General features: G+C 69.0%; 51 protein-coding genes, 2 tRNA genes and 2 pseudogenes (1 of these 55 running past the window's edge). 22 read left to right on the forward strand and 33 right to left on the reverse strand.

All coding sequences use genetic code 11. The features are described 5' to 3' along the window. The first annotated feature begins 138 nt into the window (after positions 1–138). The 5 genes from hisC (at position 139) to AB0N06_RS03610 (ending at position 9,607) form a co-directional block, all read left to right on the forward strand. Positions 139–1,218, forward strand: coding sequence for a histidinol-phosphate transaminase (hisC, locus tag AB0N06_RS03590; protein WP_366133111.1), 1,080 nt, complete (start codon positions 139–141; stop codon positions 1,216–1,218). Positions 1,219–1,453: 235 nt separating this feature from the next. Continuing rightward, positions 1,454–2,962 carry a cytochrome ubiquinol oxidase subunit I gene (locus tag AB0N06_RS03595; protein ID WP_366133112.1) on the forward strand — a complete coding sequence of 503 codons (1,509 nt, stop codon included), beginning with the start codon at positions 1,454–1,456 and terminating at the stop codon, positions 2,960–2,962. A gap of 18 nt (positions 2,963–2,980) precedes the next feature. Next, a complete protein-coding gene (gene cydB, locus AB0N06_RS03600; protein ID WP_366133113.1) occupies positions 2,981–3,982 on the forward strand; it encodes a cytochrome d ubiquinol oxidase subunit II in 1,002 nt (333 codons plus the stop codon). Between the two features lie 116 nt (positions 3,983–4,098). Continuing rightward, the gene (gene cydD / locus AB0N06_RS03605; protein WP_366133114.1) at positions 4,099–7,611 is read left to right on the forward strand and encodes a thiol reductant ABC exporter subunit CydD; all 3,513 of its coding nucleotides are present in this window, start codon (positions 4,099–4,101) and stop codon (positions 7,609–7,611) included. 289 nt (positions 7,612–7,900) lie between these two features. After that, complete coding sequence (locus AB0N06_RS03610; protein WP_366133115.1) at positions 7,901–9,607, forward strand: GAF domain-containing protein; 1,707 nt, start codon at positions 7,901–7,903, stop codon at positions 9,605–9,607. A 31-nt stretch (positions 9,608–9,638) separates the two neighbouring features. Here the strand turns inward: AB0N06_RS03610 and AB0N06_RS03615 are convergent, their stop codons facing one another. Beyond that, the gene (locus tag AB0N06_RS03615) at positions 9,639–10,505 is read right to left on the reverse strand and encodes a Cof-type HAD-IIB family hydrolase (protein ID WP_366133116.1); all 867 of its coding nucleotides are present in this window, start codon (positions 10,503–10,505) and stop codon (positions 9,639–9,641) included. A gap of 260 nt (positions 10,506–10,765) precedes the next feature. On the opposite strand from AB0N06_RS03615, the gene AB0N06_RS03620 reads away from it, so the two are divergent. Then, positions 10,766–11,668, forward strand: coding sequence for an LLM class flavin-dependent oxidoreductase (locus AB0N06_RS03620; RefSeq protein ID WP_366133117.1), 903 nt, complete (start codon positions 10,766–10,768; stop codon positions 11,666–11,668). A gap of 327 nt (positions 11,669–11,995) precedes the next feature. On the opposite strand, the pseudogene AB0N06_RS03625 reads toward AB0N06_RS03620, so the two are convergent. The 5 genes and pseudogenes from AB0N06_RS03625 to AB0N06_RS03645 form a co-directional block, all read right to left on the reverse strand. Next, positions 11,996–12,103, reverse strand: a pseudogene (locus AB0N06_RS03625) (LLM class flavin-dependent oxidoreductase); the annotation flags it as partial. Positions 12,104–12,353: 250 nt separating this feature from the next. Further along, on the reverse strand, positions 12,354–12,896 hold the full coding sequence (locus AB0N06_RS03630) for an RNA 2'-phosphotransferase (protein WP_366133118.1): 543 nt from the start codon (positions 12,894–12,896) through the stop codon (positions 12,354–12,356). Between the two features lie 147 nt (positions 12,897–13,043). After that, positions 13,044–14,018 (reverse strand): MerR family transcriptional regulator, encoded by a 975-nt coding sequence (locus AB0N06_RS03635; protein ID WP_366133119.1) that lies wholly within the window; start codon positions 14,016–14,018, stop codon positions 13,044–13,046. Then, positions 14,015–15,796 (reverse strand): SDR family oxidoreductase, encoded by a 1,782-nt coding sequence (locus tag AB0N06_RS03640; RefSeq protein ID WP_366133120.1) that lies wholly within the window; start codon positions 15,794–15,796, stop codon positions 14,015–14,017. Before AB0N06_RS03640 ends, AB0N06_RS03635 begins: the two co-directional genes overlap by 4 nt. Next, a complete protein-coding gene (locus AB0N06_RS03645) occupies positions 15,793–16,644 on the reverse strand; it encodes a M24 family metallopeptidase (protein WP_366133121.1) in 852 nt (283 codons plus the stop codon). The genes AB0N06_RS03640 and AB0N06_RS03645 overlap by 4 nt, the downstream gene beginning before the upstream one ends. Positions 16,645–16,919: 275 nt before the next feature. Here AB0N06_RS03645 and AB0N06_RS03650 point away from each other — a divergent pair, with 275 nt between their 5' ends. From AB0N06_RS03650 to AB0N06_RS03675, 6 genes are all read left to right on the forward strand, one after another. Then, positions 16,920–17,933 carry an ABC transporter ATP-binding protein gene (locus AB0N06_RS03650; RefSeq protein WP_366133208.1) on the forward strand — a complete coding sequence of 338 codons (1,014 nt, stop codon included), beginning with the start codon at positions 16,920–16,922 and terminating at the stop codon, positions 17,931–17,933. Then, complete coding sequence (locus tag AB0N06_RS03655; RefSeq protein ID WP_366133122.1) at positions 17,923–18,831, forward strand: ABC transporter permease; 909 nt, start codon at positions 17,923–17,925, stop codon at positions 18,829–18,831. Before AB0N06_RS03650 ends, AB0N06_RS03655 begins: the two co-directional genes overlap by 11 nt. Further along, positions 18,828–19,739, forward strand: coding sequence for an ABC transporter ATP-binding protein (locus AB0N06_RS03660; RefSeq protein WP_327245346.1), 912 nt, complete (start codon positions 18,828–18,830; stop codon positions 19,737–19,739). The genes AB0N06_RS03655 and AB0N06_RS03660 overlap by 4 nt, the downstream gene beginning before the upstream one ends. A gap of 30 nt (positions 19,740–19,769) precedes the next feature. Beyond that, the gene (locus tag AB0N06_RS03665; protein WP_366133123.1) at positions 19,770–20,489 is read left to right on the forward strand and encodes an ABC transporter permease subunit; all 720 of its coding nucleotides are present in this window, start codon (positions 19,770–19,772) and stop codon (positions 20,487–20,489) included. Between the two features lie 302 nt (positions 20,490–20,791). Then, positions 20,792–21,487, forward strand: coding sequence for a hypothetical protein (locus tag AB0N06_RS03670; RefSeq protein ID WP_366133124.1), 696 nt, complete (start codon positions 20,792–20,794; stop codon positions 21,485–21,487). A gap of 321 nt (positions 21,488–21,808) precedes the next feature. Continuing rightward, positions 21,809–21,896: transfer RNA gene (locus AB0N06_RS03675), tRNA-Ser, on the forward strand. Between the two features lie 112 nt (positions 21,897–22,008). Here AB0N06_RS03675 and AB0N06_RS03680 read toward each other — a convergent pair. The 9 genes from AB0N06_RS03680 to AB0N06_RS03720 form a co-directional block, all read right to left on the reverse strand. Next, on the reverse strand, positions 22,009–22,806 hold the full coding sequence (locus tag AB0N06_RS03680; RefSeq protein WP_366133125.1) for an HAD family hydrolase: 798 nt from the start codon (positions 22,804–22,806) through the stop codon (positions 22,009–22,011). After that, positions 22,803–24,092 (reverse strand): serine--tRNA ligase, encoded by a 1,290-nt coding sequence (gene serS, locus AB0N06_RS03685; protein WP_366133126.1) that lies wholly within the window; start codon positions 24,090–24,092, stop codon positions 22,803–22,805. The genes AB0N06_RS03680 and serS overlap by 4 nt, the downstream gene beginning before the upstream one ends. Positions 24,093–24,758: 666 nt before the next feature. Beyond that, entirely contained in the window at positions 24,759–25,694 is a 936-nt protein-coding gene (gene pheA / locus AB0N06_RS03690) for a prephenate dehydratase (RefSeq protein WP_366133127.1), read from the reverse strand. A 27-nt stretch (positions 25,695–25,721) separates the two neighbouring features. After that, on the reverse strand, positions 25,722–27,032 hold the full coding sequence (gene efeB, locus AB0N06_RS03695; RefSeq protein ID WP_366133128.1) for an iron uptake transporter deferrochelatase/peroxidase subunit: 1,311 nt from the start codon (positions 27,030–27,032) through the stop codon (positions 25,722–25,724). An 8-nt stretch (positions 27,033–27,040) separates the two neighbouring features. Beyond that, complete coding sequence (locus AB0N06_RS03700; RefSeq protein ID WP_366133129.1) at positions 27,041–28,987, reverse strand: copper resistance protein CopC; 1,947 nt, start codon at positions 28,985–28,987, stop codon at positions 27,041–27,043. Positions 28,988–29,001: 14 nt separating this feature from the next. Then, a complete protein-coding gene (locus tag AB0N06_RS03705) occupies positions 29,002–29,451 on the reverse strand; it encodes a copper chaperone PCu(A)C (protein ID WP_366133130.1) in 450 nt (149 codons plus the stop codon). Beyond that, on the reverse strand, positions 29,448–30,101 hold the full coding sequence (locus AB0N06_RS03710) for an SCO family protein (RefSeq protein WP_366133131.1): 654 nt from the start codon (positions 30,099–30,101) through the stop codon (positions 29,448–29,450). The genes AB0N06_RS03705 and AB0N06_RS03710 overlap by 4 nt, the downstream gene beginning before the upstream one ends. A gap of 109 nt (positions 30,102–30,210) precedes the next feature. Continuing rightward, on the reverse strand, positions 30,211–30,951 hold the full coding sequence (locus AB0N06_RS03715) for a YcnI family protein (RefSeq protein ID WP_366133132.1): 741 nt from the start codon (positions 30,949–30,951) through the stop codon (positions 30,211–30,213). 170 nt (positions 30,952–31,121) lie between these two features. Then, positions 31,122–31,928, reverse strand: coding sequence for a hypothetical protein (locus AB0N06_RS03720; protein ID WP_366133133.1), 807 nt, complete (start codon positions 31,926–31,928; stop codon positions 31,122–31,124). A 227-nt stretch (positions 31,929–32,155) separates the two neighbouring features. On the opposite strand from AB0N06_RS03720, the gene AB0N06_RS03725 reads away from it, so the two are divergent. Then, positions 32,156–32,695, forward strand: coding sequence for an ATP-binding protein (locus AB0N06_RS03725; RefSeq protein WP_366133209.1), 540 nt, complete (start codon positions 32,156–32,158; stop codon positions 32,693–32,695). A gap of 40 nt (positions 32,696–32,735) precedes the next feature. Here AB0N06_RS03725 and AB0N06_RS03730 read toward each other — a convergent pair whose 3' ends face one another. Continuing rightward, entirely contained in the window at positions 32,736–34,199 is a 1,464-nt protein-coding gene (locus AB0N06_RS03730; protein WP_366133134.1) for an aminopeptidase P family protein, read from the reverse strand. 125 nt (positions 34,200–34,324) lie between these two features. Beyond that, positions 34,325–35,812 (reverse strand): PP2C family protein-serine/threonine phosphatase, encoded by a 1,488-nt coding sequence (locus AB0N06_RS03735; protein WP_366133135.1) that lies wholly within the window; start codon positions 35,810–35,812, stop codon positions 34,325–34,327. 474 nt (positions 35,813–36,286) lie between these two features. Between AB0N06_RS03735 and AB0N06_RS03740 the strand changes: the two genes are divergently transcribed. After that, positions 36,287–36,970, forward strand: a complete 684-nt coding sequence (locus AB0N06_RS03740; protein WP_366133136.1) for a bifunctional DNA primase/polymerase — start codon at positions 36,287–36,289, stop codon at positions 36,968–36,970. 1,103 nt (positions 36,971–38,073) lie between these two features. On the opposite strand, the gene AB0N06_RS03745 is transcribed toward AB0N06_RS03740, so the two are convergent. From AB0N06_RS03745 to AB0N06_RS03755, 3 genes are all read right to left on the reverse strand, one after another. Next, positions 38,074–39,039 (reverse strand): DUF5926 family protein, encoded by a 966-nt coding sequence (locus AB0N06_RS03745; RefSeq protein ID WP_366133137.1) that lies wholly within the window; start codon positions 39,037–39,039, stop codon positions 38,074–38,076. Between the two features lie 235 nt (positions 39,040–39,274). Continuing rightward, positions 39,275–39,874, reverse strand: coding sequence for an ATP-binding protein (locus AB0N06_RS03750; RefSeq protein ID WP_366133138.1), 600 nt, complete (start codon positions 39,872–39,874; stop codon positions 39,275–39,277). A gap of 53 nt (positions 39,875–39,927) precedes the next feature. Then, a complete protein-coding gene (locus tag AB0N06_RS03755; RefSeq protein WP_366133139.1) occupies positions 39,928–40,755 on the reverse strand; it encodes a glycerophosphodiester phosphodiesterase in 828 nt (275 codons plus the stop codon). 197 nt (positions 40,756–40,952) lie between these two features. On the opposite strand from AB0N06_RS03755, the gene AB0N06_RS03760 reads away from it, so the two are divergent. Continuing rightward, positions 40,953–42,422 carry a trypsin-like peptidase domain-containing protein gene (locus AB0N06_RS03760; protein WP_366133140.1) on the forward strand — a complete coding sequence of 490 codons (1,470 nt, stop codon included), beginning with the start codon at positions 40,953–40,955 and terminating at the stop codon, positions 42,420–42,422. Between the two features lie 628 nt (positions 42,423–43,050). Further along, positions 43,051–43,135: transfer RNA gene (locus AB0N06_RS03765), tRNA-Ser, on the forward strand. A 144-nt stretch (positions 43,136–43,279) separates the two neighbouring features. Here the strand turns inward: AB0N06_RS03765 and AB0N06_RS03770 are convergent. From AB0N06_RS03770 to AB0N06_RS03785, 4 genes are read right to left on the reverse strand one after another with little or no spacing between them, the layout of a single operon-like run. Continuing rightward, on the reverse strand, positions 43,280–43,828 hold the full coding sequence (locus tag AB0N06_RS03770) for a hypothetical protein (RefSeq protein ID WP_366133141.1): 549 nt from the start codon (positions 43,826–43,828) through the stop codon (positions 43,280–43,282). Between the two features lie 9 nt (positions 43,829–43,837). Further along, positions 43,838–44,665, reverse strand: coding sequence for a hypothetical protein (locus AB0N06_RS03775; RefSeq protein ID WP_366133142.1), 828 nt, complete (start codon positions 44,663–44,665; stop codon positions 43,838–43,840). Positions 44,666–44,725: 60 nt separating this feature from the next. Further along, on the reverse strand, positions 44,726–44,911 hold the full coding sequence (locus AB0N06_RS03780) for a helix-turn-helix domain-containing protein (protein ID WP_366133143.1): 186 nt from the start codon (positions 44,909–44,911) through the stop codon (positions 44,726–44,728). A 31-nt stretch (positions 44,912–44,942) separates the two neighbouring features. Next, positions 44,943–46,040, reverse strand: coding sequence for a hypothetical protein (locus AB0N06_RS03785; RefSeq protein ID WP_366133144.1), 1,098 nt, complete (start codon positions 46,038–46,040; stop codon positions 44,943–44,945). Here AB0N06_RS03785 and AB0N06_RS03790 point away from each other — a divergent pair. Further along, positions 46,030–46,676, forward strand: a pseudogene (locus tag AB0N06_RS03790) (hypothetical protein); the annotation flags it as partial. The gene AB0N06_RS03785 and the pseudogene AB0N06_RS03790 sit on opposite strands and share 11 nt — an antisense overlap. Positions 46,677–46,866: 190 nt before the next feature. Here AB0N06_RS03790 and AB0N06_RS03795 read toward each other — a convergent pair. From AB0N06_RS03795 to AB0N06_RS03820, 6 genes are all read right to left on the reverse strand, one after another. After that, positions 46,867–47,247 (reverse strand): hypothetical protein, encoded by a 381-nt coding sequence (locus AB0N06_RS03795; protein ID WP_366133145.1) that lies wholly within the window; start codon positions 47,245–47,247, stop codon positions 46,867–46,869. A 164-nt stretch (positions 47,248–47,411) separates the two neighbouring features. Next, positions 47,412–48,005 (reverse strand): ALF repeat-containing protein, encoded by a 594-nt coding sequence (locus AB0N06_RS03800; RefSeq protein WP_366133146.1) that lies wholly within the window; start codon positions 48,003–48,005, stop codon positions 47,412–47,414. After that, positions 48,002–48,934: a radical SAM protein gene (locus AB0N06_RS03805; protein ID WP_366133147.1), complete on the reverse strand. Its 933-nt coding sequence runs from the start codon at positions 48,932–48,934 to the stop codon at positions 48,002–48,004. Before AB0N06_RS03805 ends, AB0N06_RS03800 begins: the two co-directional genes overlap by 4 nt. After that, positions 48,934–49,140: a hypothetical protein gene (locus AB0N06_RS03810; RefSeq protein WP_366133148.1), complete on the reverse strand. Its 207-nt coding sequence runs from the start codon at positions 49,138–49,140 to the stop codon at positions 48,934–48,936. The genes AB0N06_RS03805 and AB0N06_RS03810 overlap by 1 nt, the downstream gene beginning before the upstream one ends. Further along, positions 49,128–49,457, reverse strand: coding sequence for a hypothetical protein (locus tag AB0N06_RS03815; RefSeq protein ID WP_366133149.1), 330 nt, complete (start codon positions 49,455–49,457; stop codon positions 49,128–49,130). Before AB0N06_RS03815 ends, AB0N06_RS03810 begins: the two co-directional genes overlap by 13 nt. Continuing rightward, the gene (locus AB0N06_RS03820; protein ID WP_366133150.1) at positions 49,457–49,657 is read right to left on the reverse strand and encodes a hypothetical protein; all 201 of its coding nucleotides are present in this window, start codon (positions 49,655–49,657) and stop codon (positions 49,457–49,459) included. The genes AB0N06_RS03815 and AB0N06_RS03820 overlap by 1 nt, the downstream gene beginning before the upstream one ends. A gap of 123 nt (positions 49,658–49,780) precedes the next feature. On the opposite strand from AB0N06_RS03820, the gene AB0N06_RS03825 reads away from it, so the two are divergent. Then, entirely contained in the window at positions 49,781–51,127 is a 1,347-nt protein-coding gene (locus tag AB0N06_RS03825; protein WP_366133151.1) for a hypothetical protein, read from the forward strand. Here the strand turns inward: AB0N06_RS03825 and AB0N06_RS03830 are convergent. Together AB0N06_RS03830 and AB0N06_RS03835 are read right to left on the reverse strand one after the other, a co-directional pair. Next, positions 51,105–51,638, reverse strand: coding sequence for an NUDIX hydrolase (locus AB0N06_RS03830; protein WP_366133152.1), 534 nt, complete (start codon positions 51,636–51,638; stop codon positions 51,105–51,107). The genes AB0N06_RS03825 and AB0N06_RS03830 overlap by 23 nt on opposite strands. Positions 51,639–51,755: 117 nt before the next feature. Next, entirely contained in the window at positions 51,756–52,262 is a 507-nt protein-coding gene (locus AB0N06_RS03835; protein WP_366133153.1) for a hypothetical protein, read from the reverse strand. A 235-nt stretch (positions 52,263–52,497) separates the two neighbouring features. Here AB0N06_RS03835 and AB0N06_RS03840 point away from each other — a divergent pair, with 235 nt between their 5' ends. Beyond that, positions 52,498–52,941, forward strand: a complete 444-nt coding sequence (locus AB0N06_RS03840) for a hypothetical protein (RefSeq protein WP_366133154.1) — start codon at positions 52,498–52,500, stop codon at positions 52,939–52,941. A gap of 218 nt (positions 52,942–53,159) precedes the next feature. On the opposite strand, the gene AB0N06_RS03845 is transcribed toward AB0N06_RS03840, so the two are convergent. Further along, a complete protein-coding gene (locus tag AB0N06_RS03845) occupies positions 53,160–54,059 on the reverse strand; it encodes a bifunctional DNA primase/polymerase (RefSeq protein ID WP_366133155.1) in 900 nt (299 codons plus the stop codon). 369 nt (positions 54,060–54,428) lie between these two features. Between AB0N06_RS03845 and AB0N06_RS03850 the strand changes: the two genes are divergently transcribed. The 3 genes from AB0N06_RS03850 to AB0N06_RS03860 all read left to right on the forward strand — a co-directional run. Then, the gene (locus AB0N06_RS03850) at positions 54,429–54,740 is read left to right on the forward strand and encodes a hypothetical protein (protein WP_366133156.1); all 312 of its coding nucleotides are present in this window, start codon (positions 54,429–54,431) and stop codon (positions 54,738–54,740) included. A 213-nt stretch (positions 54,741–54,953) separates the two neighbouring features. Beyond that, entirely contained in the window at positions 54,954–56,225 is a 1,272-nt protein-coding gene (locus tag AB0N06_RS03855) for an acyl-CoA dehydrogenase family protein (RefSeq protein WP_366133157.1), read from the forward strand. Continuing rightward, a protein-coding gene (locus AB0N06_RS03860; protein WP_366133158.1) for an OB-fold domain-containing protein crosses the window boundary here: on the forward strand, positions 56,222–56,588 show its beginning. Its footprint extends 587 nt past the window's final position; 367 of the gene's 954 nt are visible here — the first part of the coding sequence; its start codon is at positions 56,222–56,224; its stop codon lies off the right edge, out of view. Before AB0N06_RS03855 ends, AB0N06_RS03860 begins: the two co-directional genes overlap by 4 nt.

Genomic DNA, 56,588 nt, shown 5'->3' on the forward strand with positions numbered 1-56,588 from the left:
GGCGCGCGCCGGTACGAGGAACGCCCCCCCGCATTCCTGGGCCCACCGGACGATTCCTCAGCTCAGCCATTCGCAGCGGCGCGCAATCCTCATAAGGTGAGCAGTATTGATGTGTGCGACGGTCGAGGAGGACCTGCGGTGAGCGAGACGAGCCCCAAGCTGCGCGCCGAGCTGGACGGCGTCCCTGCCTATGTGCCGGGCAGGCCGGCGGCGGCCGGCGGACCGGTCGCGTTCAAGTTGTCCTCCAACGAGAACCCGTATCCGCCGCTGCCCGGGGTGATGGAATCCGCCCTGGCCGCGGCCGCGAACTTCAACCGCTATCCGGACATGGCGTGCACCGGTCTGATGAACGAGCTGGCCGACCGGTTCGGTGTGCCCGTCTCGCATCTCGCCACCGGCACCGGTTCCGTCGGGGTGGCGCAGCAGCTGCTCCAGGCCACTTCGGGTCCGGGCGACGAGGTCATCTACGCCTGGCGCTCCTTCGAGGCGTACCCGATCATCACCCAGGTCAGCGGAGCGACCTCGGTGAAGGTTCCGCTCACCGACGGCGAGGTGCACGACCTCGACGCGATGGCGGACGCGATCACGGACCGCACGCGGATGATCTTCGTCTGCAACCCGAACAACCCGACCGGGACGGTGGTGCGCAGGGCTGAGTTGGAGCGGTTCCTGGACCGCGTGCCGGGCGATGTGCTTGTAGTGCTGGACGAGGCGTACAAGGAGTTCATCCGCGACGTCGACGTGCCGGACGGCATCGAGGTCTACCGGGACCGGCCCAATGTGGCGGTATTGCGGACGTTCTCCAAGGCCTACGGTCTGGCCGGCCTGCGGGTCGGGTTCGCGGTGGCCCACGAGCCGGTGGCGGCGGCGCTGCGCAAGACGGCGGTGCCGTTCGGGGTCAGCCAGCTGGCGCAGGATGCGGCGGTCGCCTCGCTGCGCGCCGAGGACGAACTTCTCGGCCGGGTCGGCTCCCTGGTCTGTGAGCGCGTCCGGGTGCACAAGGCTCTCGTGGACCAGGGCTGGGCCGTTCCGGAGTCCCAGGCCAATTTCGTCTGGCTGCGGCTGGGCGACCGTGCGGTCGACTTCGCCGGGTTCTGCGAGCGGGCCGGCGTGGTGGTCAGGCCGTTCGCGGGCGAGGGTGTGCGGGTCTCGATCGGTGAGGACGAGGCGAACGACGTGTTCCTGAGGGTGGCGGAGGCGTACCGCAAGGAGCTGTAGCGGCGCGTCCGGCCCGGGTGTACCGGAAGGCCCCGTACCTCTCGTTTCTCGGGGGTGCGGGGCCTTCGCGTGGAGCGTCCCGATAGGGGACCCCCCCTCGAACATCCCGAAAGCGTATGCGTCATAATGCTTGTGAATGTGAACGCGTTCACAAGCGTGCCCTGTTCCTCCAATGATCAGTCGGATTAACAGGGCAAACTGCCGCCGCGGTTACGGCGATGTAAGGAGAGACGACGTGGAGCTGGCTCTGGCGCCCGAGACCCTCGCGCGATGGCAATTCGGTATCACCACCGTCTACCACTTCCTTTTCGTTCCTCTGACGATCTCGCTCGCCGCGCTCACCGCCGGCCTGCAGACCGCCTGGGTGCGGACTGAAAAGGAGAAGTACCTCAAGGCCACCAAGTTCTGGGGCAAGCTCTTCCTGATCAACATCGCCATGGGCGTCGTCACCGGCATCGTCCAGGAGTTCCAGTTCGGCATGAACTGGTCCGACTACTCACGGTTCGTGGGCGACATCTTCGGCGCTCCGCTCGCCTTCGAGGCTCTGATCGCCTTCTTCTTCGAATCCACCTTCATCGGGCTGTGGATCTTCGGCTGGGACAAGCTGCCGAAGAAGATCCACCTCGCTTGCATCTGGATGGTCTCGATCGGAACCATCCTCTCCGCGTACTTCATCCTCGCGGCCAACTCCTGGATGCAGCACCCGGTCGGCTACCGGATCAACAAGGAACGCGGCCGGGCCGAGCTCACCGACTTCTGGCATGTGCTCACCCAGAACACCGCTCTCGCCCAGTTCTTCCACACCATCACGGCGGCCTTCCTGGTCGGCGGCGCGTTCATGGTCGGCATCGCCGCCTTCCATCTGGCGCGCAAGAAGCACATCCCGGTGATGCGCACCTCGCTCCGGCTCGGACTGGTCACCGTCGTGATCGCCGGTCTGCTCACCGCTGTCAGCGGTGACCTGCTCGGCAAGGTCATGTTCAAGCAGCAGCCGATGAAGATGGCCGCGGCCGAGGCGCTGTGGGAGGGACAGCACTCGGCACCCTTCTCGATCTTCGCGGTCGGAGACGTGGCCAAGGGCCACAACACCGTGGAGATCTCGATCCCGGGGCTGCTGTCCTTCCTCGCGGACGACAACTTCACTTCGTACGTCCCCGGCATCAACGACATCAACAAGGCCGAGCAGGAACAGTTCGGCCCCGGCGACTACCGGCCCAACATCCCGGTGGCCTTCTGGGGCTTCCGCTGGATGATCGGCTTCGGCATGGCGTCCTTCGGCCTCGGTCTGCTCGGACTGTGGCTGACGCGGAAGAGGTTCATGCTGCCACCGGGGCTGCGGACCGGTGAGGACGAAGTGCCGCACCTGGTCCTCTTCAAGAACAAGGCGCTGAGCCCAAAGCTCACCAGGCTCTACTGGATCGTCGCCCTGTGGACGCTCCTCTTCCCGCTGATCGCCAACTCCTGGGGCTGGATCTTCACGGAGACGGGCCGCCAGCCCTGGGCCGTCTACGGGGTGCTGCAGACGCGCGACGCGGTCTCCCCCGGCGTTTCGCAGGGTGAGGTACTCACCTCGATGATCCTCTTCACCCTTCTCTACGCGGTGCTCGCCGTGATCGAGGTCAAGCTGCTCGTGAAGTACATCAAGGCCGGACCGCCGGAACTCACCGAGTCCGACCTCAACCCGCCCACCAAGATCGGCGGCGACGACCACGACGCCGACCGGCCGATGGCCTTCTCCTACTGAGAGCAGAGGAGCTGAGAGATGGAACTCCACGACGTCTGGTTCGTACTCATCGCCGTCCTCTGGATCGGCTACTTCTTCCTGGAGGGATTCGACTTCGGGATCGGTGTCCTCACCAAGCTGCTGGCTCGTGACCGCAAGGAACGGCGGGTCCTCATCAACACGATCGGGCCCGTCTGGGACGGCAACGAGGTGTGGCTGCTCACCGCGGGCGGCGCGACGTTCGCCGCCTTCCCCGAGTGGTACGCGACGCTGTTCTCCGGGTTCTACCTGCCGTTGCTGATCATCCTGCTCTGCCTGATCGTGCGCGGTGTCGCCTTCGAGTACCGGGCGAAGCGGCCCGAGGAGCGGTGGCAGACCAACTGGGAAAACGCGATCTTCTGGACCTCGCTGATCCCCGCCCTGCTCTGGGGTGTGGCCTTCGGAAACATTGTCCACGGCGTGAAGATCAACGCCGACATGGAGTACGTGGGCAACTTCTGGGACCTGCTCAACCCGTACGCGATCCTCGGCGGGCTGGTCACGCTCTTCCTCTTCACCTTCCACGGCGCGGTGTTCGCGGGGCTCAAGACTGTTGGGGACATCAGGGAGCGGGCGCGGAGGCTGGCATTCAAGCTAGGGCTGGTCACCGCGGTGCTCGCCCTCGGCTTCCTGATCTGGACCCAGGCCGACCACGGCGACAGCTGGAGCCTGCTCGCGTTGATCATCGCCGTGCTGGCGCTGGTCGGAGCGATCGGTGCCGTCGCGGCGGGGCGCGAGGGCTGGTCGTTCGCGCTCTCGGGGCTGACCATCACGGCCGCGGTCGCGATGCTCTTCCTGGCGCTCTTCCCGAACGTCATGCCGTCCTCGCTGAACGACACCTGGAGCCTCACGGTCACCAACGCCTCGTCCACCCCGTACACCCTGAAGATCATGACCTGGTGCGCAGGGATCGCTACTCCCGTGGTGCTGATCTACCAGGGCTGGACGTACTGGGTGTTCCGCAAGCGGATCGGTACGCAGCACATCGCCGAAGCGCACTGACGCGCCGAGGACGCGCCCGGCGGATCGCGGCCGAGCCCGATCCGCCGGGCGCGTCCTGGGGACGGTCCGACACGTCCCGCCTGGTCCACCGCCCGAGCTCATTGGGGATGTTTCACGTGAAACCGATCGACCCGCGCCTCCTCCACTACGCCCGTGCCACCCGCCTCTTCCTGGCGGCCGTGGTAGCACTCGGAGTGGCCGGGGCGGCGCTGGTCATCGCCCAGGCCATGCTCATCGCCGAAGTCGTGGTGGGTGGGTTCGAGGACGGGCTGACCGTTACCGAGCTGCGGACCCCGCTGATGCTGCTGGCGGTGGTCGCGCTCGGCAGGGGGCTGGTCTCCTGGCTGACCGAGCTCGCTGCGTACCGGGCCAGTGCGGCGGTCAAGTCCGAGCTCCGCGGCCGGCTGCTCGACCGCGCCGCGGCGCTCGGACCGGACTGGCTGAGCGGGCAGCGCACCGGCTCTCTGGTGGCGCTCGCCACCCGCGGTGTCGACGCGCTGGACGACTACTTCGCGCGCTACCTGCCGCAGCTCGGGCTCGCGGTCGTCGTGCCCGTGGCGGTCCTCGCCAGGATCGTTACCGAGGACTGGGTCTCGGCCGCGATCATCGTCGTCACGCTGCCGCTCATCCCGCTCTTCATGATCCTGATCGGCTGGGCCACCCAGTCCCGGATGGACCGCCAGTGGCGGCTGCTCTCCCGGCTCTCCGGACACTTCCTCGACGTGGTCGCCGGACTGCCGACACTGAAGGTCTTCGGCCGGGCCAAGGCCCAGGCCGAGTCCATCCGCACCATCACATCGCAGTACCGCCGGGCCACTCTGCGGACTCTGCGGATCGCGTTCCTGTCCTCCTTCGCCCTGGAACTTCTCGCCACCCTGTCGGTGGCGCTGGTCGCCGTCACCATCGGGATGCGGCTCGTGCACGGCGAACTGGACCTCTACACCGGCCTGGTGGTGCTGATCCTCGCGCCCGAGGCATACCTGCCGATCCGGCAGGTCGGGGCGCAGTACCACGCCGCTGCCGAGGGGCTCTCGGCCGCGGAGGAGATCTTTGCGGTCCTGGAGACCGAGGTGCGGGCGGGCGGTACGGCGGACGTCCCGCAGTCGCTGAGGCTGGATCTGGAGGGGGTGACGGTACGGCACGAGGGCCGTACCGCTCCGTCACTGGACGGGGCCTCGCTGGTGGTCGAGGAGGGCGAGACCGTCGCCCTGGTCGGCCCGAGCGGTGCCGGGAAGTCCACACTGCTCCACGTGGTCCTGGGGTTCGCGGAGCCCGACGAAGGGCGGGTGCGGGTCGGTGGCGTGGATCTGGCGGCACTTGCGCCCGAGCGCTGGCGGGAGCGGATCGCCTGGGTTCCGCAGCGCCCGCATCTCTTCGCGGGCACGGTCGCGGAGAACGTACGGCTCGCCCGACCGGACGCGGACGACAGCGCGGTCACGGCGGCACTGCGGGACGCGGGGGCGTACGACTTCGTGGCGGACCTTCCCGACGGTGCGCAGACACTGCTCGGCGAGGACGGCGCGGGACTCTCCGCCGGCCAGCGGCAACGGCTCGCGCTTGCGCGGGCGTTCCTCGCCGACCGGCCGCTGCTGCTGCTCGACGAGCCGACCGCGAGCCTGGACGGCGAGACGGAGGCCGGGATCGTCGACGCGGTACGGAGGCTGGCAGCGGGGCGGACCGTGCTGCTCGTCGTGCACCGGCCGGCGCTGCTCGCGGTCGCCGACCGGGTGGTGGCACTGGAACCGGGCGTGGCACCGGAACACGCGGCAGCAGCGGAGCCGGTCGGGGTGGACGGACCGGCTCGCGCCTCCGATGACGTACCCAAAGGCACGGGGGAACCCGAGACGCTGCGGGAGACCGCGGCACGGTCCGGCCAGGTGCTCGCCCGGGTCCGGGAGGCCGCAGGGGCACACCGCGGACAGCTGGCGCTTGCGCTCCTGCTGGGCAGCCTCGCCCTGGGCTCGGCCGTCGGGCTCATGGCCGTCTCCGGCTGGCTGATCTCCCGCGCCTCCGAACAGCCCCCGGTGCTCTATCTGATGGTCGCCGTGACCGCGACCCGTGCTTTCGGGCTCGGCCGCGCCGTCTTCCGCTACGCCGAGCGTCTCGTCTCGCACGACGCGGTGCTCAAGATGCTCGCCGAGCTGCGCGTCGCCGTGTACCGCGGGCTGGAACGCGTCGCGCCGGCCGGGCTGGCCCGGACCCGGCGCGGAGACCTGCTGTCCCGGCTCGTCGCCGATGTGGACGCGCTGCAGGACTACTGGCTGCGGTGGCTGCTGCCCGCCGGGACCGCGGCGGTCGTGGGGGTGGCGGCCGCCGGGTTCACCGGCTGGATGCTGCCCCAGGCGGGCGTCGTGCTCGCTGTCGGGCTGCTGCTGGCCGGGGTCGGGGTGCCGCTGGTGACCGGCGCCTGCGCCCGCCGCGCGGAACGTCAACTGGCACCCGCGCGAGCCGATCTGGCCACCCGGATCACCGATCTGCTCGGCGGGACCGCCGAACTGACCGTCGCGGGCGCCCTGCCCGCGCGTTCGGCGCGGACCCGCGAGGCCGACGGCGTCCTGACCCGGATCGCGGCCCGGGCGGCAACGGCCACCGCGCTCGGGGGCGGGCTCTCCGCCGCGATCTGCGGTCTGACGGTTGTCGCTGTCGCGCTCGTCTCCGTGCCGGCGGTTCTCGACGGGCGGCTGGCGGGAGTGGAGCTCGCGGTGGTGGTGCTCACCCCGCTCGCCGCGTTCGAGGCCGTGACCGGCCTGCCGCTCGCCGTGCAGTACCGGCAGCGGGTCAAGCGGAGTGCGGAGCGGGTGTACGAGGTGCTGGACGCCCCGGTGCCGGTACTCGAACCCGCCGCCCCGGCCGATCCACCCGCCTCTCCCTTCCCGCTGGAGGTACGCGGGCTGGCGGCCCGGTACGCAGGAGCGTCGCGGGACGCCCTGGACTCCGTCGACCTGACGCTGACCGCCGGGCGGCGCATCGCCGTCGTCGGCCCTTCGGGCTCGGGGAAGACCACCCTCGCGCAGGTCCTGCTCCGCTTCCTGGACGCGCGGTCGGGGACGTACCGGATCGGTGGTGTGGAAGCCTCCGCACTGGACGGCGACACGGTCCGGCGGTTCGTCGGGCTGTGCGCCCAAGACGCCCATGTCTTCGACAGTTCCATCCGGGAGAACCTGCGGCTGGCCCGCACCGGCGCGACGGACGACGAACTGCGGGGCGCCCTCGCACAGGCACGGCTGCTCGACTGGGTGCAGGCGCTGCCCGACGGGCTCGACACGCTCGTCGGCGAGCATGGCGCCCGCCTCTCCGGCGGCCAGCGGCAACGGCTCGCGCTGGCCCGCGCGCTCCTCGCCGACTTCCCCGTACTCGTCCTGGACGAGCCCGCCGAACATCTCGACCTGGCGACGGCAGACGCCCTGACGGCAGATCTGCTCGCCGCCACCCGGGGCCGCACAACGATTCTGATCACCCATCGGCTGGCGGGGCTCGAAGCGGTCGACGAGGTGGTCGTGATGGACGCGGGCAGGATCGTGCAGCGCGGTCCGTACGCCGACCTCGAGACGGTGGAGGGGCCGTTGAGCCGGATGCTGGAGCGCGAACAGGAGACCGTACGGATCCCGGCTCCCGCAGGACGGGTGTAGAAGCACCCGGGCAGGCCCGCCGGGCAGGGGCCGGAGCGGTGTGCCGGACCACCGGCCGACTTTCCTCCCCAAAAGGGGCTAAGACTGACCGGCACATGGGGGGCGGCGTCGCGGGGCTGGGTGCGCACATCTGCGGCGTTGTCGTCAGTCAGCAACTCCCCCATGGCCCGAAAGGCAGGGGAGGGGCCCCCTTCGCGTTGCCTCCCTCCTCCGTCTTGCAGTCGCACGCACCCAGCCCCGCTCCTTCTCCCACCCCCCATGTGCCGGTCGGTCTCACTAGGCTCTGGGTATGCCAGAGCCGGACCCGAAGGACTCACTCGAAGCCGCGACGCAGGCGACCCGCAGCCTGCAGGGTCTGTCCACCGAGCTCACCGCCCGCGTCCCGCAGCTGCTGGAAGCCATGCGCTCCGTCGGCACCGGTCTCGAACTGCATTCCACCCTCGACCGGATCTGCGAGACCGCTGCCGAACTCGCCCACGCCCGCTACGCCGCCATCGGCGTCGTCGACACCAACGGCAAGGGACTCTCCGGCTTCCTCACGTACGGGGTGTCGGAGGCGGTGGAAGCCGAGATCGGACACCGGCCCGGCGGTCAGAGGGGATTGCTCGGCGCACTCATTCACGACCCGGCACCGGTGCGGCTCGCAGATCTGACAGCCGATCCGAGGTTCGTCGGATTCCCCGCCGGCCATCCACCGATGCGGACTTTTCTCGGGGTCCCCATCCGCGTACAGGGAGAAATCTTCGGCAACCTCTATCTGGCCGAGAAGGAGGGCGGGGGCGAGTTCAACGACTACGACCTGCACATGGTGCGGGTGCTCGCCACGGAGGCAGGGATCGCCATCGGCAACGCCCGGCTCTACGAGGCGGCGCGCCAGCGCGAGCGGTGGATCGACGGATCGGTGGCCGTGACCACTGCGCTGCTCTCCGGCGGGGACGCGGACGACGCGCTTGCCGTCGTCGCCGAACAGGCCCGCAATCTCGCCGCCTCCGCTGCCGGGATCGTGCTTCTGCCGGCTGAGGAGGGCGGTCTGGAGATCGTCGCCGTCTCCGCCGACAGCCCGTCCGCCTCGCTCGGGATGATCATCGGTCCGGAGAACCCGGTGGCAGCGAAGCTGCTGGCCGGTGAGGCGGTCTTCATGGACGACTCGGCCACCGACTCCCGCATGATCACCAGGCTCGCCCACCAGTTCGGCCCGAGCATGCTGCTGCCGCTGCACAGCGGTGGGCGGGTGCTCGGCGCGCTCGCCACCCCGCGCGCCCGGGGCGACCGGCCGTTCACCGCGACCGAGCGGACGCTGGCCACACAGTTCGCCTCGCAGGCCGCACTCGCGCTGATCATGGCCGAGGCGCAGCGGGACCGGGAGCGGCTCGCGGTCTACGAGGACCGCGACCGAATCGCCCGCGATCTGCACGACCTGGTCGTCCAGCGGCTGTTCGCCACCGGGATGATGCTGGAGAGCGCCCAGCGCGGGTCGGTCGTACCCGAGGTGCAGACCGGAGTGGGGCGGGCCGTGGACGAACTGGACGTGACGATCCAGGAGATCCGCACCGCGATCTTCGCGTTGCAGCAGGAACCGGCCGAGGCGCCGTCCGGGCTGCGGGCCCGCGTCCTGCGCGAGATCAACATGGCGGCCGTCCCGCTGGGCTTCAAGCCCTCGCACCGCTTCCTCGGCCCGGTCGACTCGCTGGTCGGCGAGCTGACCGGCAAGAACCTGATCGCGGCGCTGCGGGAGGCGCTCTCCAACGCCTTCCGGCATGCCGAGGCGTCCTTGATCGACGTGGTCGTCGACGCGACCGTCACGCTGCCCGACGGACGCGACGCGGTGCGGCTGTCGGTCGCCGACGACGGCGTGGGTATTCCGGAGGGCGGGCGGCGCAGCGGGCTGCGGAACCTGGCGCGCCGGGCGGAGTCGCTGGGCGGGTCGAGCTGGTTCGGGCCGGGCCTCGGCGAGGACGGGGGCGGTACGACCGTGGTGTGGGAGGTGCCGCTCTGAGGGCCTCGTCGGAGTTCGGGCCGGGGATCCTTCAGCTCTGGCTGAGGTACTTCCGGCGCTCGGCCACGAGCCGCTCGATGACGATCGCTACGCCGTCCTCCTCGTTGGTGACGGTCCGCCCGGAGGCGGCGGCCACCGCGGCCGGGTGGGCGTTGCCCATCGCGTACGAGGTGCCCGCCCAGCTCAGCATCTCCACGTCGTTCGGCATGTCCCCGAAGGCGACGACCTCGGCGGGCGAGATGCCGCGCTCGGCGCAGCACAGCGCGAGGGTGCTGGCCTTGGAGACGCCGAGTCCGCTGATCTCCAGCAGGGCTGTCGGGCTGGACCGGGTGAGGGACGCCCGGTCACCGGCTGCCGTGTGTGCGACGGCGAGGAAGTCGTCCGGGGCCAGTTCGGCGTGGTGTGCGAGGAGCTTCAGTACAGGGGCTCCGGCGCCCGGCGTCTCTTCGTGGAGGAGCTTCTCGGCAGTGGCGACGGTGGCGCCCGGGTCGAGATGGAACGGCGGGTAGGCCGGTTCGTAGTGGATGCCGGTCGCCAGCTCGACAGCGAACGAGGTGCCCGGAGCGGCCGCGCGCAGGGCGTGGACGACATCGAGGGCGGCGGCGCGTTCCAGCGGGCGGACCTTGATCAGCCTGCCGCCCGCATGCAGGTCGGCGATCGCGGCGCCGTTCGCACAGATCGCCAGGCCGTGGCCGTGGACATGGTCGCTGACGACGTCCATCCAGCGGGCCGGGCGGCCGGTGACGAAGAAGACCTCGATCCCGGCCTCCTCGGCCGCGGCCAGCGCCGCGACCGTGCGGTCCGAGACGGTTTTGTCGTCGCGCAGCAGAGTGCCGTCCAGGTCGGTGGCGATCAGCCGGGGAGCGGCAGGCAGAGGCGAGTCGGTAGCTGAGGTCACCCGGCCATTCTCCCGTACAAGGGAGCGCGGGTGTGCGGAGGGGCGCGCATGTGAGGATGCGCGCCCCTGGCCAGGAGAACACGCCTGACGCATGTCAGGGGCAATGAGAAGGGCAGCCGGTGGTAGACAGGCCGGGGAGGAGCCGCTCACCTTGTCCCAGACAGGATCGCTGCTGCCTGGGAAGCCCTGATCGAAGCATGAGGCTGTGACGCTCCGGAGTTACGGGGAGACACGTCTGAGTCCGACGTAGGCTCGGTGGCATGAGCCTGCGCCTGAGCACCGTGATCCTGCCCGTCGACCGCTGGCACGAGGGAGGCCGCGTCACGTGGCAGCGCGCCGAGGAACTCGGCTTCCACGCCGCGTACACCTACGACCACCTGTCCTGGCGCAGCTTCCGGGATGGCCCCTGGTTCGGTGCGCTGCCCACCCTCACCGCCGCCGCCACGGCCACTGACCGGCTGCGCCTGGGCACCCTTGTTACGTCACCTAATTTCCGCCACCCGGTGACCCTCGCCAAGGAGCTGATCTCGCTCGACGACGTCTCCGGCGGGCGGATCACCCTCGGCATCGGGGCCGGCGGCAATGGCTTCGACGCCACGGCGCTCGGGCAGGAGGCGTGGACGCCGAAGGAGCGGGCGGACCGCTTCGGCGAGTTCGTGCCGCTGCTCGACCGGCTTCTCACCGAGGGCGCGGTCTCGCAGCGGGGCGACTTCTACACGGCGGTGGAGGCGCGGAACATCCCCGGCTGCGTCCAGCGGCCGCGGCTCCCCTTCGCGGTGGCGGCGACCGGCCCGCGCGGCCTGAAGCTCGCCGCGCGGTACGGGCAGGCGTGGGTGACGACCGGTGACCCGAAGCTGTACGAGGAGGGCACGTCCGAGCAGTCGGTCGAGGCGATCCGGGGCCAGGTCGAGAAGCTCGGCAAGGCGTGCGCGGAGATCGGCCGGGACGTGACGGAGCTCGACAAGATCCTGCTGCACGGCTTCACCCCGGACCGGGGCCGGCCGCTGGAGTCCGTGGACGCCTTCGTCGACTTCGCCGGGCGCCACCGCGAGCTCGGCTTCAACGAGATCGTGATCCACTGGCCGATCGCGGACTCCGACTTCGCCGCCGACCAGACCGTCTTCGAGGACATCGCTACCGAGGCCCTCGCCCAACTGGGCTGAATGTCGATCACTGCTCAGCCGGCGCGATGGATGGCCACGGGAGCGCGCCGCCTGGGCTCGTTGGCGCTGCCACTGCCTCACTGGCTTCGCCACGTTGAGCCGGTGAGCCAACGGCCCCGATGCGGCAGACCGGCGCCTTCGATGGCCAGTCTGCCGCGTTGGCCGGAGGTCGCGTTCGTGCTCCTGCCTCAGTTCATCCAGCCCTTTTCGTGCGCGAGGAGCGCGGCCTCCACTCTGTTGGTGGCGCCGAGGCGGCGCGCGGGAACGGCGCACCGACGAAGAGTCGGAAGTCGCAGGTCAGGCCGCGACAGGTGAAAGAGGCTTGCCTGAGGTGACGAGGGTGCCCAGGCGCAGCCGCTCGGTGGCGGCCGCCGCGGCGATCAAGGTCGGCACCGCGCCGAACCACGGCCCGTCGCGGAAGGTCCGCCACCGAATCGGTGATGACGAGGGTGCCTGGGGAGGTTCGGCGGGAGACCTGGTCGGCGCCGATGTCATCGGTGGCCCGCACCTCAGGATCGAATGCGTGGGCCATCTCGCGGATCGCGGGGACGTCGATTTCGGCGCCGATGCAGTGCGGACGGCCCATGAGGGCATTCACGCCGGATGGGGAGCCGACGCGGATCCGGGCGCCGCCGGGAGGGCGGGAGGGACGGGCAGACGACGGCCGGGGGCGGGCAGGCCGGGTTCAGCCGGGAAAGCGGAGGAACTCCGGCGGTACGGAGTCGGTCAGCCAGACCCCGTTCGCGCTGACGTAGAAGAGGTGGCCGGCGCGGTGCATTGCGCCCGCGTCCACCGAGAGGATCACGGGCCTGCCGCGTCGGGCGCCGACGCGGGTAGCCGTCTCACGGTCGGCCGAGAGGTGGACGTGGAGCCGGTTCATGGGGCGGAGCCCCTCGGTGCGGATCGCGTCGAGGGCGCGGCCCACAGTGCCGTGGTAGAGGTACGCGGGCGGCTGGGACGGAGACAGACCGAGGTCCACCGGGACGGTGTGGCCCTGGCTCGCCCGAATGCGGTCGCCTTCGATCGCGTAGCGCTGTTTGTCATTGGCGGCCACGACATGGTCGAGCTCGGCACGGGTGATGGGGAAGCCGTGCCTGGCCGCCGCCCGGAGGAGCTCATCGATCGTCACCCAGCCGTTCGGGTCGAGACGGATCCCGATCCGCTCGGGCTGGTGCCGCAGATGCTTTGCGAGGTACTTGGACACCTTGACGGTACGTCTTTCATCCATCCGGCCAGAGTGCCTGTGGCGATCTCGTCGGCGCATCGGAATGTGCTCACGATTCGCACCAACGATTTTCGTCCACAGGTTTGATCCACAGCCAACTGTGTTTATCCACAGGTGAATTGGCGATCCTGTGGACAAGTGGGGTCGCAATCAACCGTTTTGATCAATTCGCCTTGATTCATTGCGTGATGCGGCAAGTGCGTCCAATGTTCTTGCAGCTACCTCACGTTCAGCGGAGGCGGCGACAAAGGCGGCGACGTTCTGCGGACCAACCAGGCGCTGTACGGCCCGCATTGTTTCCGGCGGCAGTGGCACGGAACGCGGCTGGCTCGTCGAGGATCCCGGGATGAGCGATGCGTCAGCACCGAGATGGTGCTGCAGATGACGTGTGGCGAACGTCCGCATGGCCCGGGCCAGTTCCGCGTCCACTGTCTGCTGGGCGAGCGGGCGGAGTCGACGGACCAGCGAGGCGGCTTCGGCCGCATCCGCGTCCGTCGGTGGGCGATGGCCGAGGTAGCGCGCGAAAACATGCTCGGTGGTGAACTCCAGGAAACGGGTGGCGATGTGCTCGACATGACCGCGAAGTTCCCGCAGATGGCCGGAGATTGCGATGAGAGGTACGCCTGCGGCATGCAACTCGACTGCTACCGAGAGTTCTTGTGGGCTCGGGACCAGGAACTCGTCGTCCCGGCCCGGGATGCGCTCCAGCACGCCGAGCTCGACCGCCTCGGCTACCGCCTGATCGTCCTGCGCGCCGCCGAACTTCGCATACAGCTCGTCCCGGGTGATCCGGTCGGCCTGCTCGTCCGTCCACGGGCCGTGCACCTCGGCGACGAGCCCGAGCACTCCGCCCAGCCCGCGTCCCGCGTCCCACGCCTCCAGTAGTTCCTTGATGCTGGCCAGCGTGTAACCGCGGTCCAGCAGGTCGGCGATCTGCCGGAGCCGGGCGAGATGCGTGTCCCGGTACACATTGGCCCGGCCGCGCCGCTCCGGCGTCGGCAGCAGACCCCGGTCCTGATAGGCCCGGATCGTGCGGACCGTGGCACCGCTCGCATGCGCCAGGTCCTCGATCCGGTACTCGGCAGCGGAACGCTTCGTTGCCGCGGACGGCCCGGCCCCGCTCACAGCGGCGGCTTCAGCCGGGCGAGCCCGCGCAGCGCGCCGGGACTGAGCCGGGACAGGAAGCGGGACGCCCGTGCCTCCGGTGTCACCGGCACCACGGCCCGGTTGCGCGCCACGGCCTCGAGGATCGCGTCCGCGACCTTCTCCGGTGGGTAGTTGCGGAGCCCGTACAGCCGGCTGGTCCGCTTCCGCAGACGCGTCTCCTCGTCGGCGTCGGCCCCGGCGAAGTGCGTGGTCGCCGTGATGTTGGTGTTGACGATGCCGGGGCAGATGGCGCTGACCCCGATCGACCGCTCGGCCAGTTCGGCCCGCAGGCACTCGCTGAGCATCAGCACGGCCGCCTTGGAGGTGCTGTACGCGGGCAGCGCCCGGGACGGCTGATAGGCGGCGGCGGAGGCGGTGTTGACGATATGGCCGCCCTGGCCGCGCTCGGCCATCTGCCCGCCGAAGATCCGGCAACCGTGGATGACGCCCCACAGATTGACGTCCAGGACGTTCTTCCAGTCCTCGCTCGTGGTCTCCAGGAAGGAGCCGGACAGACCGATCCCGGCGTTGTTGACCAGGACGTCGACGATACCGTACTCGGCGGCGACCTTCTCGGCGAGCTTCTCCATCGCCTGCTCGTCGCTGACGTCCACCGCCTCGCCCCAGGCAGCGGGCGAGCCGATCAGCCGGGCCATCTCCGCCGTTCTGGCCGCCCCTTCCGCGTCACGGTCCACGGCCACCACCCGGGCACCCGCCTCCGCGAACGCGAACGCGGTGGCCCGCCCGATCCCGCCCGCTGCGCCCGTCACCAGGACCAGCTGACCGCCGAACCGGTCGGCGTACGCCCCGGTCGGTGCGGTGTCCGGGACCGGCCGTCCGTCTTCCAGCGCCGACTCGTTGGCGGCGACGAACTCGCTGATCCAGGAGGCAAGCTGGTCCGGGCGGGTACGCGGCACCCAGTGCTTGGCCGGCAGGGAGCGCCGTACCAAGTACGGTACCCACCGGTCCAGTTGGTCGTACAGCTTCTCCGAAAGGAAGATGTCACCCGTCGGCGTGATCAGCTGGACCGGCACGTGCGCGTACGCGTCGGCGCGCGGTCTGTGCAGCCGGGCGCGGACGTTGTCCCGGTAGAGCCAGGCGCCGTGCGCGGCGTCGTTCGGCAGGGACGGCGTCGGGTAGTCGCCCCCGGGTATCTTCTCCATCCGCTGGAGTATCCGCGGCCACTGCTTGCCGAGCGGGCCGCGCCAGGCGAGCTCCGGCAGCACCGGCGTGTGCAGCATGTACACGTACCAGGACTTGGCCCCCTGGCCGAGCAGCTGACCGACCCGGCGCGGGGTGGGCCGCGTCATCCGCTGCTTGATCCAGTGACCGAAGTGGTCCAGGGAGGGACCCGACATCGATGTGAAGGAGGCGATCCGGCCCTCGGTGCGTCTGACCGTCGCGAACTCCCACGACTGGACCGAACCCCAGTCGTGCCCGACCAGGTGCACCGGCCGGTCCGGACTCACCGCATCGACGACGGCCAGGAAGTCGTCGGTGAGCTTCTCCAGGGTGAACCCGCCGCGCAGCGGCTCCGGAGCCGTCGACCGGCCGTGGCCGCGCACGTCGTACAGGACGACGTGCCACTGCTCGGCCAACTGCGCCGCGACCCGCGTCCAGACTTCCTTGCTGTCCGGATAGCCGTGCACCAGCACGACCGTCGGACGCGTCTCGTCGCCCAGCTCGGCGACGCACAGCTCGATTCCGCCCGTACGCACTCGGCGTTCGCGGAACCCCGGCACATCCTGCAGCCTCACGCCACCACCCTCTCCTCGGCCCAGCGCCGCACATGCGGCAGATCGTCGTCCAGCCAGAAGGCGCTCTGCTCGGGGTCCTTGGAATCGGTGACGACCAGGATCTCCTCGAACTTCGCGCCCGTACCCCGGAATCCGAGATGGGGTTCGACCGCCCACAGCCCCGGCTGCGGCGGGTGGTCGGAGAAGCGGTACGGACTCCACAGCGGAGACCAGCCGTCCCGGTGGCCGTGCACCGCATCGCTGACGAGGCCCTTGAGCGACTGCGTACCGAACCCGAACACCCGCGGTGACCATCGGCGCTCAGCCACGCGGTCGACCTTGTGGGCGATGACTCCGAAGGGATAGGCGCGGTGCCTGTTGGCGTACCCCTGCTTGATCATCAGGCGCTCGACGTCCTCATAGATCTCGCGCAGCGAACGTCGCTCGCGCACCTCGTCCAGGATCAGCGCGCGGTGGACCTCAAGATCGGCAAGGAGCTTGTCGTGCAACGGGTTGAGCCCGAGACAGCCGGAATATCCGATGTCCGCCGTGAACCCCTTGTACACCGGAGCCATGTCGAGGATGAACGGCATCCCGGGCTCCAGCTTCCGGTTGGTCGGGAAGAACTGCAGCGGCACCTTGAAACCGGCGAACGCCGTGCGGTCCCCGAACCAGGCGAACGGGAGATGGAACCAGTCACGGACCCCTCGTTCGCGCAGCCACTCCCGCTGCATCCGGGCCGCCTCGCGCTCTGTCACCCCCGGTTCGAGCCGTGCGGCGACCGCCTCCGCGCAGGCGTACGCGAGGCGTTGCACCTCTCTGAACCCCTGGAGCTCCTGGGGCAGTCCGTCCTTCACCGGTGAGGTCATGCCGCCGTCCGTCCCATGCCGTGTGCGGTACGTGCTCGTAACGTGACACTGATGAATGTGACAATGTCCGGCGGCTGCGTCAAGGGGTGCGCAAGACCTGTGGACAACTCCCCGAGCTCTCCCCTCCGGCCCTGCTCCCGGCCACCACCCCCTACATTCGTCGTCCTCCCTCGCGGGGTCCCCCTACGGGGCCGTACGACTGAAGGCTGACGCGGATCCAACCGCCTGGTCTGACGACCGGTGTGGCCCGCGCCACTACCGTCGAAGACGTGACTGTGATCGCGACCGAAAGCCTGAGCAAGCGGTTCCCCCGGGTGACCGCGCTTGACCGGCTCTCCCTGGACATCGGGCCCGGTGTAACCGGCCTGGTGGGCGCCAATGGAGCCGGCAAGTCCACACTGATCAAGATCCTGCTGGGTCTGTCCCCCGCCACCGAAGGCCGGGCCTCGGTGCTCGGGCTGGACGTCGCCACCAGTGGTGCGGCCATCCGGGAACGGGTCGGCTACATGCCCGAGCACGACTGCCTGCCGCCGGACGTCTCGGCCACCGAGTTCGTCGTCCACATGGCGCGGATGTCCGGCCTGCCGCCGACGGCAGCGCGCGAGCGCACCGCCGACACGCTGCGACACGTCGGTCTGTACGAGGAGCGCTACCGCCCCATCGGCGGCTACTCGACCGGCATGAGGCAGCGCGTGAAGCTGGCCCAGGCGCTGGTCCACGACCCGCAGCTGGTCCTCCTCGACGAGCCGACCAACGGCCTGGACCCGGTCGGCCGCGACGACATGCTCGGCCTGATCCGCCGCGTCCACACCGACTTCGGCATCTCGGTCCTGGTGACCTCCCACCTTCTGGGAGAGCTGGAGCGCACCTGCGACCATGTCGTCGTCATCGACGGCGGCGCGCTGCTGCGCTCCAGCTCCACCAGCGACTTCACCCAGACCACCACGACCCTCGCGGTCGAGGTCACCGACAGCGACGCCCACCCCGACGGCACGGACGCACTGCGCCGGGCGCTCACGGCAGCCGGTGTCAGTCTTCTGGGCCGCGACGGACTCGAGGCGGACGGTCTGCCCGGCGCCGGTCACATCCTGCTGATCGAGGCCACCGGCGAGGAGACGTACGACGTCGTCCGCGACAGCGTCGCCGGGCTCGGACTCGGTCTCGTACGGATGGAACAGCGGCGCCACCACATCGCCGAGGTCTTTCGTACCGAAGGCACCGCAGAGACCGCGGAGACGGTCCTGGCCGGAGCCGCACAGCAGAAGGGGAGCGGTCGCGATGAACACTGAGACCGGGGCCGTGACCGGGATCGACAACACCCGGATCCACAACATCGGGTACCGCGCCTACGACGGCCCGCGCCTGGGCCGCGGCTATGCCCGCCGTTCCCTCTACTCGCAGTCGCTGCGGGGCTCCTTCGGGCTGGGCCGTTCCGCCAAGTCCAAGGTGCTGCCGATGCTGCTCTTCGGCGTGATGTGCCTGGTCGCGCTGATCATCGTGGCCGTCGCGATGGCCACGCCCAACGCGACGAAGCTCGTGATCAAGTACACGGACTTCGCTATCTATCTGCAGGCCGTCATCGGCCTCTTCCTCGCCTCGCAGGCACCGCAGTCCGTCTCCCGGGACCTCCGCTTCAAGAGCGTCCCGCTGTACTTCTCGCGCCCCATCGAACGGGTCGACTACGTCGTCGCCAAGTACGCCGCGATGGCATCCGCCCTGTTCATCCTCACCGTGACACCGCTTCTCGTGATGTATGTGGGCGCCCTGCTGGCGAAGTTCGACTTCGCCGACCAGACCAAGTGGTTCGGACAGGGGCTGGTGTCGGTGGCCCTGCTCTCCGTGCTCTTCGCCGGACTCGGCCTGGTGATGGCCGCACTGACTCCGCGCCGCGGCTTCGGCGTCGCCGCGGTGATCGCCGTGCTGACCATCTCGTACGGAGCGGTCTCCACCGTCCAGGCCATCGCCTGGCAGACGGGCTCGCCCGGCGCCGTGCAGTGGCTGGGGCTCTTCTCCCCCCTCACGCTGATCGGCGGTGTCCAGAGCGCGTTCCTCGGTGCCACCTCCGCCTTCCCCGGAGGCGAATCACCGGGTGCCGGGACAGGCGTGGTGTATCTGATCGTTGTCCTCGCGCTCGTCGCCGGCTCGTACGCCGTACTGATGCGCCGCTACCGGAGGGTCGGGCTGTGACCACCATCGAGATCGACCACACCTCGCGCTGGTTCGGCAATGTGGTCGCCGTCAACGACGTGAGCATGACCGTGGGACCCGGCGTGACCGGGCTGCTCGGCCCCAACGGTGCGGGGAAGTCCACGCTGATCAACATGATGGCCGGGTTCCTCGCACCGTCGACCGGCAAGGTCACCCTCGACGGCGCGCTGATCTGGCGCAACGAGGAGGTGTACCGGCAGATCGGCATCGTCCCGGAGCGGGAGGCGATGTACGACTTCCTCACCGGCCGCGAATTCGTCGTCGCCAACGCGGAACTGCAGGGACTCGACGAGGCTGCCGCGCAGAAGGCGCTGGCCACGGTCGAGATGGAGTACGCGCAGGACCGCAAGATCGCCACGTACAGCAAGGGCATGCGGCAGCGCGTGAAGATGGCGTCCGCGCTGGTCCACGAGCCGTCCGTGCTGCTGCTCGACGAACCGTTCAACGGGATGGACCCCCGCCAGCGCATGCAGCTGATGGAGCTGCTGCGGCGGATGGGCGCCGAGGGCCGTACGGTCCTCTTCTCCTCCCACATCCTCGAAGAAGTCGAGCAACTCGCCTCGCACATCGAGGTGATCGTGGCCGGACGGCATGCCGCATCCGGTGACTTCCGGAAGATCCGCCGACTGATGACGGACCGGCCGCACCGCTATCTCGTACGGTCCAGCGACGACCGCGCCCTCGCCGCCGCGCTCATCGCCGACCCGTCGACAGCCGGGATCGAAGTCGACCTGAGCGAGCAGGCGCTGCGTATCCAGGCGGTCGACTTCGGACGGTTCACCACGCTGCTGCCGAAGGTCGCGCGGGAACACGGCATCCGTCTGCTGACCGTCTCGCCGTCCGACGAGTCCCTCGAATCGGTCTTTTCCTATCTCGTAGCGGCCTGAGTAGTGGCCTGAAAGGAGCTGTGAAGCGTCATGTACAACCCCACAGTCGCCCGGCTCACCTACCGGGCCCTGCTCGGCCGGCGCAGGGCTGCGATCCTCTTCGTCCTGCCCGCGCTGCTGATCGTCATCGCCGTAGCGGTACGGGCGTTCGCCGGGGCCGATGACCAGGTCGCCGTTGATGTGCTGGGCGGTTTCGCCATCGCCACGATGGTGCCGCTGATCGGTGTGATCGCCGGTACGGGGGCCATCGGCCCCGAGATCGACGACGGATCGATCGTCTATCTGCTGGCCAAGCCGGTGAAACGGCCGACGATCATCTTCACCAAGCTGATCGTGGCGATCGCCGTGACGATGGTCTTCTCCGCCCTGCCGACTTTCGCCGCGGGCATGATCCTCAACGGCAACGGCCAGCAGATCGCGGTGGCGTACACGATCGCGGCGCTGGTCGCCTCCATCGCGTACAGCGCGCTGTTCCTGCTGCTCGGCACGGTCAGCAGGCATGCGGTGGTCTTCGGCCTGGTCTACGCGCTGGTGTGGGAGGCGCTCTTCGGCAGCTTCGTGCCCGGGGCGCGCACGCTCAGCGTGCAGCAGTGGTCGCTCGCGCTTGCCGAAAAGGTCGGCGGGGAAGGTGCGATCACCTCAGAGGTCGGACTGCCGCTCGCGACGGTTCTGCTGGCGGCTGTCACGGTGCTCGCCACTTGGTACGCGGGTCAGAAACTTCGCACACTGAAGCTCGCCGGCGAGGAGTGAGCCGAAGGGCTCTGCTGCCCCCTGTGTCCGTCAACCCCTGTCCGCCGGGCGGGGGTTGACGCATGAACGGACAGTCGTACGCGTAACTGTACGGTTATCGGTTCGTTGTTCAGGGAGCGTGGAGGCAATGAGAATCCGTGGCGTCGTAGCGTTCGTGAAATTAAGGATTGCCGACTCCGGCTCCGGCGAGACGGTGCGGGCCGGGTCGGTCATTGGGTGAGTGGCAACCGTGAGCGTCCTCCGCCCCTGAAGCCCGGGGACAGGGTCGTCCATTGCCGGTTTCCCGAACGGAAGGCATGCCCATGCCCACGGAAGTCGCCCTGCTCGAATCGCGTGCGCTGCGCGTCGAGCAGATGGGGCGCGTCGACGTCCTCGACAAGGTCAAGAGCCTTGTCATGCTCCCTGACGGAATTCACGTCCGCACAGAGGATGTGGCTCGTTACTTCGAAGTATCCACAGAGGTCGTCAAGAAGGTGATCCAGCGCCATCGTGGCGAGATGGAGGAGAACGGCCTCACGCTACTGCGAGGCTCTGATCTGCGAAACTTCCATAGGGACATGATGTCCCTATGGGGTGGCCGTGAGGGTGAAAGTTATCCACAGGCGGCCACTCGACTCACCCTGTTCACCCGCCGGACCGTGCTCAACGTCGCCATGCTTCTTCGCGACAGCGACATCGCTCGATGCGTCCGTACCTACCTCCTGGGTGCGGAGGAGGATCTGCGGACAGGGCTCGCCTCGCTCGACCGTCGGGTCACTCGCGTCGAGAGCTGCCTGGCCGGAGTCGGTTCGGCGCTCCAGGAGCTCGGGCCGGTACTCAACCGGATGTCGCACCGGCTCGACAGCCTCGACCGCAGGCTGGAAACCACGAATCGGGTCGTCGGCGCGATGAGTGTCCGGCTCGGGGGCATGTCCGAGGACATCGTCCGTATCGATGCGCGGATGGACGACTTCGTCCGTCAGCTCCAGGATCTGCGACGTCACCGTAGGCGCCGCTGATCCCCGTCCGCCGCTAGCTGTCCGCCCACGGCCAGGCGTGCGTGGGCTGGGGGCGGACAGCTGGCACTCCCCGTCGGTCGTCGCCGCTCGAATAATGGGTGGCGGACAGGGACGGCGCCAGGCACAGTGGTTGAGGAATGAGGAAGGCACGCCACAGGACCGGGAAAGGAGCGCGACGATGACCGGGAGTACGAGTCCGTCGAGTTCCCACCAGGGCGGCCCGGAGCAGGCGTCGGAGTAACCATCACTTCACTCCGCCGAGCCGCTCCCGGCAGGACGCCCGGGGCGGCTTCTTTGCGCGCATCGCGCGGCCGCCCACCCGGAGGATTGGCCGAGTGGTAAGGCAGCGGCTTGCTAAGCCGTGGTCGGGGCTGTTGACCCCGCGCGCGTTCGATCCGCGCATCCTCCGCACAGATTTCGGCACGGACAACCCCGCGCCGAGGCCCTACACGATCACGGGCCGGGCGCATGCCTGCACCCCGCCCGTGATTCTCCGTGTTCGCGCGGACTGCTGGAGCTGCCTAGAGCAGCCGCTCCAGCACCACGGCGATGCCGTCGTCCTCGTTCGAGGCGGTGATCTCGTGCGCGACGGCCTTCAGGGCGTCATGCGCGTTGGCCATCGCGACCCCGTGCTGCGCCCAGGCGAACATCGGAATGTCGTTCGGCATGTCACCGAAGGCGATTGTGTCCGCCGCCTTCACACCCAGCCGGCGCGCCGCCAGCGAGAGCCCGGTCGCCTTGCTCAGCCCCAGCGGCAGGATCTCCACCACGCCCGGGCCTGCCATGACCACGTCCACCAGGTTGCCGACGGCCCCACGCGCTGCCTCCGCCAGTGCGTCGTCGTCGAGTTCCGGGTGCTGGATGTAGACCTTGTTCAGGGGCGCCGACCACATCTCGGTCGTGTCCCTCACGAATACGGCCGGCAGGGACCCTTCCTGGACACGGAAGCCGGGACCGACCAGCACCTCACCGTCGAGCCCGTCGCGGCTCGCCGCCAGCGCCAACGGCCCGACCTCCGCCTCGATCTTGGAGAGCGCGAGGCCGGCGAGCTGGCGGTCCAGCGTCAGCGACGTCAGCAGCTTGTGCTCGCCCGCGTGGTAGACCTGCGCGCCCTGGCCGCAGACCGCGATGCCCTGGTAGCCCAGGTCGTCCAGGATGTGCCGGGTCCACGGGACAGCCCGCCCGGTGACGATGATGTGCGCGGCACCGGCCGCGGTGACGGCGGCCAGTGCCTCGCGGGTGCGCTCGGAGACCGTGTCGTCGTTACGCAGCAGCGTCCCGTCGAGGTCAGTGGCGACGAGCTTGTACGGGAAGGTCACTTGGCGACCGGTTCCAGGACCTCGCGCCCGCCCAGGTACGGACGGAGCACCTCGGGCACCCGTACCGAACCGTCTGCCAACTGGTGGTTCTCCAGGATCGCCACGATCGTGCGCGGTACGGCGCAGAGCGTGCCGTTCAGTGTGGCGAGCGGCTGGAGGACCTTCTTGCCGTCGTGGGTGTCGCGCATCCGGACGGAGAGGCGGCGCGCCTGGAAACTGTCGCAGTTCGATGCGGACGTCAGCTCGCGGTACTTGCCCTGGGTCGGGATCCACGCCTCGCAGTCGAACTTCCGGGAGGCTGAGGCCCCCAGGTCGCCGGTGGCGACGTCGATCACCTGGAACGGCAGTTCGAGGGCGGTGAGCCACTGCTTCTCCCAGTCCAGGAGACGCCGGTGCTCCGACTCGGCGTCCGCCGGGTCGACGTACGAGAACATCTCGACCTTGTCGAACTGGTGGACGCGGAAGATGCCCCGGGTGTCCTTGCCGTACGTACCGGCCTCGCGGCGGTAGCACGGCGAGAAGCCCGCGTAGCGGAGCGGCAGCTTGTCCGCGTCGATGATCTCGTCCATGTGGTACGCGGCGAGCGGGACCTCGGAGGTGCCGACCAGGTAGTAGTCGTCCTTCTCCAGGTGGTACACGTTCTCCGCGGCCTGGCCGAGGAAGCCGGTGCCCTCCATGGCGCGCGGGCGCACCAGCGCGGGGGTCAGCATCGGGATGAACCCGGCCTCGGTGGCCTGCGCGATCGCGGCGTTGACGAGGGCGAGCTCCAGCAGCGCGCCGATACCCGTCAGGTAGTAGAAGCGCGAGCCGGACACCTTGGCGCCGCGCTCCATGTCGATCGCGCCGAGCGCCTCGCCGAGCTCCAGGTGGTCCTTGGGTTCGAAGCCCTCGGCGCCGAAGTCGCGGATGGTGCCGTGTGTCTCCAGGACGACGAAGTCCTCCTCGCCGCCGACCGGCACGTCCTCGTGGACGATGTTGCCGAGCTGCAGCAGTAGGCTCTTGGTCTCCGCGTCGGCCTCGTCCTGCGCCGCGTCGGCCGCCTTGACATCGGCCTTCAGCTGCTCGGCCCTCTTGAGCAGCTCGATGCGCTCCTCGGGAGAAGCCTTGGGGATGAGCTTTCCGAGCGACTTCTGCTCGGAACGGAGTTCGTCGAAGCGGACACCGGACGACCTGCGCCGCTCGTCGGCGGAGAGAAGGGCGTCGACGAGCGCGACGTCCTCTCCACGGGCGCGCTGGGAGGCGCGAACACGGTCGGGGTCCTCACGGAGCAGGCGAAGGTCAATCACCCCTCCAGGCTACCGGTGTGCGCTTCCGTAGCTCGAACCGATATTGCCAAGCGTGTCACTTTGTCCGAATTGCCGGACTTTGGAAAAGGGGGAGAATCGTCGACCGCGATCGATCCCGACTGTCAATAAGGAGCACCTATTCCCCTAAATGGTGCAGAAAGGGCTTTCGCCCTTGACGCATCAGCCATGCACGCAGGGGGAGTTGACGGTGCTTGTCCACAGGGGCGGGAAGCCCACCAGAGTTATCCACAGGCTGTGGGGGAGATCTGTGGACGCGGGAAGAGATCATTCCGAAAGCCGCATGAGGGCTCATGGATTCCCCGCTCAAACTCACTTCACACACTCATTCGGGTGGGAATTCCTCGCCCTAAGGAGTTGATCAATGGAATTGAGGTGACACAGGCATCCTGTAGCCCTGTGGGCGAATGTGGGGCGTGTGGGGCGATTTGTCGACCATGTCGTGTTGGGGTGTCGACTTGTCCCCAGGCCGAGAACCAGCCCTGTGGATAACTCTCTTGTGGATTGTGAAAATCGGCAGGTAATACCGGCGATAGGGGCGCGCAGCCATGGCAGGGAACGCAACCCCGCCATCGGCTCAGGCGCCGGGCCAGAGCTTCGGCGCCGGCCGTCACCCCAGGCCCTCAGGCCCGATCGTCCGGTTCCTGGTCAGGCGCGGCCGTCCTGGACCCGGGCCAGCCAGTCCGAGGCGTCCGTGAACTCCCTGTCCGACGTCCCGTCGCGCAGCGGTCGCACGTCCTCCGGCGCCACCCCCGCACGGGGATACGAACCGAGGAACCGCACCTTCGGGCAGATCCGCTTCAGCCCCATCAGTGCCTCCCCGACGCGACGGTCCGCGATGTGTCCCTCGGCGTCGACCGCGAAGCAGTAGTTCCCGATGCCCGCCCCGGTCGGCCGCGACTGGATCAGCATGAGGTTCACGCCGCGCACCATGAATTCCTGGAGGAGTTCGAGCAGTGCGCCGGGGTGGTCGTCGCCCAGCCAGATGACCACCGACGTCTTGTCCGCGCCGGTCGGCGCCGCGGGCCGGGCAGGGCGCCCCACCAGCACGAAGCGCGTCTGCGCGTTCTCCGCGTCGTGGATCTCCGTCACCAGCGGTTCGAGGCCGTAGGTGGCCGCCGCGAACTCACCGGCGAAGGCGGCGTCGTACCGCCCTTCCTGCACCAGCCGCGCGCCGTCCGCGTTGGACGCGGCCGACTCCCATACGGCCTCCGGCAGATGGGCCGCCATCCAGTTGCGTACCTGTGGCTGTGCCGCCGGGTGTGCGGTGACGGTCTTGATGTCGTGCAGTTTGGTGCCGGGCCGCACGAGCAGCGCGAAGGTGATGGAGAGCAGCACCTCGCGGTAGATCATCAGTGGTTCGCCAGCGGTCAGCTCGTCGAGGGTCGCGGTGATGCCGCCCTCGACGGAGTTCTCGATCGGTACGAGGGCGGCCGCGGCAGCCCCGCTCCGTACCGCGTCCAGTGCCGCCGGTACGGAGACCATCGGGACGAGTTCCCGAGTGGCGGCTTCCGGGAGCGTACGGAGGGCGACCTCGGTGAAGGTGCCTTCGGGACCGAGATAGGCGTAGCGCGTGGCGGACATACCGTCACCCTAGTGCGCCTTGCCCGCTCAGGACTCCAGGAGCCGCTGCCCCACGTATTCCCCTTTCGCCGCACCGCCCGGCACTGCGAAGAGGCCACTCGCCTCGTGCCGGACGAACGGCGACAGCGCATCGCCCCGGTCGAGTTTGCGCTGTACTGGTACGAATCCCTTCAGCGGATCCGCCTGCCAGCAGATGAACAGCAGCCCGGCGTCGGGAGTGCCGTCGGCTGCGATGCCGTCGTGGTAGGAGAAGGGGCGCCGCAGCATCGCAGCCCCGCTGTTCCGCTCGGGGGAGGAGATCCGGGCGTGGGCGTTGTCCGGGATCAGCAGCCTGCCGTCGGGGCCCGCCTTGTCGAGGTCCATCGGGGTGGTCTCGGTGCCACCGCTCAGCGGCGCGCCGTCCGACTTGCGCCGCCCTATGACCCGCTCCTGCTGCGCCACCGGGAGTTTCTCCCAGTCGTCGAGCAGCATCCGGATCCGCCGTACGACCGCGTAGGAGCCACCGGCCAGCCAGGCGTACTTCGCCTCGTCGCCCGTCTTCGGCTGAGACGGTACGAAGATGCGCCGGTCGAAGTCGCTCTCCGAGGGTTTCGGGTTCCCGGTGCCGTCGATCTGTCCCATCAGATTGCGGGCGGTTGCCGGCGCGGCCGTGGCACCGGGGGTGCGGTTGAAGCCGTTCATCTGCCAGCGGACCCGGGCCGTCGTGGCGGCCTCCTTCTGGATGGCGCGCAGGGCGTGGAAGGCGACGAGCGCGTCGTCGGCGCCGATCTGCACCCAGAGGTCGCCATGGGAGCGCTTGGTGTCGAGCTGGTCGGCGGAGAACGGCGGCAGGGGATCCAGCCCGGGCGGCCGGTGGTCCACTAGGCCCGTGCGTTCGAAGAAGGTGTGGCCGAAGCCGAAGGTGATGGTCAATGAGGAGGGTCCGGCGTCCAGCGCTATCCCGGTGTCGTGTTCCGTGCCGTCCGCGCTGCCCCCACGGGTGGGTTCGCCGACCATCAGGCGCTGGGCCACGGCCGACCAGCGGCGCATCAGGGCGGCGGCTTCCTTCCGCCCGGCGCCGGGTGCCAGGTCGAAAGCGATGAGATGCCCACATGCTTGAAGCGGAGTGGTGATCCCCGGTTGATGTTTCCCGTGAAACATTTCCTCGGTCGAGCCGACCGTCGTCAGTGCTGTCGGCTGGTCGGGGCGGGCTGCGGCGTAACCGATCGCACCACTTGCCGCGCCCAGCACCACTCCGGTCGCCCCGGCCGCACCCACGGTGCCGAGCAGCCGCCGCCGGGAGATCTCGCCGGTGGAGCTCTTCCCGTTGTTTCCGCTCTTCTTGCTGTCTGTGCTCACGATCCCGCTCAGCCGATCTTCACGTTCTTGCCCATGGTGGTCTGATCGATGTCCGACGTACGGACCGTCACCGCGACCGTCCAGTCGCCGGCCATCGGGATCTGGACGCCGCTCGCCGTCCAGTGCCCCTCGGTGAGCCGGTCGGGGAGGACGGGCAGTGGCCCGATGTCCTTGGACTTCAGGGTGAAGGCGAGCTTCACCTCGGGGACGTCCATGGGCTGTCCGTCGGATCCGTCGATCCAGAGGTGAACCCCGTTGGCGCCGGTACGGCCGGGGTCGATGTCCATCCGGACCGTGCCCTTGCCGTTCCGGCCTCCGGTGTCGAACGGCAGGCTCAGCGTGACGGGTCCTACGGCCGCAGGCGCGGATGCGCTGGTCGAGGCCCGGGCCGCTTCCTCCTCGGTACGTCCCGGCTCGGTCGAGGTCAGTACGGTCGTCACTGCCAACAGCGCCACCGCGACGCCCACTTCCGCCAGCACGGAGCGACGGAGTCCGGACCGCTCGCGGTCGGCATCGCGGATCCGCTTCTTCGTGGCGGTTGCCACGGCGGCTTTCTGCCGGGCGAGCTGGGCGGCCCGTGACGGGTCCTCGGACTCGTCCGCAGGTTCGCTCTCCACCTCGGCGGAGGCATCCGCGTCCATCCGGGGGTCCACCGCGGCCCCGACCTCGGTCGGGGCCGCGGTCAGCCGAGCCGTCCATTGCCGTGAGATCCACGCGACCCCGACCAGTACGGCGACGAGTCCCACCTTCACGAGCAGCAACTGCCCGTAACCCGTGCCCGTGAGCGCGGACCAGGAGCCCACCTGGCGCCAGGACTGGTAGAGCCCGGTCGCGGTGAGTACGAGCACGCTGCCGAACGCAATACGGGAGAAGCGCCGTACCGCCGTGGCTCCGATGTCCGGCGTCCGGTACAGCGCGACCAGGAGCGCTGCCAGTCCGCCCAGCCAGGCGGCGACGGCGAGCAGATGCAGCACGTCGACCGGCATGGCGATGCCGGGCTGGATCCCGGTCGAGGCGTGCTCGGCGAGCGCCCACGTTCCGGCGATCCCGGCGGCGATGACCGCGCCGCCGATGGCCAGTCCGAACGTGAGGTCCTTCTTCTCCCGCTCGTCCTCGCGCTTCGCGTACGCCCCGAACAGGACGGCGATGAAGAGTGCGGCGGCCCCGAGCAGAAGCAGCCGTGAGACCAACGCGGCCCCGGGCTTGGTGTCGAGCACGGCTTTCAGGCCGTCCAGGTCGAAGGCGTCCGCGAGCTTCCCGGAGCCGGTGTACGGGCTCCGCAGGAACAGCATGGCCAGGGTGGCCGCGGTGAGGGTCAGCCAGCCGCGCACGACCAGACGCTGCAGCGGGCGCGCGCCCGCCCCGCGCTGCCAGCAGGCCAGGATGAAGGCCGCGCCACCGGCCAGCACGATGAATCCGGCGTACGCGGCGTACCGCGCGATGTCGTAGAGCGTGCCGACCAGGCCACCGCCGGCCTTGTCCGACGGGAGGGCGACGGTGGTCTCGGAGGGGGCCCCGATGGAGAAGGTGAAGGCACCGGAGACCGGGTGGCTGTCCGCGGAGACTGCCTGCCAGGCCACGGTGTACGTACCGTCGGGCAACCCGGAGTGGAGCGTGACGCCGTACTTCACGGTGGAGCCGCTCTGCAGATCACGCGGTGCCGCACCGGTGTCGGCGCGCTTGCCACCGGGGTCCAGGACCCGGATGGAACCGGCGCCCATGGCGACCTGCTCGGAGAAGGTGAGCGTGACCTCCTTGGGTGCGGTGGCGACCACCGCCCCGTCCTGCGGATCGCTCCCGGTGAGCGCGGCATGTGCGGACGCGGGTGCCGCGCCGCCCAGCAGCAGACCCGCCACCATGGTGACGAGCGCGGCGAGGAGCGCGGCCGCGGCGAGTGGCCGGCGCACCGGGGGCACGGACGGGGACGGCCCGAAGTGCGGGGCGGTGGCTGTCATGGTGTGTCAGTACCTCACTGCTTCTTCGGGTTGTGGGTGGTCTCCTTCACAGGAAGGTCGACCGTTATCGGGTCGGCCTTCTCGAAGTGCAGTTCCACGGTCACCGTCTCTCCCTGTTTGGGACGCTCCTTGAGCGCGGTGAACATGATGTGGCTCCCGCCGCGCTCCAGATCCAGCTCGCCGTCCGCGGGCACCTCGAAGGACGTCACCATGCGCATCGTCTGGTTCTTCGTCTCGTGGATCGTGACGTGGTCCGAGAGCGGGCTGGTGACCGACGTGAGCCGGTCGGAGCTGCCGCCGGTGTTCCGCACGACGAGGAAGCCCGCCGCCATGTCGCTGACGGGCTGCGGCATGAACGCGCCGGTCACCTTCAGCTCGGGCTTGCTGTTCGAGGCCGAGCATCCCGCAAGCGCCAGCCCGGTGGTGAGGGCGAGGGCGCCGGCGAGGGTGGTGCGGCGGTTCACGGAGTCTCCCCCTTGATGATCTTGGGGAGGTCCTTGGTGTAGTCGTCGGGCGAGGCGTCCTCGCTGTACAGCACGTACCCCTTGTCGGTCTTCGGGGAGAACGCGATGACCTGCGACCCGTGCATCGAGACGACCGTGCCGTCCTTCTCCTTCTTCGGAGGGTCGATGCCGATGCCGATCTGGCGTGCGCCCGCCTGGATGGTCGGGAAGTCGCCGGTGAGGCCGATGAAGGAGGCATCCTGGGCCTTGAGCCAGCTGCCCAGCGAGGACGGGGTGTCCCGCTCGGGGTCGGTGGTGACGAAGACGACCCGCAGTTTGTCCTGGTCGGCCTTGGGCAAGGACTTCTTGGCGATGGCGATGTTGCTCATGATCAGCGGGCAGACATCGGGACAGTTGGTGTAGCCGAAGTAGATGAGCGTCGGCCTGCCCTTGGTCTGCTCACGCAGGTCGTACTTCTTACCGTGGGTGTCGGTCAGGACCAGATTCGGCTTGGTGAACGGCTGGTCGAGCACCGTCGCGGCCTGGGTCTTCGCCTCGGCGGAGACGTCGGCGATGGGCTTCTTGGCACTGTCGTCGCCGCTGCCGCAGGCCGACAGGGTGAGTGCGGCCGTGGCGACGAACGCCGCGACCAGCACAGTTTTCTTACGCATGGATCGCTGATTCCTGATGGGTCGGTGAAAACGGTGGGGCTCGGGGCCCTCTTCCGGATCGGGCCGGGCTCCTGGGCCCGGCCCGATCCGGAAGAGAGGGCCGGGGGTCTCAGACGTTGCGGCGGCGGCCTGCGAGGAAGCCGAAGGCCACCCCCGCGATGCCGATGGCGATGCCGACCACTCCGAGGACTCGAGCGGTGGTGTCACTGGAGGACGAGGCGGAGGCAGTTTCCGTGTGCTCGTCCTTCTTCTCCTCAGCGGCACCGCTCTTGTCGTCGGCGGTGCTGCCGTGCTCGTCGGTGGTCGCGGCGGTCAGCTTGAGGACCGGCGCCGGGCTCTCGGGCTCCTCGGCGCCGTCCTTCTGCTCCTCGATCCAGCGGACGACTTCCTTGTTGTCGTACGTCTGGATGGCCTTGAAGACCAGTTGGTCGGCGTCCTCGGGGAGCTGGCCGACGGAGAGCGGGAACTGCTGGAACTCGCCCGGGCGGATACCGAGGGCGTTCTTGCTGCCCTCGGCGGTCCAGGTGACCTTGGAGACGACCTCGTTGATCTTCTGGCCGTGCATGTCCAGCGGCTTCGCCAGCTTGCTCTTGGTGACGTCGATCTTCCAGCCGGGCACCGGCTGCGGCATCACGGAGGCCAGCGGGTGGTCGGTCGGGAAGTTGACCTCGAGCTTGGTGGTGGAGGCGTCGTCGCGCTCGTTGGGGACCTTGAAGTTGATCGTGGCGTAGCCGCCCTTGGCTGCCTCCCCCTGGGGTTGCACGCTGACGTGCGCGGAGGCAGTACCGGCGAGGATCAGCACGGTGGAGGCGGCGACGCCGCCGACCAGGGCGATGCGGGAAACGTTCATGGCAGGAATCACTCCACAGAAGCACGAAGGAAGGGTGGTCCGCCGCACAGGTGCGCGACGGCATCGCGACACCTCTTCCCCACGTGCACCGTGCCGGGCGGGCGCCACCAGGCATGGGCCGGGTGATGACCGCGAACGGTTCGTGCGTGCTACGAGCGCAGGGTGTCGCGTCAGGCTGCGAGGGCGAATACGGACGGCGGCCCGCGCCTGATCACCTGGTGCTGCAGTGGATCGCCGGTGACCGGCGCCGGTGCGTCGGCTGCGGTACGGGGGGCGCGCGGCCCGGTCGCTCCCTCAACCGGGAGACCGGCCCGCAGCGCTCGTACGAGAACGAGCGCGGCCCGCAGCGCGCGCAGCCGGGCCTCGGCCGCGAGCTGCTGGGCGCCGTGTGCGGACAGCCTGGCCAGCTTGAACAAGGCGATCTCGCCACGCCGCAGCAGCCAGCCCGTGGCCAGCGCGGCCAGTAGATGGCCGAGCAGCATGGGGAGGCTGGGCAGCAGACCCGTGAGCGTCGGGTCGGTTCCGGCGGCAGCCATGGACTGATGGTCCATGCGTGTCACCGTCGCCGGATCGATGCCCGCGTTGCTGACGATGCGGTGGGCTTCGGCGGCGTTCAGCTGCGCCGGTCCGGCGCCGCACACCAAGCTTGCGGCGAACCGGATCAGGGAGCCGTTGTCTGCCGCTGCCTGCGTCGGCGTACCGGACGCGCTGTGCGTGCCCAGCCCGAACAGGGTGTGCAGGGCGAGCTGTCCACCGGCCAGGGTGGTGGCGATGGACGGCAGGGAACGCTCGCGTCCGGCGAGCGCCACCACCACCGCGAAGACCCCGAGGAAGCCTGCGAGCAGCGTCCACCAGGGGACGCCGGCGCAAGAGGCCACTGCATGTCCTGCCGCGGACAGCGCGACACAGACCGCGGTGAACACCGCGGCCCTCAGGAGCCGCAGACCGGCTCCGGCGCGTGCGACAGGCGTAGACATGGCCGGGCCATCATCGCACTGCGCGCCGGGAATCGGTACGGCAGGCCCGGAAGGTCGCCTTCCGCCCGATTGGGTGCGTGGCGTTCCTGCTGTCGGGCCTGGCATACACGGGTGCTCCAAGTGCGGGTATCCGCCGAATGAGCGGTTTCACATCAGGTCTGTGCTTACGAACCGCCCAGTGCGGCAATAGGTATCGGTATGTCGAGCCGCAGCCAGGAGGCTGGAGCATGAGCATGTGGTGGTCACTCCATCTGCGGCGCGAAGCTGCGAGCGTTCCGCTCGCCCGTCGTTTCCTGCTCGGCACCATGGAGACCGCCGGCGTGGATCCGGACATCTCCTTCGATCTGTCGGTCGCGCTCAGCGAAGCCTGTGCGAATGCCGTCGAGCACGGCGGGGACCGGAGAGACGTCGATGCCTCCGGCGCCCCATGGGACACATGGGACGCCTGGGACGAGCAGTCCGGTTCGGCCTCCGGGCAGTACCGGGTCACCGCGTATCTGGACGGCGAGAAATGCCGTATCGAAGTCGCCGACTCGGGGCCCGGTTTCCCCGCGCGGTGCGCCCTTCGGACTGCTGATCAGCCGCAGTCGGATCAACATCAGCAGCAGTTCCTGCCGCCCGTCGACGCCGAGGACGGCCGGGGGCTCTGTCTGATCGAGCAGCTCGCCGATCATGTTCACTTCGGCAACCGGCCGGGCCGTGGCGCGGTGGTGAGCTTCGACAAAGTTCTGAAATGGCGGGAGGGCGCCCTGCTCATGGTGTCCTGAGCAGAGCGCCCTCCGGCGCACGGGTGCGGATTCCTGGTGGTCAGCCCTTGAGCTGGGCCATCCAGGCCTCGATCTCGTCGGCCTGGCGCGGCAGCTTGTCGGAGAGGTTCCGGTTGCCGTCCTCGGTGACGAGGATGTCGTCCTCGATCCGGACGCCGATGCCGCGGTACTCCTCCGGCACGGTCAGGTCGTCGGCCTGGAAGTACAGGCCCGGTTCGACGGTGAGGCACATGCCGGCCTCCAGCGTCCCGTTGACGTACGTGTCCGTGCGCGCCGTGGCGCAGTCGTGGACGTCCATGCCGAGCATGTGGCCCGTGCCGTGCAGGGTCCAGCGGCGCTGGAGACCCAGCTCCAGGACCTTCTCCACGGAGAGGTCGCCCAGCAGGCCCCAGGCGACGAGCTTCTCGGCGAGCACGCGCTGCGCGGCGTCGTGGAAGTCGCGGAAGGCCGCGCCCGGCTTGACGGCGGCGATGCCCGCCTCCTGGGCCTCGTACACCGCGTCGTAGATCTTCCGCTGCAGCGGCGTGAACGTGCCGTTGATGGGAAGGGTCCGGGTCACGTCGGCGGTGTAGAGGTCGTTGGTCTCGACGCCGGCGTCGAGGAGCAGCAGCTCGCCGGAGCGCACGGGGCCGTCGTTGCGCACCCAGTGCAGGGTGGTGGCGTGCGAGCCGGCCGCGCAGATCGAGCCGTAGCCGATGTCGTTGCCCTCGACGCGGGCGCGCAGGAAGAACGTTCCTTCGATGTAGCGCTCGCTGGTGGCCTCGGCCTTGTCGAGGACCTTCACGACGTCCTCGAAGCCGCGCGCGGTGGCGTCGCAGGCCTTCTGCAGCTCTGCCGTCTCGAAGGCGTCCTTGATCAGTCGCGCCCCGGAGAGGTAGACCTGCAGCTCCTCGTCGCGCTCCGCGGTGACCTTGTCGGTGAGCGCGGCCTCGATGCCGGCGTCGTGGCCGCGGAGGTTGCGGACCGGGCCGGTGGCCTCGGTCAGCGCGGCCGGGAGCTCGCGTACATCCTTCGCCGGGAGGCCCAGCAGCTGCTCGGCCTCGGTGAGGGAGTGGCGGCGGCCGACCCACAGCTCGCCCTGTCCGTCGAGCCAGAACTCGCCGTTCTCCCGGTTGGAGCGCGGCAGCAGGTAGATCGTCGCCTCGTGGCCGTCGTCCTTCGGCTCCAGGACGAGCACACCGTCCTGGGTCTGGTCGCCGGTGAGGTACGCGTACTCGGTGGACGCGCGGAAGGCGTACTCGGTGTCGTTGGCGCGGGTCTTCAGCTTGCCTGCGGGAATGACCAGACGCTCGCCGGGGAAGCGGGCGGACAGTGCGGCGCGGCGGTCGGCGGTGTGACCGGCCTGTGCGATCGGCTCGAGGCCGTGCAGCTCGGTGTCGGCCCAGCCCGACTTCATGCCGGCGGCGAGCTCATCGGAGACGCCCGGGTACAGGCCGTTCTTCCGCTGCTTGACCGTCTCGGTCTCTTCGGTCTCCGGGTTCTCCGGGATGAGCTCCTCAGACACGGCTTGACTCTCCTTGATACGACACTGGATCTCGTCCATCGTACGGGCGCACGGAAGGGGGCCCAGGGCCGTAGGGCCTCTTACACACGGAAGCCGGGAGACACCGCTCAGCCGAAATGATCGGTTCAGTCGAAGCGCGCGGCGAGGATCACGACGTCCTCCGTGCCGTCGGCCAGGTCGAGCCCGTCCGGAAGGACGGTCCGCAGGACGTGGTCGGCGATGAACCCGGCGTCGTGACGCAGCGCCCTCGGCACGCTCGCGGCTGCCGAGTGCAGCCGTGCGAACGCCCGGTCCATCGAGTCGCCGGTACGGCGCAACAGCCCGTCGGTGTAGAGCAGCACGGTCTCGCCGGGTGCCAGGGCGATTTCCACGCTCGGCGCTTCCCAGCAGGCAAGCATGCCCAGGGGGGCGGACAACGAGGTCTCGACGAACTCCGTGCGCCGGCCGCCGATCACCAGCGGCGGGGTGTGCCCTGCGCCGGCCAGCAGGATCCTGTGGCGCGCGGGTTCGCAGTAGGCGAAGAGCGCGGTCGCGGACCGGGCGGGTTCGGTCAGCCGCAGCAGCAGTTCCAGATCGGACAGGACGGCGACCGGATCCTCGCCCTCCATCACCGCGTACGCCCGCAGGCCCGCCCGCAGCCGGCCCATGGCGGCCAGGGCGCTCGGCCCGGAACCGCCCACCGAACCGACGGCGAGACCGAGTGCGCCCTCCGGCAGCGTCAGCGCGTCGTACCAGTCACCGCCGCCGCGCGGTGCCGTGCGATGGCGGGCCGCCAGCTGTACTCCGGTGACCCGGGGCAGTCGGCTGGGCAGCAGCTCCTCCGTGATGGTGGCGATGTCGGCCCTGGCCCGTTCCAGCTCCAGCAGCCGGGCCAGATGCTCACTCGCGTAGCCGGCATACAGGCCGACGAGATGGCGTTGGCGCTCCAGCGGCTCGGCGGGCTCGTCGTACAGCCAGACGGCTGCGCCGAGTCGTCCGGTCGCTTCGGTGGTGATCGGCAGGGCGTAGCTGGCGGCGTATCCGAGCCGGGCGGCGACCTCGCGGTGGCGGGGGTCCACGCTTGCGTCGCCGAGAAGGTCAGGGCTGGTCAGTGGGGTTTCGGTGGCCGGAAGACCGTCCAGGATCCGTCCGTACGAGGTGGCGCTGCGCGGCACCGTCTCGATGTGCCCGAGCTCGGCATGGGCGAGCCCGAGACCGATGGTGGAGACCGGGCCGCGACGGTCGGAGGGTTCGAACACGATCAGTCCGCGGCGGGCGCCGACGAGAGCCGCGCCGGCATCCAGAAGTTCGTGCAGTGCATCGTCGAGGGTGCTGGTTCTGGCCAGTCGCTCGGTGAGTTCATGGAGCGTCGTGAGGTCGGACACCCAGCTGGCCAGGCGGTCCTGGATGAAGGCTCCCGGTGCGGCGGCCACATCGGCCAGGGGCCCGGCAGTGTGCGCTGAAACAGGAACCGGGGGATCGATTCCAGCCACTTTCGGCAGGTGAGGGGCGCTCATGGCAACCGGCTTTCCGACCAGTGCGTTTCGTCGAATAGCATCGCAAACCCCCATGTCATTCTGCGCCGCTATCAGTGCATCCACATGTACACGCACAAGTGAGCCGATGTCCAGCATTGTCCCTACGGCATTTGTGGTGTCCGTGGGACCAGCAAGTTGGCCAAAAAATGCACCCTATGGCGGCTAATTGCGGTCGACTGGGTCTGGCTCGACAGGAGGTGCCCGCGGGGGAAGTCCCGGCGGGAGCGTCATTCCGGGCCTGCGGGGTACGTAATCGGTGAGGAACCAGGGGCAGTTCCGGTCGCCCCGGAACCTGGCAGAGAGCCCGGGCGTCCTCACTACGACGACCGCGCCCCACCCCCGAGTGGCGAGGTTGTGCACCATCGGACGGCAGGCGCGATGCGCGCTGCCCCTCGCCATGCTTTTGGCTGGACCTGGCTCAGCTCGACTCGGCTCACGCTCGGTACCGACGGGTGACCCCGTACCGCAGATATAGAGAGCATGTACGCACGGTGAAGTGCTGCATACGTGATGTGACGCACGCGTGATGTGATGTGGCCCTCGGCGTTCAACGGAAAGGAACGAGCGCTCATGCGCGAGATCCTCGGAAGGCGACGCAGGCTCCGGCTCCGGCGCAAGACAAGGCCCGCTCAGCTCGACGCGGCCCTGACGTGCGCCACTGCATGGCAGTGGCCCGTGCTCCCCGGAGTGGGACTGGACGCAGCCGGTGGCCGCGGTGACCGTGGCCGTGGCTGTGCCTGCCCGGATCCCGAGTGCGCCGTACCCGGCGCACACCCCTTCGACCCCGGTCTCCTCGCGGCGACCACCGACGAGCGCATGGTCCGCTGGTGGTGGAACAACCGGCCGACCGCGCCGATCGTGCTGGCCACCGGTGGCCGTGCCCCGTGTGCTCTGAGCCTGCCGGCCGTGGCCGGTGTCCGGGCGCTGGCCGAGCTCGACCGCATGGACATGCGGCTGGGCCCGGTGGTGGCGACACCGACGCGGTGGTCGCTGCTGGTCGCCCCGTACACCCTCGAGCGGCTGGGTGAGCTGTTGCATGCCAAGGAGTGGGTCCCCAGTTCGCTGCGTTTCCACGGTGAGGGCGGCTATCTCGTCCTTCCCCCGTCGGGGGTGGGTGCGGGACAGGTGCGCTGGGAGCGGGCTCCGCTGCCCGGCTCGGCGACGCCCTGGCTGCCGGACGTCGAAGCTGTCCTGGACGCACTGGTCGAAGCGAGCACCAGCGCTCCAGGCGGCGGCAGTCGACTCGCTTACTGACGGGCGCGGCTGCCGGGGCCGGTGTGTGAGCGGTTCGGTGGACGGCCCGGGGCGGATCGGCTCACTCCTTCGGGTGTGAGCCGATCCGGGTTCTGCGGTGCGCGGGCGTGGTCCACCCGGCTACCCCCATGACGCCGACATCTTCGGCGCAGCGTCAGGAATTCCCGTCGGCCGACAGGTAGGACCACCGTGAATCTCCGCATGATCGTTATGGCGGGTGTGGTGGTGTCCGCCGTCGTGCTTCTGCTCGTGGCTTCCGCCGAACCCACGGAAAGCCCGATTCCGTACCCGGCCATGCAAAGTCTGCCTATGCAAAGTCTGATGTCGACGGGCTTTCTGATGCACCTTCCGAAAAAGGTTCGGAGGGCATGAGGGGCACTCTCGCAAAAGGATCTTCGGACGGGAGTTTCGGTGGGAGACTTCTGTCCCATACCGACCGCTCCCGTGAGGCCGGGGTGGTCCCCGGACTCGGCGTCGCCGGCCCAGGCACTGCCGGTTCCGCTCCGCGGACCGTTGCCCGCTGCGGCCCCGAGCTGATGTCCCCCGAGGGAGTCGAGGCGCAGACCTGCGTCATGACCGAAGGAGGGGACATCTGGGCGCGCAGCTCCTGCCGCAATACGACGGGTGGCGAACTCCGTTCCGTACTCACCCTGATGGGGCCCGGCGGCTGGACGGTCGAAGTGCGCTGCACAGTGGACGCACAGGATGAGCCGGGGGTCTGTGAAACGCCTCTCGTCGCATGGAGGCCTCGACGCGTACACGGCAGTGGCTGAGTACGCGGGTGAGGGGGCGGCCGAGGAGGCGCCGCTTCTGCTGAGGGCCGGCTCCAATCCGGCGTCCCCTGCGGCGGGTTGACCGGTCCACAGGTGCTGTGCGCCGGGCGCCGCCCGCTCCGTGGACCGCGTCGCGCGCCGAGTCCGGGCATGAGAATGCCCGGTCGCTGGCGACGGGGGATGCACCAGCGACCGGGCTTCTAGAACGGTAACAAGAGATCTGCCGTGCGCAAATTCGATCTCACGTATTCGGACAGCGATTTGCCTGCGGGTATGACAGATGTGACGCGAGTCACCTGGCTGCCCGCAGGGGTCGTCACGTCCGCCCGGTCAGCTGAGCGTCACCTGGCGGTTGGTGAGCCCGCCACGGGCCCGGCGCTCCTCGGCGGTGAGCGGGGCGTCCGAGGCGAGTGCCGTCGTCAGCCGCTCCGCGAACTCGGCTGCGGGCTTCTCGCACTCCTTTGCCCCCATGGCGCTCGGCAAGTCCCAGACCGGAACCATCAGCCCGTGCGCGCGGAAGGAGCCGACCAGCCGGGTCCCTTCGCCGAGCGAGGAGGTGCCGGCGGCGTGCAGCCGGGCGAGCGCGTCGAGCAGCTGCTCCTCGGGGTGCGGCATGACCCAGCGCAGGTGGTTCTTTTCCGGGGTCTCGCACCAGTACGCGGCGTCCACCCCGGAGAGCAGGACGGTTGGGATCGCCGCTTCGTTCGCGCGTTCCAGGGACGCGGACACCTCGGGCGTGGCGTTCTCCGTATCCGGGACCCAGAACTCGAAGCCGGAGTGGACGACCGGCTCGAATGCCGCTTCCGGGTCGAGCAGGTCCTGCAGGCGCGGACCGTCGGCCGGCACGCGGCGGGCGGCGACGGGCGAGCCGGGCTCGGCGGTCAGTGCATGCTGGAGGGTGTCCGCGAGGTCTCGGCTGAGGTCACCGGAGGGGGTGTCGTTCTGCAGGGCGACGAGGACAGAACCGTCGTCGCGGCGCAGTGCCGGCCAGGCCATCGGCAGCACGGTCGCGAGCGTCACGGACGGCACACCCTCGGGCAGCCCGCTCTTGAGCGTCAGTTCGACGGTGGCGGCGGGCACCAGCTCGCGCAGGGCGACCCAGTCGCACTCGCCCGCCAGGCCCTCGAAGGGGCGGTGGACCAGCTCGGTCACAGCCTGGGCGGCAGCGCGGCCGTGACACGCCTTGTAGCGGCGGCCCGAACCGCACGGGCAGGGCTCACGAGCCCCGACCACCGGGATCTCTCCGTCCTTGAGTTGCTGCTTCCCGGCCTTGGTCTGAGGGCGCTTCTTGGCCATGGTGGGCTTTCTCCCGATTGCGACAGTGCGGTCTGGGCCGCGAGCCTAGCGGCCCGTGTCGGGTACGGGGCACAGACGCCCGGGCGCCTGCGTGTACATACGCCGGAAGGTCGGCCGGGACATCAGCCGGGATGCCGGTCGGCACGCGGTCCCCCCGCCGGTCCGGGCGGGGGTCTGTCCGCCCGGGTGGCGCCTGTGCCTTGCGTCCGGAACGCCCGCAACGGGTGTGTCGGTGTCAGCCCGCCTCGTCGAAGGCGTCGGCGAAGTCCAGCCCGTCGAGCCCCGGCACGTGTCCGTTCCCGGCCCCATGACCCTCGCTGACCACCACCCAGACAGTGACCTCGCCGGACGAGCCGTCGCGTACGCCCCACTCCTCGGCGAGGGCGCTGATGATGTTGAGCCCGCGTCCGCCGCGTGCCGTCACCGAAGGAGTGGCCGGAATCGGTCTGGTGGGACCGCCTCCGTCGGTCACTTCGACGGTCAGTTCGCCTGTTCTGTCGACGCGCCATGCGGCGCGGACGTCACCGTCACCCACATCCGTGTGTCGCCCCAGCGGCCTGCCGTGTCGACAGGCATTGCTGAGAAGTTCGGAAAGGATCAACACTGCATCGTCGACGACCGAATCCGACACCCCGTAGCTGCGCAACTGCTCGCGCATCCGGTGCCGCGCCTGGCCCACGCCCGCAGGGCCATGGGGTACGGCCATGCTCGACGACGTGGGCACTTCCTGTGCCACCACCAACGCCACCCCCGAGACCTCCTTTGCCCCACGCCACGGAGTGAATGCCCTCCTGGACTGGGCCGGAAACCGGCCATTGGTCTGCCAGTGACGCACTCGTAACGATCGAATACAGATCGAATGCGCCGGTGTACTCCCTGTAACTGATGTTAAAGATGACCCAGTTGCGACAGGACCTGTTTTGGGCGATTCGTGATGATTGCCTCGACGCCCAGACGGGTGCAGAGCTCGACGTCCTCCGGTTCATCGACCGTCCAGACGTGCACGCGGTGGCCCGCGCGGTGCAGTCGCTCGATGTAGCCGGGGTTACTGCGTACGATCCGCAGGCCCGGACCGGCGATCCGGGCACCGGCGGGCAGCCGCCCGTCGCGCAGCCGCGGCGAGACGAACTGCATCAGATAGACGGTGGGCAGGGTGGGTGAGGCGGCCTGGATGCGGTACAGGGAGCGCGCCGAGAAACTCATGATCCGTACCGGTGAGGGGCCCTCCGCCGGTGGAGTGTCGAGCCCGTACCGCTTCAGGAGGTGCAGCAGCCGTTCTTCCACCTGTCCGGCCCAGCGCGTGGGGTGCTTGGTCTCGATCGCCAATTGCAGGGGGCGCCCGGCGGCTCGCGTCTCGACGACCAGCTCGAGCAGTCGCTCCAGCGTGAGTACGGAGGTGAACTCGCCCGGCACCGGGTCCCAGTCCGGAGACTCCTCGCGGTCCTTCCAGGAGCCGAAGTCGAGTGCGGCGAGTGCGGAGAGCTCCAAGGCGGAGACGGCACCCCGCCCGTTGGACGTGCGGTTCACCCGGCGGTCATGGACGCAGACGAGGTGGCCGTCGGCGGTGAGACGTACATCGCACTCCAGGGCGTCGGCGCCGTCCTCGATCGCCTTCCGGTATGCGGCCAGGGTGTGCTCGGGTGCGTCGTCGGACGCTCCGCGGTGTGCGATGACCTGAATGGGGTGGTGCGGGGTGTGCTGCCGTGCGTGGGTCACCACGTCATCGTGTCACCGTGGGGCGACGGGCGCGTGCACCTCGCGACGAGGGACCGTTTTGCCGGATATAAAGATTGGTGTGCGGACGCACAGGTCCTGCTTACAGTGGCCTGACAGGTCATGGGAAAAGCTGGCTTCAGGCACGTGTACAGCGGATCTCTTGCCGAAACTGATGAGGAACCGAGGAGTAAAGAGCTGTGAGCACAGAGAACGAGGGCAACGAGGGCACCGCGGCTCAAGCCGTTCCGTCCGTTCCGTCCGCACCTCCCGTGCCGGCCGCTGCTCCTGAGGGCATGCCTGCGTCTCCGCCGGCGCCCGCAAGCCCGGAATCGTCGGAGGCGACGGCAACGGAGCAGTTCCAGCAGCCGGAGCATCCGTCTCAGCAGCCCGAGCGCTCGAATGACTGGCCGCCGCCGCAGCCGCCGCAGTCCCAGCCTGCGGGTAGCTGGCCGCCGCCCCCGGCCGCTGTTCCCACGTACGCCCACGGTGCGGGTGGTGACGGTGGTCCCGTGTGGGGCGCCCCCGGCCAGCTGCAGACGCCCGGAGCCCCGCGCAAGCGGCGAGGTGGCGGCCTGGTGGCGGCGGTGGCAGTGGCGGCGCTCGTGGCGGGCGGTATCGGAGGCGCCCTCGGCTACTGGGCGGCCGACCGGAACGACAGCAACTCCTCCGATTCGACCACGGTCACGGCGTCCAACCCTCAGGTCCTCAAGCGCGATCCCGGTACCGTCGCGGGTGTCGCGGCCAGGGCGCTGCCGAGTGTGGTCACCATCAACGCGCAGAGCGGCGACGGCGAAGGCGGCACGGGTACCGGTTTCGTGTACGACAAGGAAGGCCACATCCTCACGAACAACCACGTGGTGGCCTCCGCGGCGAACAGCGGCCTACTCACGGCGACGTTCTCCAACGGCAAGAAGTACGACGCCGAGGTGGTCGGCCGCGCGCAGGGTTACGACGTCGCGGTGCTGAAGCTGAAGAACGCACCGTCGGGTCTCACGCCGCTCGCCCTCGGAAACTCGGACCAGGTTGCGGTCGGTGATTCGACGATCGCGATCGGTGCGCCATTCGGTCTGTCCAACACGGTCACGACGGGCATCATCAGCGCCAAGAACCGTCCGGTGGCCTCCGGCGACGGTTCCGGCGGCAGCAACTCGTACATGAGCGCACTGCAGACCGACGCCTCGATCAACCCGGGCAACTCCGGCGGTCCGCTGCTCGACGCGCGCGGTGCGGTCATCGGCATCAACTCGGCGATCCAGTCCACCAGCAGCAGCGCCCAGTCGCAGGCGGGGTCCATCGGCCTCGGCTTCGCGATCCCGATCAACCAGGCGAGGAATGTCGCCCAACAACTGATCAAGACCGGTCAGCCGGTCTACCCGGTGATCGGTGCCACGGTCACGATGGACGAGCAGACCGGCGGAGCCGTCATCTCGGACCAGGGCTCGGGCGGCACCCCGGCCGTCTCGCCGAACGGTCCGGCGGCCAGGGCCGGTCTCAAGGCGGGCGATGTCATCACGAAGTTCAACGGCTCGGTGATCGACAGCGGCCCGACCCTGATCGGCGAGATCTGGACCCACAAGCCGGGCGACAAGGTGACGCTGACGTACAAGCGCGGCGGCAAGGTGTCGACTGCCGAAGTCACCCTGGGACAGCGCAAGGGCGACAACTGACCGGACCGTTGTCCGCAGTTCGAAAAGATGCAGATGAGGGGGTGCCGAGCGATTCGGCGCCCCCTCGTGCGGGCCGCACGCGCGTTTTCCTTCCCCGGGTCAGCGGATCGCTTCACCCACATGGTCTTACGGGACCATTCAATCGGGCAGCTTCACGCGCCTGCGATGCAAGGCCCTGTGCCTGCCCCGTCCTTGAAGACGTGACGCCAGATGAATCGAGGGGGGACGGCGAGGATGACAGCGACGACCGCGATGCCCAGGCCGGCTCGAGCACCGAGGGCGCACACGCGACTCAGACACATGCGATGGTGGTCGTCGGTCCAGGCGCCAAGCAAGGCTGCCCCGAAGAAAAGCGCAGTGCCAGGGACGGCAGCGAGGGCGAGGAGCAGGCGGACCCGCAGGGTGATTCACCTCCGCCGCTCTTGGTGCACCAGGCCGCCATGGCGTCCCGGCCACCGCCAGATCACCCCGGCTGACACCGAGACGCGGATCCGTTCCGGCGGAACCCGCCTTCAGCGGGTCAGCTATGCCGCTGAAGGAGGCCGTAGCATCCTCTGGCCAAGGTTCCACGGCCGAAACGATGAACCGGTACGCTGTAAGCGCTCCGCCCCAGGTGGGACGGGGCAGGGGTGGGTTGCCCGAGCGGCCTAAGGGAACGGTCTTGAAAACCGTCGTGGCGCGAGTCACCGTGGGTTCAAATCCCACACCCACCGCACCGATGTCAGAGAACTGACTGGTCAGAGGGCGGGTCCCGGATTCGGGGGCCCGCCCTCTGCGTTCATCCTGTCCCACCCTGGCCGCCCGTATCCCGGTGCTGACCAGTGCGTATGGGCCATCTGTGGGCCAGGATTCGCGGTCTACCCGCCGTTCAGCCCCTGCTCGATCAGATGGTTGGCCCGCGACTGCTGGCCGCGGAGGATCTTGGCGTAGAACCGGAATAGCACCGTGAGGCTGTGCCCCGCCCGCCGCGCGACCTCGATCGGGTCTACACCGGAGTTGATCCATAGCGACACCCCGGCGTGCCGGAGCGAGTACGGCACGTCCGCCAGCGGGGTGCCGGCTTCTTCCTCGGACAGCGCTTTGACCCGCGCGGCGTCCCAGAGGTCGCAGTACTCGGTCGACCGCACGCGGCCGCCCTGGGCAGCGCGGAACAGCCGGCCGTCCTCGGCCACGCCGTACCTCTCCTTGTGCTCGCACAACATGGCCGTGAGTACCGGGGGAATGGGCACCGACCTGGTCGCCGTCCGAGCGCGGCGCTTCAGCCCGCGCTCCTCGAACGACTGCCCGTCATCGGTCCATCCCGAGCCGACCTCGGGGCGACTGCCGGCGAGGATCAGCTCGCCCCAACCGGCCTCGGACAGTCTGCAGTCCGAGGCGCGCAGGGCCGCGATCTCCGGCGGCCGCATGGCCGCGTACTACAGGCAGCCGAAGAAGCCGGCCAGGTGCTCCCCGCGCTCGCCGTTCTGCCGTACGGCCTCGATGAGAGCCGCGGCCTGCTGAGGGTTGGGGACATACCGGAAGTCGACCTCGTCGTCCTTGTCGGGGGCCGTCCAGTCCACCCGGAGCAGCGGATTGGCCGCCAGGATGCCGCGCTCCACCGCGTACCACAGGACGTTGCTCAGCGCCATGCGCTTACGGCTCACGGTGTTGTCCGAGGCCGGGTTGCCGTCGAGCTTCCGGGACAGCGCGTCCAGGGCGGCGCGGAGCCGCTCCGAACGGTCGACCTCGGTCATCTTGACGGTGTTCTCCGCGATCCAGGCCAGGGCCGCGGCGATGTCCTCGGGCGGCTCCTCCACCTCGTGGCGGGCCCGCAGGACGTTGTCCGTGTCCTTGACCGCCCGGAACGCCCATCCGTAGAGGGCGCGGCGCAGGACGGGGGCTGCCGGCGCCCCCCGCGAAGTGGAGGTGAACGCGGGCGCGACGGTGGCCAGCGTCTCGGCGATGCTCGCGCGGTGCTTGGCTGCGGCCTTGGGCCACTTCATCAGCGCGTAGGCGGTGCAGTGCTCGAACCAGGTGGGCGTGGTCAGGGCCTCGAACTCGGAGGCCGGCAGACCGGTGTGCTCGTCGAACTGCTCCCGGCTGCGGAGCGCGGCCAGTAGTTCCGAACGTCGGCCGTCAGCCTGGGGCTTGAGCTTGAAGCTCCGTGAGTGCGCGCGCTCGCCGACCCTCCATCGGAGCTCGAAGGGCTTCGGCCGATTCTTGCGCTGCCTGATGGACCAGATGTCTACGTCGTACGTGAGCATGTCTCTCCAGCATGAGCAGGGGGCCCGCCCTGTGGCGGGCCCCCTTGAGGGACGGCGGGATCAGGCGGCTTCCTCGCACCCGGACAGCCAGGCGTCCAGGTCGGAGCGGCGCACGCGGAGTTGGCCGTTGGGGAGCTTGAGCAGGCGCGGCCCCTTGCTCCGGGCGCGCATGCGGTAGAACGCGGCTCGGCTCATGCCGAGCTCTTCCAGTACCTCGGGCAGCTTGAGCATCTGCAGGCGTGCCATGGCTGTCTCCTTGGGTCGTGTGAGGGCTGGCTCAGCAGCAGGGGTGGGCGGTCGCACCGGCGGCCGAGGCGGGGTCCATGGGCTCCCGGCACACCGTGCAGAGGGGGAGGGGACCGGAGATGGCGTGCATCTCAGCGTCCGCAGCGTCCGCAGCGTCCGGTGCAATCTGTTCGACCAGCTCAGCGAGGCTGTGGCGAGCGGACGCTGAGGTCGGCTCAGCGTCCGATCGAGCGTCCGCAGCGTCCGTGAACCGGCCCGGCGGACGCTGATTGGACACTGCACGGACGCTGTGATGCCAGCCAGCGTCCGAGGGAAACCGCAGGTCGTTGCCGATCGCGGACACTGCGGACGCTGTGATCCGCCCCTCTCTGGTGTCCGGGGCGGCCGTCAGCGTGTAGAGGCGCTGCCGGTGCCGGTCCGGCGTGCGCGCCGTGTCGTCGAAGGTGATGCCGACCGAGCGGAGGATCGGGGCGAGCCGCTTCAGGCGGCCTCCCGCCCGGGTGGCGTCCTTGGGCCGCTTCGGGTGTGCCGTATCCGGGTGCGGCAGGTGCTCCAGCAGCATGCCCGCGGTCCCCTGCCAGGAGCCGTCGGTCTCCACGAGCGAGACCACCGCACTGCCGAAGGGGTCGCCTTCAAGGGCGTCGGCAGCGACATCGGCGGACGTCGTCGTGTACGACGCGAGGGTGTTCCAGCCTTCGATGCGGTCGACGGCGGCGAGTACCCGGGCGAAGTCCGCCATGCGGGGCATGCGCTTCAGTCGGACCTGGGGCAGCTCGCGCAACACCGCCGACAGGAGGTCGAAGAGCGAGGCCAGGATGGCCGGCCTGGCCTCGCGGAAAGCGTCGTCGAGCTCTTCCTCGGTACGTCGGCGGTCCTCGTCGATGAGCTGGAGGTCCAGCATCAGGAGCCGCTCGGCGAGGTCGCCCGCCAAAGCGCCAGCGTCGATGGTCGTCATGGCCAGCACGCGGCGGAAGGTCAGCACGACGACGTCGTCATCGGTGTAGAGAGCCCGGTCCACGATGCCGTCGCCGGTGACCGCCTTGCAGAGGGTGTCCGACAGCCACGGCGGGATCGTGCCCATCACGAACGCCACGAACAGCGTGGCGGGGTTGTTCTGCAGGAGGGACATCCCCGACCTGCTGGCCGGGCCGGACGACTGCGATCTGCTCCAGGTGTTCTGGTGCCCCTTCGACGCGCACGGCCCGACCGGCTACGGCATGCTGCTCGACCTGCGCTGGCGCCGGTCGTGGGAGGTCACGAGGTGCAGACTTCACCGCCGCAGCCGCAGGTTGTCGGCTTCGAGGGGTACGTGCCCGAACCGTGCGTGCTGTACCCGGAGCAAGTGGCCACCTACCCGTTCGCCGGCCTTCTCCCGGAGGACTTGTGCGCCCGCATCGACGCCTGGGAAGAAGCGCTGGAGGAGGAGGCCGAGGAACTGGCGGACGACGACGCAGCGGTGGTCGGCTACCAGTACGACCTGTCTATCCCACCGGGCTGGCGCGTCGGCGGTTACGCCTCCTGGCACACCACCGACCCGTCCCCCATGAACTCCCGGACCTGCTCGACACCGATGCACCTGCTGCTGACCATCGACAGCTCGGAATGGGACGGCTGCAGCGGCAGCTGGAAGCCACTGGAAGAGCAGGACCTTCCCACGCACCGGTCCGCCACACCGACCGAGGTCACCGTGGGCCGCTGGGGCGAACTCAACATCTTCGCCTGCCCTGAAGAACCCGGCCACCCGCACCGCTGGAGCATCCAGTAGGCCACTCGGTCATGACCAGTGCACGTCCTGGAGGGAGTCCGCCCGTGAACGTCGAACGTGGCACAGTCCGGGTGCCTCCCAAACCGCTGAGCAGCTGCTGCCCAAACCCGTTGACAAAGCCAGCCTCTCAACGTGACAGCGACGTTCTCGCTGCAGCATTCCAAGGCGGTGCTTCAACTGCGCTGCTGGTTCACAAAATGGCGGCCATGGACAGCGTGACGACGAAGCAGGTGAGAAGGAAGAGCGAAACCTGCTTGCCTGTCGCCCGTTCCGGGGTTTTCCCTGATCGCATCAGAGCGAGCTGACGCCTGATGTATTTGGTGAAGATGGCCATCGTCACGATCAGGCCCAGCATGGTGCCCGTGTAGAGCATCAGCGGGGTCTGGCCCCCGTCCCCTCGTGCAGCCGAAAACAGGCCGACAGTAAGGGCGCAGCCCAGGGCAGGCGCTGTCGCAAGGCCCAGCTTCTGTCGTCTCGTGCTGGCCCAGGACTGCATGACCAGACCGAACATGAGACCGGACACAACGGCGGCTATCCACCAATCGGCAGTGGAAAATGTAGATGTCAGCACGAAGGGTCCTCTTGTTCGGTTGGGCACGCTTGGCTGGTTGGGACGTGCTGTCGGCTCGCCCCAACCAGCCGCCTCTGCAGGCTTCTTACCAGGTGACCCGGCCGACCTGTTGTGGTCGGCGCGGGGTTGGCCTTTCCGGTGCGGTTCTAGCTTGGGCTGCGGATCTAGCCGCCCACCTTGTACTGCCCGACCTCCAGGAAGTACCGCAACTCCTCCGGCGTCCCGTCGATGGCCTCCTCGGCAGCCGCGCGGAGGGCGTCGCTGATGGTCGGGTCGGCAAGGATGCGGGCGATGGCGACGCGGTCGTCCTCGGCCTGGGCGAGGCGGTAGCCGGTCTCCAAAAAGGCGCGCAGGGCCTCCGGGCTGCCGTCGTCGAGGGCCTTGTTGGCCTCCCGGATGACCGCCTTGTCGCCGTTCTTGTTCGCCAGGTACAGGGTGCGGAAGACGGCGACGCGGTCGTCCTCGGCCTGGGCGAGGCGGTAGCCGGTCTCCAGGAAGTTCCGCATGTCCTCCACGGTGCCGTCGAGGGCCTTGTTGGCCTCTCGGACGACCGCCTTGCCGCTGTCCTTGTTTGCCAGGATGCGCAGGATCGCGATACGGAGGTCTTCCTCCGACATCTCGTCCACCGGCGTCTCGGACGTGGCCGTCACAGTCGTCGACATGGCCGTCGAGCCCGTGGCGAACGCCGGAGTGGTTAAGAGGAGGGTCGGCGTCAGAGCGGCGGCCGCGACGAGCAGAGCAGCGCGGGACGGTCTCATGGGTGTATGCCTCCGTGGTCGAGCTGTCGGTGCGAAGATCCTCGCCGTTGTGGGCCACCGGTGTCATTGCCGGGAGTGGGCAGTCTTCGTCGACTGTCGTTGCCGTCCAAGTCCCCGGTCAGTCGCGGGCCTGGCCGGTCAGCTGCCAACGCAGCCTTCGCCTGCGTCATGTTCGTGTACGCGTGGTTTTCGACGTTCCACTCGTCGGTGAGGGCGGCCATCTCGTCGGCCTCGGAGGCGTTGTCCTCGGTCACCACGACGTTGATGCGCAGCGGCAGGCCCGCCTCGCGTGCGGCGTCGATGCCGCGCCGGAACGCCTTCCATGCCCCGCGGCGCTGGGTGAGCGTGTCGAAGGAATCCTCGCTCGCCCCGTACATGCTGACCACCAGCCGGTAGGGCGGGCAGTCACGGAAGAGCTTGAGGAGGTCCGGCCGCCAGAGCAGGGAGCCGTTGGTGGAGATGGTGAGCATCATCCCGGCCTGCCAGGCGTACCGGTAGGCGCCCTGGAAGTCCGGGTCCATGGTGGGCTCGCCACCGGTGATCTGGAGCCAGAGGACACCGGCCTCGCGCATGATGTCCAGCAGCCGCACCTTGTCCTCCCAGCCGAGGCCGGAGAAGGGTCGCTCGCCGAGGTAGCAGTGCTTGCAGCCGAAGTTGCAGCCGAGGTTGATCTCCCAGGACGCCCGGCAGTATCCGTACGGGGACGGCTCGCGTACCAGCACTGTGCCCTGCGCGGGCCGGCCGCCCAGGTCCAGGCCCCACACGTCGGCGGCGGTCTGCAACGCCCAGGTGGGAAGCGACTCACCGTCGGTGGCGGCCTGGCGCAGGCCCTCGTAGTGGTCGGCGGAGATTCGGGCGCCGGCCCGTGCTCCGGGTTTGAGGAGAAGGTGTCCGTCGAGGAACGGGGAGGCGATCAGAGCGTGGGCCATCAGTGGCCCTCCTTTCGGATCACGGAGCGGGACAGGGCTCGGGATTCCTGGCGGTCGGCGCGGCAGTGGATCTCGCCCAGCCCATTGCAGGTGCCGCAGGTCTTGCCGGACGAGTTGGCGCCGCTGCCACCGCAGTCGCCGCACTGTTCGTTGCGAGGCGAGCGAGGGCGCCGGGTCTTGTGCGGGCTCGCGATCAGCTGGTGCACGAAATTTCCTCCAGGGCGTCTTCCCAGGTGTGCTGCTTGGCGTGGTCGGCGAACAGACAGCAGCCCTCACCGTCGGGCCCCGGGGCGGCCACCGGGCAGTCAGGGAGTACGGCTAGCTGCGCCTCGTCCGTCCCGTGCCAGCGGAGCCACAGCGCGGTCCCGTACCTGCCGGCGTCGGTGAGGAGACCGAAGTGCTCACTCTCGTCGTGCGCAGACAGCTGGCACTGCACCGCCCTGTCGATGTACTTCGCGGCCGACTTCTCCCGTACTTTCCGTGCCAGGTCGAGGGGCACCCGGCGCCAGTGCGTGCACCGCATCACGACACCATCCGGAAGGGCGCGACGGCGTTCCGCTCCTGCTTCGAGCACCGGGGGCAGACGCACGGCGGGTAGCGGCCCGGGTTCTCCGGGACCGGCGGGTCCTCGCCCACGCGTACCTCCGTGAGAGGCCCCCACGTCTGACCGGAGTCGCGGGAGACCCGCAACGTCATCCGTACGTCGTCCTGTCCGTTCGCCATGGCCAGGAGCATCGCGATTCGCGGGCCCGGCCAGAAAGGCCAAGCGGATTACCCAACTTGGGTAACATCACCCTCGGTTGACCAAGTGCAGCGATCCGTAGTCCTCATGCCGGAGCGTGCCCAATGCCCGAGCCATCTCGCTCGAAGGAACTCCCGGTCAGCCTGCTCACGGACCCAGTGATGATCGAGGCATGCCAGGCCAGAGACTTCGGCCGCATCTTCCAGCTGGCCAAGGCACGAGCAGGCATCTATCCATCGATGATCGCGCGCCGCTGCGACCTGACCCCGAGCCGCGTGGGCGAGGTGATCGCCGGACGGCGGCAGTTGCTGCACATGGACGTGATCGAACGGATCTCGGACGGACTACGCATCCCCGGACACATGCTCGGCCTTGCCCGACGCTCCTGGGAGACGCCGCCCACCCTGACGGCCACGCCCCGCGAACCGGCCGAAGTACCGGCCTCAGCCGTCGAGCCGCTTGTCGCCGGACTACCGGGGGCAGACGTCGACAGCATCCTCGCCCTGGCGGCCGAGCGGGATCTCAGCCCGTCAACGCTGGACGCGCTGCATTCGTCGATCGCGGACTACTGGCGCCGGGACGACGAGCACGGCGGCGAGACCTTACGGCCGGCGGTCGTCGGCCAGCTCCGCTACGTCGTCGATCTCCTCAAGGAACAGCGCCCAGCCCCTCTGCGGGACGGCCTGCACAGCATCGCGGCCGAGCTGGCCCGGCTCACCGGATGGACGTACTTCGACGCCCGCCAGTACAACCAGGCACGCGCCTACTTCACCGAATCCCTCGGCCTGGCCAAGGCCATCGACGACCGCCAGTTCATGGCCAATGTCCTTGCCTGCATGAGCCTCCAAGCCACCTACCAGGACAAGCCCGGCGACGCCCTCGCACTCGTCACGGCCGCCCAGGACCAAGCCCGAGCAGCGGCGGGGACGACACCGCGTGTCCTGGCCATGCTCGCGATGCGCGAAGCCTTCGCCCACGCCACCCTCGGCAACCACGGCGCGACCCACACCGCGATCTCGGAAGCCCACACCCAGTTCGGACGCATCAGCACCGGCGATCCGGACCCGGCCTGGGTCGCCTACTTCGACGAACCGAAGCTGATCGTGGACACCGGCATCGCGCACGGCCGCCTGGGCGAAGCCGCCCTCGCCGAACCCCTCATCGTGGATGCCCTCCGCCGAGAACACCAGTCGAACCACCGAGGGCGCGCATTCCACGCCTTCTGGCTCGCCCGCACCCAGCTCCTGCGCGGCAAGCTCGACGAGGCGTGCCACACGGCCATGAATGCCCTGGCCCCGGCAGCGGCCGTCAGCTCGCAACGAATCGCCAGCCACCTCAGGGAGTTCTACGAGCAGCTGGAGCCTTACCGGCGGGAGCCGGCCGCGATGGCGTTCGAGTCCCGGCTCCGGGAAGTACTTCCCCGCCAGGTCAGCGGATCGCCTCGTCCATGAGCACGTAGAGCAGCCCGACCAGGGAGCCACTGCTGACGATCTCGCGACGGTCGATCATGCCCCGCACATCGGCCAGCGGAATCCACTCGATCCGGTCCGACTCGTTCTTCTCGGTCGGCGGCCCCTCGTACGTCGCCCCGTCAGCCCGGAAGACATGGTGCTGGGAGTCGGTGATGCCGTTGGCCGGCTCGGCGTAGATCAGCGGCTTGATCGGACCGGCCCGCCAGCCGGTCTCCTCCAGAACCTCACGGGCCGCCGCATCGGCCGGAGTCTCACCCTCCTCCACCAGGCCCATGGGCAGCTCCCACGCCCAGGCGTCCGTGATGAAGCGGTGCCGCCACATCATCAGAACCTCGCGCTGCTCGTTGATGACGGCGGCCACGGCCAGGTGCCGGAGCTTCACGACGTGGTGCTCCCAGCGGTTCCCGTCCGGCGTCTCGACGTCGGTGAGCCACAGGTTCACCCAGCTGTTCTCGTAGATCGGACGTTCCCCGTGGATCTTCCACTGCATCGCTGCGGCCCCTCTCGATCGGCCTCCAGCATCGCAGAGCAACTGCTAACTGAGGCTAACCAGGACTAGGTTCGACCACGTTTTACGTCAGGCCGACGAATACTGGCGGGCCTGTTCCTACAGGGTCGCCATGTCATGCGGGAGCTCGCACGAGTCGTCCCTCATGTGCAGGCGCCGGAGGTCCTGCAGTGCGGCGACAGGGAAGGGGTGCTGTACCCACTTGGCTCGGTATCCGTCCTCACCATGAATCCGGAGCACGTCCTGTGCCGCTTCCATGACGGCGTGGCTCAGAAGGGTGCGGGGCTGGTTCGACCGCCACACGAGCTTTCCCTCTGAGTTCGGCTTGTCATAGCTCGTGAACATGTCGGGAAACTCGTAGATCGCGATGCTCACTTCCGAATCCTGACATCGAAGGACCCACCTCACCTCAGCGGGTTCGAGGTCGAATGAGACTCGCTGGACAGAGGTGGGGCCGCAGAGACCCGCCACGCGATGGATCAGGTCGGAGAGTGCGTCGGCGCAGTAGCTGACGAAGTGCTTCCTCTCGGAAGTGCTGTCCGCGATACGGCACGTGGCCCAACCGGATCCGCTGAGCTCCCAACTGAACTGGAGATCACCTGGCATCGTTCCCCTCCCCGTGATTGCCTGCGAAGACGGTACAGCGGAGGCATTGCTGTTGCGTGTGGGACGTGGCCGGCCGAGATGCCTCGGGGGAGTCTTGGGTGCCTGGGCAGGCAGCCCGGCCTCCGGCTCATGGAGTGGCTCCATCCCGGTTCTCAGCTCTCTTGGCCCAGGTGGTTGTCAGTGGCCGCTGTTAGCGTCCGGCCGTTCTGGCAGAGCTGTGTGGGGAGGGGGGCGTATGGGCGCGTCGGGGTGGGACTACTCCGTGCCGTATCAGGAAGATCTCGTCGGGGCGTTCGAGGGGCTGCGGCAGAAGGTCTTCGCAGAGCGGGATTACTACTGGGGCCCGGGTGGCGACTGGTGTCCGGAGGAGGAGCGGCTTCCGTGGCCCGAGACCGAGGAGGAGCTGTGGGAGCACGAACTCGTGCAGCACGACGGGACGCACTCGATTCTCGACATCTTCCGAATCATCGGGCCGGAGGAGGAGCCGGATTACTCCACGATGAAGCAGGTGACCGAGGAGGAGGCGTTGCGTGTCCTGGGCACCCGGAAGCTCACCCGGGAGCACGTGCCGAGGTTCGAGGAGTTCGACCAGTGGCGTTGGTACGGGCGGTGTGCTGTGCTCCATGACGACCAGGGGGAGCCACAGGAGATCTACTTCTGGGGCTTCTCCGGCGACTGAGCCGACCCGGCGGACCAGGTGTGGACCGCCGGAGGCGGCGATGGGCCCGGAGGGTGGGGAACGAGCAGGTCAAGCATGTACGGCAGGCTTCCCGCAGCACTCTCTTGAACAGGGTCGTGGCGCGGGTCACCGTGGGTTCACATCCCACACCCACCGCATTGCCTGTGAAGGGGCGTCCGAGAGGGCGCCCCTTCTGTGTGCCTGCCCGGCACGTCGGGTCAGGGCGACCGGTCGGTGCTGCCCTCCAGGCCGGCGGGGCGGCCGGAGGCGAGGCGGGCGGCCGAGGCGATGGTGGCGCGGGCTTCGTGTTCGGTGAGGCCGACGCGGACGGCGGCCCCGGTGAGGGCATCCGCGAGGGCGTCGCCGAAGCCGTGTTCGTACGCACGGCAAGCTGCCCAGAACAGGCGGGTGTTGCGCTGTCCTTCGCGTGCCGCGAGGACGAACTGGACCAGGCCCCGGCCGTGGTGGGGGCGGGGGGAGGGGTGGTGAGGGCGCGCTGGGGGTGTGAGCAGCCGCAGGAGTGCGCGGGGGCAAGGGGCCGGGGAGAGATCGGCGGCGCCAGGGGCGAGTCGGTAGGTGCCGCCGGTGGTGACCGAGCCGGGGCCGACCAGGTAGCCGCCGGCGCCGCGGATGTCGATGCCGGGGGCGAGGCGGCCGGCGGAGTTCGGCACGGGCACCCCGGGCGAACCCGTGAGCCAGATGTGGCGCCCGCCGCTCGGTGTGATGACCGTGACGGTCGGCGGGATGGTGAACCGATGGTGCAGGGCCAGCTGCTGGAGGGCCGCCGCGGAGTCGTTGCGGCCAGAGGCATCGATGTCGAGGTCGATGCCGATGAGGTGGTGCGGGGCGCGTCCGCAGGCGATGCCGTAGCCGGTGGCCCACGGAGCGGCGGCAAACAGGGCTCGTACGGCGGCGGGGTTCGTGGTGGCGTCATGGACCCCGTGTCCGGGAAGGCCGCAGGCGCCCCGGCAGCTGACCGGCCGGTCGTCGCCGCGGTGGGGGGAACGCAGGGCGGGGAGCTTGGTGGCGGACAGCGGGATGACGGGGAGCCCGTGCTCGGCGGCGGAGAGCGCGTGGGCGAGGGCCAGGGTGGCGGTCTGCCGGTCGGTGATGGCCATACTTAATTTTCGTACAGCTGTTCGAGAAAAGGAAGAGGGTGAGGTGGGGTCGGCGTGTCGATGGGCGGGCTTGGGGGTTCCAGGGAGACGGTGAGGCAGATTGTAAGGAAATGTGGCTAAATATCTTTCCTTCGGGGGTGCGCGGGGTCGCGTGGTGCGGATCCATATGTGCGGGCGTGGACCGGATCTTTTGAGGGGGCGCGGGAGGTTTGTCAGCTGTTCCTCATGCTTGCGGGGGAATCGTGGATCATGAGTGGTTCATGAAGGATTCGGTGGGCAACTTTGGTCTCGCGACGTCGTGACCAATACCGGGGCGGTCGGCCAACCGCCTTGGGAAAAGCTGCACTTCTGGTTCCTGGAGGAATTGATATGGCAAGCATCCGTACCGCTCGCGCCCTCGCCGCTGTTGCCGCACTGCCTCTCGCCGCCGCACTCTTCAGCGGCGTGGCCCAGGCAGACAGCGGCTCGTTCGCGAACGATGGGTCGAACGCGGGTGTTGCGACGATCAGCGGTAGCGGAGTCGGTGGGGACAATGCCGGTAATTCGTCCACGTTGCAGCAGCAGGCCACCGGCTCCGGGGCGTCGAACCGGAGCAACTCGGCGCAGGTGAACGGCTCGGCCTTCACCATGATCGATCAGTCCCATAGGAGTATCACGGTGAACTTCACCAATCTCTGGTGAGCTGGGGGTCGCCGCGGGCCGGTCGGGGGGCCGGGTGCGGCGGGGTGAACAGCGGCCTGCGCGAGGACACTTCGGTCTCCTGGCGCAGGCTGTTCGCGTTCCGGAGGGTGCGGGCGGGCGTGTTCGGGCGCCGCCGGCCTTGACAGCGATCAGCAATCTGACGGACAGTCAGAAAACCCTGATCCGTACGCCCGCGTCCGGGAGGCAGCCGCCGTGCACCTCGCCCCGACGGAACGTCAGCAGCAGCTGCGCGCCGAACTCCGCACGTATTTCCGCGATGTGATCTCCCGGACGGATCCCACCGCTCGAGCCGACGCGGCCCCCGGGACGGCCGGAACTCCTGGGGCGGAAGGGAAGCCCAGGCCCCGGACGGCGCCAGAGGACCCGGTCGAGCAGCGTCGGCTGTTGCGGCGTATCGGTGCCGACGGGATGCTCGGGCTCGGCTGGCCCGTCGAGTACGGAGGGCAGGGCCGCGGACCCGACGAGCAGTTCGTCTTCTTCGACGAGGCGTACCGGGCGGGCGCACCCGTGTCCATGGTCACGCTCAATACCGTCGGCCCGACGCTGATGAGGTACGGGACCGAGGCGCAGAAGGAGTATTTCCTCCCGCGGATCCTGAGCGGGGACCTCGTTTTCGCGATCGGCTACAGCGAACCCGGGGCCGGCACGGACCTGGCCGCGCTGCGGACCAGGGCGGTGCGGGACGGAGGGGGCGCCTCCCGCTCGAGCGAAGCCGGGAGCGGGGGCGACTGGGTGATCGACGGGCAGAAGATCTTCACCAGCAACGCGCAGAACGCGGACTGGATCTGGCTCGCCTGCCGTACGGATCCGGAGGCGCCCAAACACAAGGGCATCTCGATCATCCTGGTTCCGACGGACGCGCCGGGCTTTTCCTGGACCCCGATCGAGACCGTGGGCGGACTGACCACGACGGCCACCTATTACGACGGGATCCGGGTGCCCGCCACGAACCTGGTCGGCGAGGAGAACGGCGGCTGGGGACTGATCACCAACCAGTTGAACCACGAGCGGGTGGCGCTCGCAGCGATCGGGATGCAGGCCGAGGACTTCTACGAGGCAGCGCTCGCCTTCGCCCGTACCCCCGATCCGGCGACGGGGCGGCGTCCGGTTGACGAGCCGTGGGTACGGTCCAGGCTGGCCGAGGCGTATGCCCGGCTGGCGGCAACCCGCCTGCTCAACTGGCGTCTGGTGGGGGATGTCGGGGCGGGCTCGGTGGCCCCCGGGGACGCGAGCGGCGTGAAATTCGTGGGAACCGAATCGGCCGTCGAGGTGTATCGAATGTGCCAGGAAATCACCGGCGAGGCCGGGATGGTCAGGGGCGGATCGCCCGGCTCCTTCGGGGACGGGGAGCTGGAGCGGATGAACAGAGCGGCGCAGATCAACACCTTCGGGGGCGGGGTGAGCGAGGTGCAGCGGGAGATCGTCGCGACGATGCGGCTCGGCATGAAGAGGGGGAAGCGGTGACGGACGCAGGGGACCAGTTGTACGGGCGGCTCAAGGCGTACGAAGGGCACGCGGCCGCCACGGCCGGCGTCGGCAAGGACCTTGTCAACGAGGCGATGATCAGGCACTGGTGCGAGGCGATGGGGGACGGGAATCCCGCGTACGTGGGGCCGGGGGCGATCGCGCCGCCGACGATGCTGCAGGCGTGGACGATGGGTGGCCTGTCGGGGCACACCGACCGGTCCGGGGCGTACGACGAGCTGTTCGGCCTGCTCGACGGTGCCGGGTACACCTCGGTGGTCGCGACCGACTGCGAGCAGGAGTACCTGCGGCCGCTGCGGCCCGGCGACCGGATCACGTTCGATGCGGTGATCGAGTCGGTGT

It is taken from the genome of Streptomyces sp. NPDC051020 (genome assembly GCF_040683105.1).
Classification (GTDB): domain Bacteria; phylum Actinomycetota; class Actinomycetes; order Streptomycetales; family Streptomycetaceae; genus Streptomyces.

Coding starts and splice junctions, on each gene's coding strand:
- AB0N06_RS03745 (WP_366133137.1), bottom strand. CDS start 39,039: ATGGCCAAGAAGCGCCCTCAGACCAAGGCCGGGAAGCAGCAACTCAAG.
- AB0N06_RS03815 (WP_366133149.1), bottom strand. CDS start 49,457: ATGCGGTGCACGCACTGGCGCCGGGTGCCCCTCGACCTGGCACGGAAA.
- AB0N06_RS03780 (WP_366133143.1), bottom strand. CDS start 44,911: ATGGCACGCCTGCAGATGCTCAAGCTGCCCGAGGTACTGGAAGAGCTC.
- AB0N06_RS03845 (WP_366133155.1), bottom strand. CDS start 54,059: ATGGCCATCACCGACCGGCAGACCGCCACCCTGGCCCTCGCCCACGCG.
- AB0N06_RS03850 (WP_366133156.1), top strand. CDS start 54,429: ATGGCAAGCATCCGTACCGCTCGCGCCCTCGCCGCTGTTGCCGCACTG.
- AB0N06_RS03630 (WP_366133118.1), bottom strand. CDS start 12,896: ATGGATGAAAGACGTACCGTCAAGGTGTCCAAGTACCTCGCAAAGCAT.
- AB0N06_RS03665 (WP_366133123.1), top strand. CDS start 19,770: ATGTACAACCCCACAGTCGCCCGGCTCACCTACCGGGCCCTGCTCGGC.
- AB0N06_RS03840 (WP_366133154.1), top strand. CDS start 52,498: ATGGGCGCGTCGGGGTGGGACTACTCCGTGCCGTATCAGGAAGATCTC.
- AB0N06_RS03670 (WP_366133124.1), top strand. CDS start 20,792: ATGCCCACGGAAGTCGCCCTGCTCGAATCGCGTGCGCTGCGCGTCGAG.
- AB0N06_RS03805 (WP_366133147.1), bottom strand. CDS start 48,934: ATGGCCCACGCTCTGATCGCCTCCCCGTTCCTCGACGGACACCTTCTC.
- AB0N06_RS03835 (WP_366133153.1), bottom strand. CDS start 52,262: ATGCCAGGTGATCTCCAGTTCAGTTGGGAGCTCAGCGGATCCGGTTGG.
- cydB (WP_366133113.1), top strand. CDS start 2,981: ATGGAACTCCACGACGTCTGGTTCGTACTCATCGCCGTCCTCTGGATC.
- AB0N06_RS03830 (WP_366133152.1), bottom strand. CDS start 51,638: ATGCAGTGGAAGATCCACGGGGAACGTCCGATCTACGAGAACAGCTGG.
- AB0N06_RS03825 (WP_366133151.1), top strand. CDS start 49,781: ATGCCCGAGCCATCTCGCTCGAAGGAACTCCCGGTCAGCCTGCTCACG.
- AB0N06_RS03820 (WP_366133150.1), bottom strand. CDS start 49,657: ATGGCGAACGGACAGGACGACGTACGGATGACGTTGCGGGTCTCCCGC.
- AB0N06_RS03735 (WP_366133135.1), bottom strand. CDS start 35,812: ATGCTGGACATCGGCTCACTTGTGCGTGTACATGTGGATGCACTGATA.
- AB0N06_RS03775 (WP_366133142.1), bottom strand. CDS start 44,665: ATGCTCACGTACGACGTAGACATCTGGTCCATCAGGCAGCGCAAGAAT.
- AB0N06_RS03655 (WP_366133122.1), top strand. CDS start 17,923: ATGAACACTGAGACCGGGGCCGTGACCGGGATCGACAACACCCGGATC.
- AB0N06_RS03725 (WP_366133209.1), top strand. CDS start 32,156: ATGAGCATGTGGTGGTCACTCCATCTGCGGCGCGAAGCTGCGAGCGTT.
- AB0N06_RS03800 (WP_366133146.1), bottom strand. CDS start 48,005: ATGAGACCGTCCCGCGCTGCTCTGCTCGTCGCGGCCGCCGCTCTGACG.
- AB0N06_RS03700 (WP_366133129.1), bottom strand. CDS start 28,987: ATGACAGCCACCGCCCCGCACTTCGGGCCGTCCCCGTCCGTGCCCCCG.
- AB0N06_RS03770 (WP_366133141.1), bottom strand. CDS start 43,828: ATGCGGCCGCCGGAGATCGCGGCCCTGCGCGCCTCGGACTGCAGACTG.
- AB0N06_RS03620 (WP_366133117.1), top strand. CDS start 10,766: ATGAGCCTGCGCCTGAGCACCGTGATCCTGCCCGTCGACCGCTGGCAC.
- AB0N06_RS03720 (WP_366133133.1), bottom strand. CDS start 31,928: ATGTCTACGCCTGTCGCACGCGCCGGAGCCGGTCTGCGGCTCCTGAGG.
- pheA (WP_366133127.1), bottom strand. CDS start 25,694: ATGTCCGCCACGCGCTACGCCTATCTCGGTCCCGAAGGCACCTTCACC.
- AB0N06_RS03715 (WP_366133132.1), bottom strand. CDS start 30,951: ATGAACGTTTCCCGCATCGCCCTGGTCGGCGGCGTCGCCGCCTCCACC.
- AB0N06_RS03740 (WP_366133136.1), top strand. CDS start 36,287: ATGCGCGAGATCCTCGGAAGGCGACGCAGGCTCCGGCTCCGGCGCAAG.
- AB0N06_RS03610 (WP_366133115.1), top strand. CDS start 7,901: ATGCCAGAGCCGGACCCGAAGGACTCACTCGAAGCCGCGACGCAGGCG.
- AB0N06_RS03645 (WP_366133121.1), bottom strand. CDS start 16,644: ATGACCTCACCGGTGAAGGACGGACTGCCCCAGGAGCTCCAGGGGTTC.
- AB0N06_RS03785 (WP_366133144.1), bottom strand. CDS start 46,040: ATGTCCCTCCTGCAGAACAACCCCGCCACGCTGTTCGTGGCGTTCGTG.
- AB0N06_RS03710 (WP_366133131.1), bottom strand. CDS start 30,101: ATGCGTAAGAAAACTGTGCTGGTCGCGGCGTTCGTCGCCACGGCCGCA.